49 protein-coding genes and 3 tRNA genes (2 of these 52 cut by a window edge) are annotated in these 57,203 nt (G+C 63.7%); 37 read left to right on the forward strand and 15 right to left on the reverse strand.

Features of this window, described 5'->3' with window-relative positions:
* The 5 genes from petA to AC1DE1_RS08695 all read left to right on the forward strand — a co-directional run.
* On the forward strand, positions 1-218 hold the 3' end of the coding sequence (petA, locus tag AC1DE1_RS08675; RefSeq protein WP_121878244.1) for a ubiquinol-cytochrome c reductase iron-sulfur subunit. Its footprint begins 388 nt before the window's first position; 218 of the gene's 606 nt are visible here — the last part of the coding sequence; the start codon falls outside the window, past its left edge; its stop codon occupies positions 216-218.
* Positions 218-1,519 (forward strand): cytochrome b, encoded by a 1,302-nt coding sequence (locus tag AC1DE1_RS08680; protein WP_441602575.1) that lies wholly within the window; start codon positions 218-220, stop codon positions 1,517-1,519. The genes petA and AC1DE1_RS08680 overlap by 1 nt, the downstream gene beginning before the upstream one ends.
* 13 nt (positions 1,520-1,532) lie before the next feature.
* Positions 1,533-2,261 (forward strand): cytochrome c1, encoded by a 729-nt coding sequence (locus AC1DE1_RS08685; RefSeq protein WP_441602695.1) that lies wholly within the window; start codon positions 1,533-1,535, stop codon positions 2,259-2,261.
* Positions 2,262-2,356: 95 nt separating this feature from the next.
* Complete coding sequence (locus AC1DE1_RS08690) at positions 2,357-2,980, forward strand: glutathione S-transferase N-terminal domain-containing protein (RefSeq protein ID WP_441611110.1); 624 nt, start codon at positions 2,357-2,359, stop codon at positions 2,978-2,980.
* 168 nt (positions 2,981-3,148) lie between these two features.
* Positions 3,149-3,598, forward strand: coding sequence for a ClpXP protease specificity-enhancing factor (locus AC1DE1_RS08695; RefSeq protein ID WP_441602577.1), 450 nt, complete (start codon positions 3,149-3,151; stop codon positions 3,596-3,598).
* Between the two features lie 51 nt (positions 3,599-3,649).
* Here AC1DE1_RS08695 and AC1DE1_RS08700 read toward each other — a convergent pair whose 3' ends face one another.
* The 4 genes from AC1DE1_RS08700 to AC1DE1_RS08715 form a co-directional block, all read right to left on the reverse strand.
* A complete protein-coding gene (locus AC1DE1_RS08700; RefSeq protein WP_441602578.1) occupies positions 3,650-4,057 on the reverse strand; it encodes a DUF3301 domain-containing protein in 408 nt (135 codons plus the stop codon).
* Positions 4,058-4,174: 117 nt separating this feature from the next.
* Positions 4,175-5,029 (reverse strand): carboxylating nicotinate-nucleotide diphosphorylase, encoded by an 855-nt coding sequence (nadC, locus tag AC1DE1_RS08705; protein WP_477175397.1) that lies wholly within the window; start codon positions 5,027-5,029, stop codon positions 4,175-4,177.
* The gene (locus tag AC1DE1_RS08710; protein WP_441602580.1) at positions 5,026-7,320 is read right to left on the reverse strand and encodes a DUF1631 domain-containing protein; all 2,295 of its coding nucleotides are present in this window, start codon (positions 7,318-7,320) and stop codon (positions 5,026-5,028) included. The genes nadC and AC1DE1_RS08710 overlap by 4 nt, the downstream gene beginning before the upstream one ends.
* Before the next feature lie 165 nt (positions 7,321-7,485).
* A complete protein-coding gene (locus tag AC1DE1_RS08715) occupies positions 7,486-7,758 on the reverse strand; it encodes a Trm112 family protein (RefSeq protein ID WP_441602581.1) in 273 nt (90 codons plus the stop codon).
* A 63-nt stretch (positions 7,759-7,821) separates the two neighbouring features.
* Between AC1DE1_RS08715 and purE the strand changes: the two genes are divergently transcribed.
* Together purE and AC1DE1_RS08725 are read left to right on the forward strand one after the other, a co-directional pair.
* Complete coding sequence (gene purE / locus AC1DE1_RS08720) at positions 7,822-8,325, forward strand: 5-(carboxyamino)imidazole ribonucleotide mutase (protein WP_121878260.1); 504 nt, start codon at positions 7,822-7,824, stop codon at positions 8,323-8,325.
* Complete coding sequence (locus tag AC1DE1_RS08725) at positions 8,322-9,485, forward strand: 5-(carboxyamino)imidazole ribonucleotide synthase (RefSeq protein ID WP_477175399.1); 1,164 nt, start codon at positions 8,322-8,324, stop codon at positions 9,483-9,485. Before purE ends, AC1DE1_RS08725 begins: the two co-directional genes overlap by 4 nt.
* 157 nt (positions 9,486-9,642) lie before the next feature.
* Here AC1DE1_RS08725 and sodB read toward each other — a convergent pair whose 3' ends face one another.
* Positions 9,643-10,221, reverse strand: a complete 579-nt coding sequence (gene sodB, locus AC1DE1_RS08730) for a superoxide dismutase [Fe] (RefSeq protein ID WP_477175400.1) — start codon at positions 10,219-10,221, stop codon at positions 9,643-9,645.
* Between the two features lie 122 nt (positions 10,222-10,343).
* Between sodB and grxD the strand changes: the two genes are divergently transcribed.
* From grxD to AC1DE1_RS08775, 9 genes are all read left to right on the forward strand, one after another.
* A complete protein-coding gene (gene grxD / locus AC1DE1_RS08735; RefSeq protein ID WP_441602583.1) occupies positions 10,344-10,667 on the forward strand; it encodes a Grx4 family monothiol glutaredoxin in 324 nt (107 codons plus the stop codon).
* Positions 10,667-11,437, forward strand: coding sequence for an SDR family NAD(P)-dependent oxidoreductase (locus AC1DE1_RS08740; protein WP_477175401.1), 771 nt, complete (start codon positions 10,667-10,669; stop codon positions 11,435-11,437). The genes grxD and AC1DE1_RS08740 overlap by 1 nt, the downstream gene beginning before the upstream one ends.
* Positions 11,438-11,473: 36 nt before the next feature.
* Positions 11,474-12,073 (forward strand): YhgN family NAAT transporter, encoded by a 600-nt coding sequence (locus tag AC1DE1_RS08745; protein ID WP_121881759.1) that lies wholly within the window; start codon positions 11,474-11,476, stop codon positions 12,071-12,073.
* A gap of 100 nt (positions 12,074-12,173) precedes the next feature.
* Positions 12,174-13,883 (forward strand): bifunctional ornithine lipid synthase OlsF, encoded by a 1,710-nt coding sequence (gene olsF, locus AC1DE1_RS08750; RefSeq protein WP_477179058.1) that lies wholly within the window; start codon positions 12,174-12,176, stop codon positions 13,881-13,883.
* A gap of 493 nt (positions 13,884-14,376) precedes the next feature.
* Positions 14,377-16,782: a TonB-dependent receptor gene (locus tag AC1DE1_RS08755; protein WP_441602586.1), complete on the forward strand. Its 2,406-nt coding sequence runs from the start codon at positions 14,377-14,379 to the stop codon at positions 16,780-16,782.
* 329 nt (positions 16,783-17,111) lie between these two features.
* The gene (locus AC1DE1_RS08760) at positions 17,112-20,429 is read left to right on the forward strand and encodes a TonB-dependent receptor (protein ID WP_441602587.1); all 3,318 of its coding nucleotides are present in this window, start codon (positions 17,112-17,114) and stop codon (positions 20,427-20,429) included.
* A 174-nt stretch (positions 20,430-20,603) separates the two neighbouring features.
* Positions 20,604-22,016, forward strand: a complete 1,413-nt coding sequence (gene ppnN / locus AC1DE1_RS08765) for a nucleotide 5'-monophosphate nucleosidase PpnN (protein ID WP_441602588.1) — start codon at positions 20,604-20,606, stop codon at positions 22,014-22,016.
* Positions 22,017-22,081: 65 nt separating this feature from the next.
* Positions 22,082-22,158 (forward strand) — tRNA-Asn (locus tag AC1DE1_RS08770).
* 232 nt (positions 22,159-22,390) lie between these two features.
* Positions 22,391-22,729, forward strand: coding sequence for a hypothetical protein (locus AC1DE1_RS08775; RefSeq protein ID WP_477175403.1), 339 nt, complete (start codon positions 22,391-22,393; stop codon positions 22,727-22,729).
* Here AC1DE1_RS08775 and AC1DE1_RS08780 read toward each other — a convergent pair.
* The gene (locus AC1DE1_RS08780) at positions 22,726-23,286 is read right to left on the reverse strand and encodes a GspH/FimT family pseudopilin (protein ID WP_477175404.1); all 561 of its coding nucleotides are present in this window, start codon (positions 23,284-23,286) and stop codon (positions 22,726-22,728) included. The genes AC1DE1_RS08775 and AC1DE1_RS08780 overlap by 4 nt on opposite strands.
* A gap of 152 nt (positions 23,287-23,438) precedes the next feature.
* Here AC1DE1_RS08780 and uvrB point away from each other — a divergent pair, with 152 nt between their 5' ends.
* The 3 genes from uvrB to AC1DE1_RS08795 all read left to right on the forward strand — a co-directional run bounded on the left by uvrB (position 23,439) and on the right by AC1DE1_RS08795 (position 26,123).
* Complete coding sequence (uvrB, locus tag AC1DE1_RS08785; RefSeq protein WP_477179059.1) at positions 23,439-25,463, forward strand: excinuclease ABC subunit UvrB; 2,025 nt, start codon at positions 23,439-23,441, stop codon at positions 25,461-25,463.
* Positions 25,464-25,534: 71 nt separating this feature from the next.
* Positions 25,535-25,609 (forward strand) — tRNA-Val (locus AC1DE1_RS08790).
* 64 nt (positions 25,610-25,673) lie between these two features.
* Entirely contained in the window at positions 25,674-26,123 is a 450-nt protein-coding gene (locus AC1DE1_RS08795) for a CopD family protein (RefSeq protein ID WP_477175406.1), read from the forward strand.
* 125 nt (positions 26,124-26,248) lie between these two features.
* Here AC1DE1_RS08795 and AC1DE1_RS08800 read toward each other — a convergent pair whose 3' ends face one another.
* Positions 26,249-27,262, reverse strand: a complete 1,014-nt coding sequence (locus AC1DE1_RS08800; protein WP_477175407.1) for an NAD-dependent epimerase — start codon at positions 27,260-27,262, stop codon at positions 26,249-26,251.
* A gap of 399 nt (positions 27,263-27,661) precedes the next feature.
* Between AC1DE1_RS08800 and thrS the strand changes: the two genes are divergently transcribed.
* The 11 genes from thrS to AC1DE1_RS08855 all read left to right on the forward strand — a co-directional run bounded on the left by thrS (position 27,662) and on the right by AC1DE1_RS08855 (position 36,532).
* Positions 27,662-29,563, forward strand: a complete 1,902-nt coding sequence (thrS, locus tag AC1DE1_RS08805; RefSeq protein WP_441602594.1) for a threonine--tRNA ligase — start codon at positions 27,662-27,664, stop codon at positions 29,561-29,563.
* 45 nt (positions 29,564-29,608) lie between these two features.
* Positions 29,609-30,136, forward strand: coding sequence for a translation initiation factor IF-3 (gene infC, locus AC1DE1_RS08810; RefSeq protein WP_338069387.1), 528 nt, complete (start codon positions 29,609-29,611; stop codon positions 30,134-30,136).
* A 435-nt stretch (positions 30,137-30,571) separates the two neighbouring features.
* Positions 30,572-30,769, forward strand: a complete 198-nt coding sequence (rpmI, locus tag AC1DE1_RS08815) for a 50S ribosomal protein L35 (protein WP_038615747.1) — start codon at positions 30,572-30,574, stop codon at positions 30,767-30,769.
* A 16-nt stretch (positions 30,770-30,785) separates the two neighbouring features.
* Entirely contained in the window at positions 30,786-31,145 is a 360-nt protein-coding gene (gene rplT, locus AC1DE1_RS08820) for a 50S ribosomal protein L20 (RefSeq protein WP_017463630.1), read from the forward strand.
* A 145-nt stretch (positions 31,146-31,290) separates the two neighbouring features.
* Positions 31,291-32,286, forward strand: coding sequence for a phenylalanine--tRNA ligase subunit alpha (gene pheS, locus AC1DE1_RS08825; protein WP_441602595.1), 996 nt, complete (start codon positions 31,291-31,293; stop codon positions 32,284-32,286).
* Positions 32,287-32,307: 21 nt separating this feature from the next.
* The gene (gene pheT / locus AC1DE1_RS08830) at positions 32,308-34,707 is read left to right on the forward strand and encodes a phenylalanine--tRNA ligase subunit beta (RefSeq protein ID WP_477175408.1); all 2,400 of its coding nucleotides are present in this window, start codon (positions 32,308-32,310) and stop codon (positions 34,705-34,707) included.
* Position 34,708: 1 nt separating this feature from the next.
* Positions 34,709-35,008 (forward strand): integration host factor subunit alpha, encoded by a 300-nt coding sequence (gene ihfA / locus AC1DE1_RS08835; RefSeq protein WP_019467382.1) that lies wholly within the window; start codon positions 34,709-34,711, stop codon positions 35,006-35,008.
* Entirely contained in the window at positions 34,989-35,345 is a 357-nt protein-coding gene (locus AC1DE1_RS08840; RefSeq protein ID WP_019467383.1) for a MerR family transcriptional regulator, read from the forward strand. Before ihfA ends, AC1DE1_RS08840 begins: the two co-directional genes overlap by 20 nt.
* Positions 35,346-35,407: 62 nt before the next feature.
* Positions 35,408-35,484 (forward strand) — tRNA-Pro (locus tag AC1DE1_RS08845).
* A gap of 247 nt (positions 35,485-35,731) precedes the next feature.
* Positions 35,732-36,211, forward strand: a complete 480-nt coding sequence (locus AC1DE1_RS08850; protein WP_441602597.1) for a type II toxin-antitoxin system Phd/YefM family antitoxin — start codon at positions 35,732-35,734, stop codon at positions 36,209-36,211.
* Between the two features lie 6 nt (positions 36,212-36,217).
* Positions 36,218-36,532, forward strand: coding sequence for a Txe/YoeB family addiction module toxin (locus AC1DE1_RS08855; protein WP_477175409.1), 315 nt, complete (start codon positions 36,218-36,220; stop codon positions 36,530-36,532).
* A 25-nt stretch (positions 36,533-36,557) separates the two neighbouring features.
* Here AC1DE1_RS08855 and serA read toward each other — a convergent pair whose 3' ends face one another.
* Positions 36,558-37,790: a phosphoglycerate dehydrogenase gene (serA, locus tag AC1DE1_RS08860; RefSeq protein WP_477175410.1), complete on the reverse strand. Its 1,233-nt coding sequence runs from the start codon at positions 37,788-37,790 to the stop codon at positions 36,558-36,560.
* A 122-nt stretch (positions 37,791-37,912) separates the two neighbouring features.
* Here serA and AC1DE1_RS08865 point away from each other — a divergent pair, with 122 nt between their 5' ends.
* The 3 genes from AC1DE1_RS08865 (at position 37,913) to pip (ending at position 41,469) form a co-directional block, all read left to right on the forward strand.
* On the forward strand, positions 37,913-39,295 hold the full coding sequence (locus tag AC1DE1_RS08865) for an FAD-binding oxidoreductase (RefSeq protein WP_477175411.1): 1,383 nt from the start codon (positions 37,913-37,915) through the stop codon (positions 39,293-39,295).
* A gap of 81 nt (positions 39,296-39,376) precedes the next feature.
* The gene (locus AC1DE1_RS08870; RefSeq protein WP_477175412.1) at positions 39,377-40,402 is read left to right on the forward strand and encodes a YncE family protein; all 1,026 of its coding nucleotides are present in this window, start codon (positions 39,377-39,379) and stop codon (positions 40,400-40,402) included.
* A 110-nt stretch (positions 40,403-40,512) separates the two neighbouring features.
* Positions 40,513-41,469: a prolyl aminopeptidase gene (pip, locus tag AC1DE1_RS08875; RefSeq protein WP_441602602.1), complete on the forward strand. Its 957-nt coding sequence runs from the start codon at positions 40,513-40,515 to the stop codon at positions 41,467-41,469.
* Between the two features lie 51 nt (positions 41,470-41,520).
* Here the strand turns inward: pip and AC1DE1_RS08880 are convergent, their stop codons facing one another.
* From AC1DE1_RS08880 to AC1DE1_RS08910, 7 genes are all read right to left on the reverse strand, one after another.
* Positions 41,521-43,314: an EAL domain-containing protein gene (locus AC1DE1_RS08880; RefSeq protein ID WP_477175413.1), complete on the reverse strand. Its 1,794-nt coding sequence runs from the start codon at positions 43,312-43,314 to the stop codon at positions 41,521-41,523.
* 13 nt (positions 43,315-43,327) lie between these two features.
* The gene (locus AC1DE1_RS08885) at positions 43,328-44,965 is read right to left on the reverse strand and encodes a methyl-accepting chemotaxis protein (RefSeq protein WP_477175414.1); all 1,638 of its coding nucleotides are present in this window, start codon (positions 44,963-44,965) and stop codon (positions 43,328-43,330) included.
* A 247-nt stretch (positions 44,966-45,212) separates the two neighbouring features.
* Positions 45,213-45,854, reverse strand: a complete 642-nt coding sequence (gene upp / locus AC1DE1_RS08890; protein ID WP_477163395.1) for a uracil phosphoribosyltransferase — start codon at positions 45,852-45,854, stop codon at positions 45,213-45,215.
* A gap of 31 nt (positions 45,855-45,885) precedes the next feature.
* A complete protein-coding gene (locus tag AC1DE1_RS08895; protein ID WP_477175415.1) occupies positions 45,886-47,484 on the reverse strand; it encodes an ATP-binding cassette domain-containing protein in 1,599 nt (532 codons plus the stop codon).
* Between the two features lie 263 nt (positions 47,485-47,747).
* Positions 47,748-48,092: a PsiF family protein gene (locus AC1DE1_RS08900; protein WP_441602607.1), complete on the reverse strand. Its 345-nt coding sequence runs from the start codon at positions 48,090-48,092 to the stop codon at positions 47,748-47,750.
* A 218-nt stretch (positions 48,093-48,310) separates the two neighbouring features.
* Positions 48,311-51,133, reverse strand: a complete 2,823-nt coding sequence (locus AC1DE1_RS08905; protein ID WP_477175416.1) for a lamin tail domain-containing protein — start codon at positions 51,131-51,133, stop codon at positions 48,311-48,313.
* A 174-nt stretch (positions 51,134-51,307) separates the two neighbouring features.
* Complete coding sequence (locus AC1DE1_RS08910) at positions 51,308-52,813, reverse strand: aminotransferase class III-fold pyridoxal phosphate-dependent enzyme (protein ID WP_477175417.1); 1,506 nt, start codon at positions 52,811-52,813, stop codon at positions 51,308-51,310.
* Positions 52,814-53,100: 287 nt separating this feature from the next.
* Here AC1DE1_RS08910 and AC1DE1_RS08915 point away from each other — a divergent pair, with 287 nt between their 5' ends.
* The 4 genes from AC1DE1_RS08915 to AC1DE1_RS08930 form a co-directional block, all read left to right on the forward strand.
* Positions 53,101-54,015 carry an ABC transporter ATP-binding protein gene (locus tag AC1DE1_RS08915; RefSeq protein ID WP_477175418.1) on the forward strand — a complete coding sequence of 305 codons (915 nt, stop codon included), beginning with the start codon at positions 53,101-53,103 and terminating at the stop codon, positions 54,013-54,015.
* Positions 54,015-54,800, forward strand: a complete 786-nt coding sequence (locus tag AC1DE1_RS08920; RefSeq protein WP_477175419.1) for an ABC transporter permease — start codon at positions 54,015-54,017, stop codon at positions 54,798-54,800. Before AC1DE1_RS08915 ends, AC1DE1_RS08920 begins: the two co-directional genes overlap by 1 nt.
* Positions 54,801-54,905: 105 nt before the next feature.
* Entirely contained in the window at positions 54,906-56,057 is a 1,152-nt protein-coding gene (locus AC1DE1_RS08925) for a sensor histidine kinase (protein WP_477175420.1), read from the forward strand.
* Positions 56,054-57,203 carry the 5' portion of a sensor histidine kinase gene (locus tag AC1DE1_RS08930; protein WP_477175421.1) on the forward strand. It continues 32 nt past the right edge of the window, so the window shows 1,150 of its 1,182 coding nt (coding positions 1-1,150); its start codon is at positions 56,054-56,056; the stop codon falls past the right edge of the window. The genes AC1DE1_RS08925 and AC1DE1_RS08930 overlap by 4 nt, the downstream gene beginning before the upstream one ends.

The following is a 57,203-nucleotide window of genomic DNA, read 5'->3' on the forward strand; positions in this document are numbered from 1 at the left end:
TGGGTTGCGTCCCCGACTTCGTGCCGGTGATGAAGCCCGAGCCGTTCGATCCGGATTGGAAGGGCGGCTTCTACTGCCCCTGCCACAAGTCACGCTATGACATGTCCGGTCGCGTCTACCAGGGCGTGCCCGCACCGAAGAACCTGCTGGTGCCGCCGTACCATTTCATGGACGACACGCACATCCAGATTGGCGTGGATCCGAAGGAGGCCGGCTAATGGCCAACGTATTCACGCGAGTCGGCGATTGGGTCAATGAGCGGGCACCTGGCTTGATGCCGGTCTACCGCAAGCACATGACCGAGTATTACGCGCCGAAGAATTTCAACTTCTGGTACTACTTCGGCGTGCTGGCGCTGCTGGTGTTCGTCAACCAGATTGTCACCGGCATCTTCCTCACCATGAACTACAAGACGAGTGCGGCGGAAGCCTTCAACTCGGTTGAGTACATCATGCGTGACGTGGAGTGGGGCTGGCTGATCCGCTACATGCACTCCACCGGCGCTTCGCTGTTCTTCGTGGTGGTGTTCCTGCACATGTTCCGCGGCCTGATGTACGGCTCGTACCAGAAGCCGCGCGAGCTGGTGTGGCTGCTGGGCATGCTGGTGTTCCTTTCGCTGATGGCCGAAGCCTTCATGGGCTACGTGCTGCCGTGGGGCAACATGTCGTTCTGGGGCGCCAAGGTGATCATCTCCCTGTTCGGCACGGTGCCCGTGATTGGCAGCAGCCTGGTCGAATGGATCATGGGTGACTACCTGCCGGCCGACGCCACGCTCAACCGCTTCTTCGCCCTGCATGTGATCGCGCTGCCGCTGGTGCTGCTGTTGCTGGTGGTGCTGCACATTTTCGCGCTGCACGAAGTGGGTTCGAACAACCCCGACGGCGTCGACATCAAGCACGGCGCCAAGGGCAACCGCTGGGACCCGAACAAGCCGGCCGACGGCATTCCGTTCCATCCGTACTACACCGTGCACGACCTGGTGGCGGTGGGCTTCTTTGTGTTGATCGCGGCGTTCATCATCTTCTTTGCGCCGACCTTCGGTGGTTGGTTCCTGGAGCATGACAACTTCATTCCGGCGAACAACCTGGTCACCCCGACGCACATCAAGCCGTCGTGGTACTTCACCCCGTTCTACGCGATCCTGCGCATGATCCCGTCGTTCTTCGGCACGGCGTTCTGGGGTGTGCTGGGCATGTTCGGCGCGATCGCCCTGCTGTTCGTGCTGCCGTGGATCGATGCCGGCAAGGTGCGCTCCATCCGTTATCGCGGCACCGGTTTCAAGGTGGCCTTGATGACCTTCGCCGCGTCGTTCATCGGCCTGGCCCTGGTGGGTGCGGGCGTGGTCGGCGAGCTGACCACGGAGTGGGTGCCTGCGGACGCGACGTTCTGGGAGAACGCGTTCGGTCGCTTCATGACCGTCCTCTACTTCGGCTACTTCGTGTTCCTCTGGTGCTACACGCATCTCGGCTGGGAAAAGACCAAGCCGGTTCCGGAGCGGGTGGTGTTTGACCATGAATAAGCGGCAGCCCTCGATGAAGAAAATCATTTCCACGGTTGCGCTCACCGTTGGCTTGCTGGTCGGCACCAATGTCGCCATGGCGCAGGAAGAGGGCGGTCTGCCTTCGGCCGGCACCAACGTGCACGACCAGGCCTCGCTGCAGCGCGGCGCCAAGCTGTTCTTCAACTACTGCGTGGGTTGCCACTCGCTGAAGTACGTGCGCTATTCGCGCATCGCCGAAGACCTGGGCCTGTCCGAAGACGAGGTGATGAAAAACCTCAACTTCACTGGCGCCAAGTTCGGCGACCCGGTGATCTCGCACATGCCGGAGGATTCGGCCCAGCAGTTCTTCGGCAAGGCACCGCCGGATCTTTCGCTGGAAGTGCGCGCCAAGACCGCCGACTGGGTCTACGGCTACCTCAACTCCTTCTACCTCGATCCGACCCGTCCGGTGGGTTGGAACAACACGGTGTTCCCGAATGCTTCCATGCCGTTCCCGCTGTGGGAATTGCAGGGCATCCAGACGGCCGTGAAGAAGGAAGGCAGCGACGATGTGGAGAAGCTCGAGCTCTCCCAGCCGGGCAAGCTCACGCCGGCGCAGTACCAGCAGGCGTCCCGTGACCTGACCAACTTCCTGGAGTACGCCGCCGAACCGGCCGCCCTCCAGCGTCAGCGCTACGGCATCTGGGTGCTGCTGTTCCTGGCGGGCTTCACTTTCCTGGCATATCTGCTAAAGAAGGAGTACTGGAAGGACGTCCACTAAGACGTCACCTTCCGGAGCCTACGGTACGGCGGCCTGCGACCCATTGATGGGTGCCGGGGCCGCCGTACTTGGATAAGCCGATGGGGAGATCGCGCATGGTCCAAAGCGCTCGTTCGCGTACCGCACTCGCCCTTTACACCACCGCAGATGGCATCCAGTGCCACCGGACGCGTCTCGTGCTCGCCGCCAAGGGCGTGAGCTACGACAGGGTGATCGTCGACCCCGCCAAGCCGCCGGAAGACCTGCTCGACCTCAACCCCTACGGCACCACGCCGACCCTGGTTGATCGCGACCTGACCCTCTACAACACGGCGGTCGTCTGCGAATACCTGGACGAACGCTATCCCCACCCTCCGCTGATGCCGATCGACCCGTTATCCAGGGCGCGTCTGCGTCTGGCCAATGTGCGGATCGAGCTGGATTGGCTGCCCGAAGTGGACCTGATCAGGGCAGGGGGCCGTCCAGCCGATGCGGCCCGCAAGCGGCTGCGGGAGCACTTGCTGTCAGCGCTGCCCCTGTTCAAGGCATCCCGGTTCTTCCTGAACCCGGAAATGAGCCTCACCGATTGCCTGGTGGCCCCGGTGGTCTGGCGCCTGCCCTGGCTGGGGGTGGACCTGGGACGTGAGGGCAAGCCCATCCTCGACTATGGCGAGCGCTTGTTCGCGAGCCAGGGCTACGCCCGCAGCATGACCCCCGAAGAGAAGGCCATGCGCCCCTGAGGTTCAGGCGGCAGGCCTTGATGGGCCTGCCTGGCCGCCCCGGCGGCGTTTGGGCGCGCTGGACGGCGCCACTGCGACAACTCGCCTCGGCTTCGCATTACACTGCCACGATCCACTTGGCGCGCCCTGGGCTTATCCCGTGAGGCGGCGCCCTCCATAGGTTTTTGCATGACCGACGACAAGCTCCCGCCGATGTCCTCCAATCGTCCTTACTTGCTGAGGGCGATCTACGACTGGATCACCGACAATAATCTGACCCCTTATGTCCTGGTCGATGCCGGACGGGAAGGGGTGCGGGTGCCTCCGCAGGTCATCAAGAACGGGCAGGTCGTGTTGAACCTGGCCATGCGTGCCGTGGCCAGCCTGGACCTGGGCAACGACTGGATCAGCTTTCAGGCGCGCTTCTCCGGCGTCAGCCACAACATCCATATTCCGATTCAGGCCGTGCTGGCGCTGTACGCGCAGGAAAACGGGCAGGGCATGATGTTCCCGGCTGAAGAAGGTGGCGATCAGCCGCCGCCGTCCTCGCCCGATCCCGACGACACCCCGCCGACGCCCGAGGGCGAGGCAGGCGAGAAGCCCAAGCGCAGCGCGCCGTTCCTGCGAGTGGTGAAGTAAGCCGCGTTGCCGTCGCGCCGGCTGGCCCGGCGCGATCGGGCCATCAAGGCCTCAGTGCAGCTGGTTGTCTTTGCGTAGCCGTGGGCGCAGCGGCACCACGTTGTCGTGCGCCGGCGGCGGCACATGTTCGGAAAGCAGGCCGGGCAGATGACTCTGGATGGTCGGCAGGCTGACGCCGCTCAACGTATGGCCGATCAGCCACAGCTTGCCGGGTTCGCGGTCGTTGCCGTCGATGCTCACTTCAAAGGTGTAGCAACGCTCAAGCATTAGCTGGCCGTGCTGGCGCAGCAGGCGGGCGCCGCGCAGGCCCACGCTTTCATCGAGCAACTGCAGGCCATGCTGGCGACATTGCTGGCGGGCTTCCTGCGTGGCCTGTTCGCGGCCGCGGGCGAGCTTGAGCCACAAGCCGATGATGGCCAGCAGCAGGACTAACAGGATCAGGTCGGAAAGCTCACTCATGTGGCGAGAGTGTAGGCGTCGCGCGTGGCTTGCAAGGGGCGCGGTGTGAAAGTCGCCTGCTGCTCGTCATTCCGGCGCAGGCCGCCATGACTGGCGAAGGGCGCGCTTGGGCGCGACTCAGTCGAGCTTCAAGCGCAGCGACAAATCCACCGCCCGCACATGCTTGGTCAGCGCACCCACCGAGATGAAATCCACGCCGGTGCTCGCGTACTCGCCAATGGTCGACAGATCCACGTTGCCGGAAATCTCCAGCTCTGCACGGCCCTTGGCCAGGGTCACGGCTTCGCGCATCAGCGGCAGGGTGAAGTTGTCCAGCATGATGCGATCGGCGCCGGCGTCCAGGGCCTGCTGCAGTTCGTCGAGATTTTCCACTTCGATTTCCAGCAACAGTTTGGGATGCAGTCGACGCGCCGCTTCGGCGGCAGCCTTGATGCTGCCCGCAGCGATGATGTGGTTTTCCTTCACCAGGATGGCGTCATACAAACCCACCCGATGGTTGTGCCCGCCGCCGCAGCGCACCGCGTACTTCTGCGCCAATCGAAGACCGGGAACCGTCTTGCGCGTATCCAGCACGCGCACGCCAGTACCCGCCACGGCGGCCACGTGCGCGGCGGTCGAGGTGGCGGTGCCAGATAGCAGCTGCAGGAAATTCAGGGCCGAACGCTCAGCCGTGACCAGGGCACGCGCGTTGCCACGCAGGCGGCAGATCACCGAGCCCGCGGCGACGCGGTCGCCATCGCGCACGGTCCATTCGATCTGCACCTGCGGATCGAGCTGGCGGAAACAGGCGTTGAACCAGTCGGTGCCGGCCATCACCGCGTCTTCGCGGCAGGTCAGCGCAGCGCTGGCGGTGGCGTCTGCAGGCAGCAGCCCGGCGGTGGCGTCACCCGTGCCGATATCTTCGGCGAACGCGCGTTCGACATCCGCCTGGATCAGGTCGGACGACGGTGGAACAAGTTGTACTGAAGTCATTCGGTCGGTGCTTGGGACGTGGCCGGTTGGCTGAGGCGACCGACGATGGCATCCAGCGCGCGGTCGAACAGAGCGGTGGATTCAAGCACGCGCGCCGTGCCGCTGGCGAGTGCCTGGGCCAGTTCGTGCGGCGAGTAATCGGCCACCTTGAGACCGCGGCGGTTCACGAACAGGTAGCGGCCGCTCATCGGGCTGATCCACGAGAGCTTGGCGCGCTCGATGGTGTCCGGACCCGTCACGAACTCCAGCCAGGTGCCGGGCTTGAGCTCGGAGACCAACAGCATCTCCGGCGTGTCGAGCACCGGCTCCTGCACGGGTTCGGTGCGGTCAAGTTCCGCTTCGGACTCGGCAATCGGCTGGATGCTTTCGGGGATGGGCAGGGTGGTGGATTCCTCCACCGCATGCACCTCGGCCTCCGGCACGGCTTCGCCGAGTTGGTGGCGGTAATAGGTGTGCAGCTGGGCCAGCAGGCGATCGATGTCGCTTTCCTGGAACGCCACGTTGCCCAGGCCGCGGCGCAGGGCGCGCTCGATGCCCGGCAGCATCTGGCGCAACGCGCGGCGCTCGTCGAGCGTGCGGGCCGGCTTGGTGCTGTCGATGAAGTCGTTGGCAAAACGCAGCGCGTCGCGGAACTCGCTCGATTCCTCGCCCTGGCGGAGAATGGTGAGCACCAGGTAGTTCGCCCAGGCGCGCGACAGGATGCCGTGGATCAGCGGCGGAAGGTTATGGCCTTCTATACGGCTGAGGATCTCGCGGGCGGCACGGCGGCGTGCCTGCTCGAGCTTCTCGCGGCCACGGGTGGACTCGGCCACGCGCTGCTCGGCCAGTTCGGCACGGCGGCGGCTGATGTCCTGGAATTCCTGCAGCTCGGCGCACAGGCGCTCGAAGATGGTCATGTCATCGTCGAAGTCCTGCAGCAGGCGGTCGACGATGGATTTGATCTTGTCGTGCAGGCGGTGGTCGCGATCGGATTCCGCCGACCAGCCCTTGGCGGCGTCGGCCAGGTTGTCGAGCAGCCGGCGTGCCGGATGCTGGCGATGTGCGAACAGCTTGCGGTCGAGGATGGCGGCCTTCAGATACGGAATCTGCAGGCGCGCCAGCAATACCTGCATCTCGGTCGGCAGGTTGCGGTCTTCGAGGATGAACTCGAACAGCATGCCGACCAGATCAATGGTGTCCTCGTCGATGGTCGACACCTGGCTCGGCTTTTCGCCGCGCAGGGAGCCGATCTGGGCGAGCAGGTGTTCCTTCAGCTGTTGCACTTCGCCAGCCAGCTCCACCGCGTTGCTGGTGCTCAGTGGCATGTGCTGGTTGATGGCGGCCTGGCTCTGCAGCACGCTCAACGCACCGATCAGCTCGTTGGCGCTGGGCATCTGCATGGCGCCGGCAGACATCGGCATGGCGCCCGCAACAGGCGCCGGACGGCGTGCACTGAACAGCGTGCGCAGCGTCTGGATCAATTCGTTGGAGGCGTTGCCCGTCTCGTCTTCGCCGAGGAAGGTGCCTTCGGTCTGTTCTGCAGCGACCGCATTGCCCGCGGGTGCGGCCGTACCGGCTGCGCGGGCAGCGCCGCCAGCACGCGGGATCTCGTGGCGCAGCTGCGGCAGCACGCCGGCACGCACCAGTTCGGCGTTGATCTCCTGGTACAGCTCATCCAGCGAGGCCAGCACGTAACGGTCGAACAGCTTGTAGATGATCAGCTTGACGCGCATCTCGGCGCTGAGCTCGCGCATCGCCTGGCGGAACGCCTGCGACAGTGCGGCCGGCCCCACCGGATTGGTGGCGTCGTCGATCTTGATGCCGCCATAGATGACGGACAGGCGCTGGTTCACGGCGAACAGATCGCGCGTCAGGCGCGTTTCGTTCTTGCCGATCATGCTGGTGATGGCCAGCGATTCTTCCAGTTCGTTGTCTGCCACCAGCGACAGTTCGACCGACCCCACCGGCAACGACACGCCATTGCTGTTGCCGGCGTTGTTGCGATAACTCGAGGCGAAATCGGTCAGCTCGCGCGAGATCTGCGCCAGGAAACTGCGCTCCACCATCGGACGGCGCTTGCGCACTTCGCGCATGCCGTCGAAGTAGTGCATCTGGGCGGCGTTGTTCTCAGCTTTTTCGGCCAGATCGAACAGCGCATCGTCGACATGCTCGAACATGCCGTTGATCAAGATCTGCAGGCGGCGGCCCGCAATGTCCCGGACGGTGTTCAAGAGGGCGCCTCCGCGCTCGCTGGACGGGTCCAGGCGCTGGGTCAGGCTGACGATATTGGATGATTCACTGGCGTCTTTCATCGCCTTTCACCCCCTGAAAGTGATGCCGACGTGCTCACAGCCACATACGACAATACGCCAGCCTACGATAAGGGATGTCATGGGCCGCTGTCATTCGCCGTATCGATATATGTCGACACGTTCACAAGAAGCGGGTTCTTGCGGACATCCGGCCCAAAGTGGCCCTCAGGCGGCCGCTGGAAAGTCAGTGAGCTGCAAGGTACCGATGCCTTCCTCGGGGAGCATGACGGGGATGCCGTCCTCGACCCGGTAGATGACCTTGCGGTCCGTGGTGATCAGCCCTTCGGTCACTGGGGCGCTCACGGCGGCGCCTGCCACGTTCTGGACCTGGCTGGCCCCGATGGCCTTGTTCAGGGCATCGAGCTCCTGGCGCTGGAGCGGGCGGACGGGAACCTTGCTGACCGGGCAGCAGAGGATGTCGAGTAGGCGTTTGTCCATGGGGAGTGGGTCGTGCCGAGACGCGGAAAGTCCGTACAATAACCCTTTTGGATGGCTTGGGTCATGACCTCGACTTCCCTCCCGCCGCGCGTGGGCGTTGTAATGGGCTCCCGTTCGGACTGGGAAACCATGGAGCATGCCTCCAGCGTGCTGGCCGAGCTCGGCGTGGCGCACGAGGTGCGCGTGGTATCGGCGCACCGTACGCCGGACCTGTTGTTCCAGTACGCCGAAGAAGCTGTCGGTCGCGGCATCCAGGTCATCGTGGCCGGCGCCGGCGGCGCCGCCCATCTGCCGGGCATGCTGGCAGCCAAGACGCGGCTTCCGGTGTTCGGCGTACCAGTGCAGTCCAAGGCGCTCAATGGCATGGATTCGTTGCTGTCGATCGCGCAGATGCCGGCAGGCATCCCGGTCGGCACGCTGGCCATCGGCCGCGCCGGTGCCGTGAACGCCGGCATCCTGGCAGCCTCGGTGTTGGCACTGCACGACCCCGCCATCGCCGCCGCGCTCGACAGCTACCGTTCCCGCCAGACGCAGACCGTGCTGGATAACCCGGATCCGCGCTCGTGACCGCTCGACGCCAACCGGTGCTGGGCATCCTGGGCGGCGGCCAGCTCGCCCGCATGCTGGCGCTGGCCGCTGCGCCGCTGGGCGTGAAGACCCTCGTGGTCGACAGCGCCGTCGACGCCTGCGCCGGGCAGATCGCCCCACTGGTGGTGGCCGACTGGACCGACTACGAGGCGCTGGAGCACTTCGCCCGCGAAGTCGACGTGGTCACTTTCGACTTTGAAAATGTGCCGGCCGAAACCGCGCACTGGCTCGCCAACCACGTCGACGTGTTTCCCGCGCCGCGCGCGCTGGCCGTGGCGCAGGATCGCCTGGCCGAAAAAACCTTGTTCCTCGAATGCGGTCTGCAGACGCCCGAGTTCAAGGCGGTCGACACGCGCGAGGATCTCGAGCGCGCGCTGGCGACCGTCGGCGCGCCGGCCATCCTCAAGACGCGCCGCCTGGGTTATGACGGCAAGGGACAGTTCCGCATCAAGACCCTGGCCGATGCCGATGCCGCCTGGGCGGCGCTTGGTGCGCAGGCCCAGGCGCATGGTCTGATCCTCGAGGCCTTCGTGCCGTTCGACCGCGAGTTGTCGGTGATCGCCGTACGTGGTCGCGATGGCGACTTCCGCACCTGGCCACTGACGCAGAACTGGCACACCGATGGTGTGCTGTCGCTGAGCCTTGCGCCGGCTTCCGACATTGCCGCCTTGCAGGCACGTGCTACCGGCCTGGCCCGCACGCTGGCAGAGAAGCTCGATTACGTCGGTGTGTTTGCGCTCGAACTGTTCGTGAAAAACGGCGAGTTGCTCGGCAACGAAATGGCGCCACGCGTGCACAACTCCGGTCATTGGACCATCGAGGGTGCGCTCACCAGCCAATTCGAAAATCACGTGCGCGCCGTGCTCGGCCTGCCGCTGGGCGATACCTCGGCGCGGGGCCTCTCGGCCATGTTCAACTGGATTGGCGAGTTGCCCGATGCCGCGCCGGTACTTCAGGCAGTGGATGCGCATTGGCACGACTACGGCAAGCAGCCGCGTGTCGGTCGAAAGGTGGGGCATGCCACGGTGTGTGCGCCTGATGCCGCGCAGCTGATCGAGCGCCTGTCTGGCATCGCCCATGCGCTGGGTCGTGATCCGCAGGCGCAGCCCGCGGTCGATAAATTGCTGGAGCGTAAATAACGACGATATTGTGGGAGCGCACCCTGTGCGCGACGACCGTGCGTCAAGGTATCGGCGAGGCGCCTGTCGCGCACAGGGTGCGCTCCCACAGTACAGATCGCGCAAAAAAAAACGGGGCCGCGAGGCCCCGTTTTTCGTGACTGCATCCAGCGAGAAATCAGGCCAGATTCTTGGCTGCAAATTCCCAGTTCGCCAGATTCCAGAACGCCTCGAGGTACTTCGGACGGGCGTTGCGGTAGTCGATGTAGTACGCGTGTTCCCACACGTCGCAGGTCAGCAGCGGCTTGTCGCTGCCGGTGATCGGGGTGGCTGCGTTGGACGTATTGACGATGCCCAGCGAACCATCCGGACGCTGCACCAGCCAGGTCCAGCCCGAACCGAAGTTGCCCACGGCCGACTTGGTGAACTCTTCCTTGAACTTGTCGAACGAACCGAACGCCTTGTTGATGGCGTCGGCGAGCTTGCCGGTCGGCTCATTGCCGCCCTTGGGGTTCAACGAGTTCCAATAGAAGGTGTGGTTCCAGACCTGGGCGGAGTTGTTGAACACGCCGCCGGACGACTTCTTGATGATGTCCTCAAGCGCGGCGTTCTCGAACTCGGTGCCCTTGATCAGGTTGTTGAGGTTGGTCACGTAGGCCTGGTGATGCTTGCCATAGTGATACTCGAGCGTTTCCGCGGAAATGTGCGGCTCAAGTGCGTTCTTTTCGTAGGGCAAGGGGGGGAGTTCGATCGCCATGTTGTGGCTCCTGGGCGTTGGCTGAGGAAAGGGGTCGGGCAGGATTGGCCGAGGACCGGCGACCCGCGCACGACTGATACACTATCGATCTCATTGCATTGTAACGATGAACGACTCGACTTATGGACGTTAACGAGCGAATCAAGGCTGTCTTGGCCGAACACGCCATCGTGCTCTTCATGAAGGGCACGCCGCAGTTCCCCATGTGCGGCTTCTCCAGCCGCGCCGTGGAGGCGTTGAAGGCGGCGGGCGCGCAGTTTCATGCCGTCAACGTGCTGGCCGACCCGGAAGTCCGCGCGGCGTTGCCGCATTACGCGAACTGGCCGACCTTCCCGCAGCTCTTCATCCAGGGCGAGCTGATCGGCGGATGCGACATCATCGAAGACCTCAACGCGGCGGGTGAACTCGCGCGCATGGCGGCGGATGTGGCGGGGGCCGGTTCCTGATGGCGCTTCCCCTGGTTCGTCTGCCGGAAGGCTGGGTTGCGGCGCCTGGTTCCTTGGCCGGTCGTGTCGTACTGGTCACCGGCGCCTATGGCGGCCTGGGCTCGGCGGTCGCGCGTGCGGCTTCGCGTGCCGGCGCCACGGTGGTGATCACGGGTCGCCGCAAGCGCCAGCTGGAACAACTTTACGATGCGATGATCGGCGAGGGCTTGCCCGAGCCGGTGATCCATCCGCTCGATATGGAAGTGGCCACGCCGCGTGACTATGAAGCGCTGGCCGATGGCCTCGAACGCGATTTCGGTCGCCTCGACGGCATCGTGCATGCCGCCGCCAGCTTCAAGGAGCTGACGCCGCTGGCCGTGCACAAGCCCGACGACTGGCTGCGAGCGATGCACGTCAATGTGTCGGCGCCGTTTGCCTTGACCCAGGCCTGCATGTCGCTGCTGTCGCGCGCACCCGATAGCGCGGTGGTGTTCGTGCTGGACAATCCCGAGCTCGTGCAGCGCGCGCACTGGGGCGCTTATGGCGTATCGAAGGCGGCGCTGGAGCGACTGGTGGAAATCCTGCATCAGGAAACCGAACAGTCGCCACTGCGTGCGCACGCCTTGTTGCCGGCGCCGATGCGAACCACGCTGCGACGCGCGGCGTATTTCGGCGAAGACACGATGATCCATCCGCTGCCGGATGCGGCCGCGCAGGCAGCCATCTATCTGTTGGGCGAGCAGGGCAAGGGCGCGCGCGGCGCAGCTCTCGATTTGCGTGAATCGGCATGAGCATGACGCAGGAGCTCCGCTGAGATGGAAACGCAGATGACCACGCTGGCGGCGGGAATCCTGCTGTTCCTGATCATGGATCCGCTCGGCAACATCCCGATCTTCCTGAGCCTGCTCAAGGACGTGGCGCCCAAGCGGCGCCGCAAGGTGATGATCCGCGAGCTGCTGATCGCACTGGGCGTGCTGCTGGGTTTCCTGATCGGCGGCCAGCACATCCTCAAGCTGCTGCAGTTGCGCCAGGAATCGATCAGCATCGCCGGCGGCATCGTGCTGTTCCTGATCGGCATCCGCATGGTGTTCCCGCCCGCCGATGGCGGCGGCATCTTCGGCAAGCAGGGCGAGGGCGAGCCCTTCATCGTGCCCATGGCCATTCCCGGCGTAGCCGGGCCGTCCGCGATGGCAGCTCTGTTACTGCTTACCAATACCCAGCCCGGTCGTACGGCGGATTGGGCCATCGCCTTGCTGGGCGCGTGGTTGGCGACCTCGGTGATCCTGCTGTGCTCGACTTATCTGTTCCGCTGGCTGGGCGAAAGCGTGCTCACGGCGCTTGAGCGCGTGATGGGCATGCTGCTGATCGCGCTGTCAGTGCAGATGTTCATGGGCGGCGTGGCGGCTTATCTGCATCTTGTCGTTTGAAACGACACGAAAGTCGCACACGTGATCTTTCGGACCCATCCGCATAACCTTGCTGTCATAATCCGCTACCAGCATTTGGGGTAATTCCCAGGAGGCGGTCATGCTCAAAGTTGAACAGACCCTCACCGAACGTCTGCCATGGTTGGCGCAACACCCCCTGATCCGCCGGCCGGTGGCCGGCATGCTGGGCCGCCTGGCCGATGAGGAAGGGTTCAACCGCACCCTGGTAGCCGCAGGCGAGGCCGAAGGTTTCGACTTTGTCGAGCGCACGCTGGACGTGCTTGGCGTCAGCTACTTCGTCAACCCGCGCGAGCGGGAGAACATTCCGGTCGAGGGCGGCGTACTGATCGTCGCCAATCATCCGCTGGGCATGATCGACGCGCTGACCCTGCTGCAAATGGTTGGCTCGGTGCGCAGCGATGTGCGCATCCTCGCCAACGACTGGCTGATGTCGATCCCCCCGCTGCACAAGTTGTTGCTGCCGGTCGATGTGTTCGGCAAGGGCGCCGCCTCGCGCATGCGCGACATTTATCGTGCGCTCGACAACGGTGAGGCCTTGATCGTTTTCCCGGCGGGTGAGGTGTCGCGCGTGAGTCCGTCGGGCGTGAGCGACGGACGCTGGTCCGATGGATTTGCGCGCCTGTCGCAGCGCAGCCGTGCGCCGGTGCTGCCGATCCACGTCGCCGCGCGCAATTCCGCCATGTTCTATGGCTTGTCGATGCTGGCCAAGCCGCTCAGCACGGCGATGCTGCCGCGCGAAGCGATTTCACCCACCAGCCGCCGCATCGGTTTCAGCGTGGGCCAGTTGGTGTCGGCCGACGAACTCGAGCAGCACAGCGGCGATTCGACGAAGCGCGCGGCCAAGTTGATGCGTCGCCACGTGTACCGCGTGGGTCGTCATCGCGGCCTGATCTTTGGCGGCCAGGCGCCGCTGGCGCATCCGGAGCCCACCGAGCGCGTGGTCGCCGAGCTGCAGGCGCAGGCGGAAAAACTCGCCGACCTCAATGACGGCAAGCAGATCCTGTTGTTCAGGGGCGCGTCCGACAGCGCCGTGCTGCGCGAGATCGGTCGCCTGCGTGAGCTCACCTTCCGCAAGGTGGGCGAGGGCACCGGCGCACGTCGCGACCTCGACGCCTACGATCCACATTACGAGCACCTGGTGCTGTGGGATCCCAAAGCGCTGCGCATCGTCGGTTCCTATCGTTTCGGCCACGGCGGTCGCCTGATTGGCGAGCGCGGCATGGCGGCGCTGTATACCTCCAGTCTCTTCAGCTATTCGCCCGCGCTCGAGTCGCGCCTGGCGCAGGGGCTGGAGTTGGGACGCAGCTTTATCGCGCCGGCCTATTGGCGTTCGCGTGCGCTGGATCAGTTGTGGCAGGGCATTGGTCTGTACCTGCAGCGCCATCCGGACCTGCGTTACCTGTTTGGTCCGGTGAGCATGTCGGTTGCGCTTCCGCGCGAGGCGCGCGAATGGATCGCCGCCGCGCATCAGCATTACTTTGGTGCGCCGGGTCTGGCTTCGGCGCGGCAACCGTTCGTGGTGTCGCCGGGGGTGATCGAGCTGGTGCGTGATGCGCTGGCGGGCCTGGACCCGGCGGCAGGCCTGGGCAAACTCAAGCATCATCTCGATGCGCTCGGCGTCAGCCTGCCGGTGCTGTATCGCCAGTACGTGGATCTGGTCGATCCAGAAGGTGTGCAGTTCCTCGCTTTCGGCGAGGATCCGGGTTTCTCCGGCTGTGTGGATGGTCTGGTGATGCTCGATCTGGCGACGCTCAAGCCCGCCAAGCGGGCGCGCTATCTGGGCAAGTAAGAGGCCTCCGGTTCTGCCAACGCCTTCCCGGTCGGCCAGATATCGCCCTACGAGAATTTCAGTGGTGACTGATTGACCGTTGGATGGGGAGAAAGCGCGGGCCTTGGCGTTCGCGTGATCCTTCGGTAAATTTCTTGTAAAATACTTATGCAAAGCTTACGTCGTTGGTCGGGCGCAAGGGGCTAGTCGTCGCCTGGACCAACAGCTTCAACTAATTTCGTAATTTCGCCCGATTTTTACCGATCGGGCTTTTTTACGCCCGGAGGAAACGTTTAAATTTACGTTAAATGGCATGAAATTGCGTTTTTACGCAATGACTTGCGAAGCATCTTTCGATTAATCGCGAGATCTTTCTGCCGGGCGACGCTCCACTTTCCTACTCGGTTTGCTGGCGACCTTAAGGGGCGGCAGCTGACTCCAAAACTTTGTCAATTCTGGAATGACGATGATGAAACGAAACCACCTTTCCATGGCCATTGCTGTCGTATTTTGTATGGCAGCCGGTGTCGCCTCGGCCCAGGACACCTCGGGCCAGGCCACCAACCCGCAGACCAAGGAACCGGCTACCCGCAACGGCCCGTCGAGCACGTCCAACACCACCACCTCCAACGACACCAAGCGTGCCCAGCAGCTGGACACCGTGACGGTGCAGGCGCAGAGCCTGTCGCTGGGTGATGGCCTGATGTCGGTGCAGACGGCTCCGAAGGCGGTTTCGACCATCTCGCGCGATGCCATCGTCAAGGCGGCGCCGGGCGGCACCTTCGTGCAGATGATCGACTCGATCCCGGGCGTGAATGCCTCGACCGACGACGTCAGCGGCCTGGCCAACGGCAACTACCAGATCCGCGGCTTCACCAGCGACGAAATCGGCACCACCGTGAACGGCGCGCCGATCAACGACAGCGGCAACTACAAGGTCTACTCGACCGAGTACGGCGACACCGAGAACATGGGTGACATCACCGTGCTGCAGGGTTACCCGGACGTCGACACGCCGATCTCCGGCGCGGCCGGTGGCGCCATTTCCTGGGTCACCATCGATCCGTCGCACACGGCCGGCCTGGACTTTGCCCAGAGCCTGGGCAACCACGACTACCGCCGCACCTTCCTGCGCTTTAATACCGGCGACCTCGGTCCGGTGCGCGCGTGGCTGTCGTACTCGAACAACACCTCCGATTTCTGGCGCGGCCCGGGCGACTTGAACGTCACCAAGGTCGACGGCAAGGCGCTGTGGACGATCGACGACAACAACTACATCTCCGGTTCGGTGCAGTACAACCGCGAGCGCAACTACAGCTATGACAGCCTGACCAAGGCCCAGGTCCGTACGGGCGGTTATTTCCAGAGCTACGACGAGCCCTACAGCCCGACCGATACCTACTACTGGAAGCTTCACACCAACCCGTTCACCAGCTGGCTGGCCAGCCTCGATGGCGAGTTCAAGCTGGCTGACAGCCTGCGCCTCTCGGTGGTGCCGTACTTCTGGTACGGCAACGGCGGCGGCGGTGGCGGCTACAAGTTCACCGAATCGACCGTGCCGCAGAACGTGATCGGCGTGGCCGACCAGGACCTCAACGGCGACGGCAAGATCGCCGGCAGCGCGGTGGCTTACGACGTCAGCCAGACCTTCACCTACCGTCCCGGTGTCATCGCCAAGTTGAACCAGGACTTCGGTATGGACGACAGCCTGGAATACGGCTTCTGGTACGAGCGTGCCCGCCAGCAGCAGCAGGAAGTCTTCAACCCCGCCGTCGGCGGCGAGCCGTCCGATTTCTGGGGCGACTCCAACTACATCCGCTACTCCAACGGCGTGATCCAGCGCCTGTACCGTGAGTACACCAACTCCGAAATCAAGAAGTTCTTCGCCACCAACACCTGGACGCCGAACGACAAGTGGACCATCACGGTCGGCGCGGCGTACCTGTGGGAAGACCGTGCCGGTTACGACTACGAGAACTGGGGCAGCTACAGCACTCCCACTGCCAAGACCAACCAGTTCGGCGGCACGGCTGAAGCGACCTATCACAAGGTCAGCCCGACTGCTGGCGTGAAGTACCAGCTCGACGACCAGAACCAGTTCTACATCGGCGCCGGCCGCACCTACCGTGCACCGATCAATGGCTCGCTGCTGCAGAACGTTGCCGTGGCGGACAACCCGAAGAACCTCGCCAACGCTGCGGCCGGTACCTATCAGGCCAAGCCGGAAGAGGCCACCACGGTCGACCTGGGCTGGCGCTTCTATGCCGATCACTTCTCGGCCAACGTCGACGCGTACGAGTCGCACCTGGTCAACAAGCAGATCTCGGGCTACGACGTCAACTCCGGCCAGACGGTGTACCTGAACCTGCCGAAGATGCACATGCGCGGCATCACCGCCGAAGGCAGCTACAAGTTCGCCGAAGACTGGACCCTGTACGGCAACTACTCGTACCAGAAGGCGATCCTCGACGGTAACGTCAACACCTTCGGCGACGGCACCTACCCGACCGAAGGCAAGACCTTCCTCAACACGCCGAAGAACTCGGGCTATGTGCGCCTGGGCTACGACCACGGTCCGTTCTGGGCCACCCTGGACGCCAAGTACCGCGGTCCGATCTGGGGTGACTGGTCGAACACCGAACAGGTGGGCGGCTACACCGTGTTCAACTTGAACGCCGGCTGGAAGTTCTCGGACTTCGCCACCTGGCTGCGCAATCCGTACATCAAGCTCAACGTGTTCAACCTGACCAACAAGCGTGCGCTGACCAACGCCAACAACATCGGCGCGTTCCTGGCCAGCAATCCGGGCAACACGATCAAGGACGTCAACACGGGCGGTACGCTGTTCACCTCGGCGCCGTACTACTCGCTGCTGGAAGACCGCACCTACATGGTCACCTTCGGCATCTCGTTCTTCTAAGTCGAACGGCTTAGGCAGTACCCCGAAACCGGCGCCGCAAGGCGCCGGTTTTTTTGTGCCCGAGGAAATGTTCAAGCATCAATAACTTACGCCAAGCGTAAGAAGAGCCCGCAAGAAGTGTGAGTATTTCGTCAAAAAGTTACGAAATTGTAATATAATGCGGTTACATTCGTCGTGATGAGTTGCGGTCGACGGCCCCTGCGGGGCGGTCCCGGACGAATCAAAATAATTTGGGGAATCAGTCACTTAAGACGGTGGCGAGGGGGCATGGGACTCCTTCGGTCTGGTCCCATGCCTTTTTTGCGACTTTCTTAAGGGGTTGAATCTCGATGAACCATTCGTTGCGTACGAAATTGCTGCCATTGGCGATTGCGGGCTTGCTCGCCACGGCTCCGGTGCTGGCCCAGGACACCTCGTCTTCCATCAGCGGCCGCATCGTTGACGGCAGCGGCCAGCCGATCGCCGGCGCCACCGTGCAGATCGTGCATGAGCCCTCGGGCACCACCAAGACCACCACCACTGACGCGGCCGGCCGTTACTCGGCTCAGGGCCTGCGCGTGGGCGGCCCGTTCGACGTGAAGGTGTCCAAGGACGGCACCCAGAGCGAGCAGGACAACGTGTACCTGCAGCTGGCCCAGGACACCGCCGTCAACCTGACCATGGGCGTTACCGCCGATACGGCGAACGCGCAGAACCTCAGCGGCGTGACCGTCTCGGCCAACACGCTGTCGCAGACCTTCACCCCGGACAACAAGGGCCTGTCGACCAACGTGTCGCGTCGTGAGCTCGATGCCACGCCGACCCCGGGTCGCTCGATCCAGAACGTGGTCCGTCTTGATCCCCGCGTGGTGATCACCGACCGCGCCCGTGGCGAAATCTCGGCCGTCGGTCAGAACAGCCGCTACAACAACATCACCGTCGACTCGGTCAGCGCGAACGATCCGTTCGGCCTGAACGCGAACGGCCTGCCGACGCTGGGCACGCCGATCTCGCAGGACACCATCGAGGAATACAACATCTCGACGGCCAACTACGACGTGGCCACCCGTCGCGGCATCGGCGCCAACGTCAACGCCGTGACCAAGAGCGGTACCAACGACTTCCACGGCTCGGTCTACTACGCGTTCCAGAACACCGACATGATCGGTGACAACGAGCTGGACAAGCCGTACGCCGGCTTCAATCGCCAGTGGACGGCCGGTGGCACCGTTGGCGGTCCGATCATCAAGGACAAGCTGTTCTTCTTTGCCTCGTATGAAAAGAGCGAGCAGGTCGGTTCGGGCAGCCCCTACGGTCCGCAGGATTCCGGCGCCGCGACGCCGATCAAGGGCCTGACCAACCAGCAGGTGCAGCAGGTGCGCGACATCGCCGCCAAGTACGGCCTGACCGACATCGGTTCGGTGGGCGGCGGCAACTCCAACCTGCAGGACAAGCGTTACCTCGCCAAGATCGACTGGAACATCGCCGACAACCATCGCGCGAGCTTCACCTATAGCGAGACCAAGGAAGAGAAGCCGATCATCACCGGCAGCACCACCAAGCTCGTGCTGTCCAGCGGCTGGTACAACACCAACGTCGACAACAAGAGCTACGCGCTGCACTTCTACGACGACTGGTCGGAAATCTTCTCGACCGACACCACCTTGTCGTACGCCAACTTCGACCAGAACCGCGGCCCGTACAACGGCGTGGCGATGCCGGACGTCACGGTTTATCCGGTGGCGTTTGGTGGTCCGGCGATCGAGTTCGGCACCGAGTACTCCAGCCAGGCAAACGTGCTGAAGGTGAAGACGCTCGACGCAGCCTGGGCCGGCACTTTGTATCTCGGCGACCACACCGTGAAGGGTGGCTTCGATTACGAAAAGGGCAAGTACTACAACTTGTTCCTGCAGAACTACTACGGCAGCTACATCTTCGAAGAAGTCCCGGGCCCCAAGGGCACCACGGGTCTGGATAACTTCGCCAAGGGCCTGTACTACCAGTATCGCTACAACCGTCCGGCCGGCACCCTGGGCCTGGGCGACGTCGCCGCGAACTACAACCTCACGCAGTGGGGCATCTTCCTGCAGGACACCTGGCAGGTGACCAACAACCTGTCGCTGCAGTACGGCGTGCGCGTCGACGTGCCGCTGATGGACGACAAGCCGTTGTACAACGCTGCCTACGCAGCTCCGGCGACGATCAACCCGAAGACGGGTGCGGCGGCTGGCGGCTTCGGCCAGACCAACCAGTACACCATCAACGGCCATCGCGTGGTGCAGCCGCGCATGTCGTTCAACTATGCGTTCAACACCGAGCGCATGACGCAGCTGCGTGGTGGCGCGGGCCTGTTCGTGACCAACCAGCCGGCCGTGTGGCTGGGCAATATCTTCTCCAACTCCGGCGTGACCCAGACGCAGTTCAACTGCGGTCCGACCCAGTCGCCGCCGTGCAACGTCAACTTGCCGCCGTTCAGCGCCGATCCGCATAACCAGAACAACGGCCCGGTCGGTGCTGGCCAGATGACGGTCAATACCATCTCCAAGGACTGGAACATCCCGACCGCGTGGAAGTTCAGCCTCGGCGTCGACCGCGAGCTGCCCTGGTACGGCCTGATCGCCACGGCTGACTGGGAGCACATCGACCAGCGCGATGCGATCTGGTTCCAGAACGTGAACCTGGGCGCCCCGACCGGCATGCTGCCGGACGGCCGCAGCACCTACTACGCCGCGCTGACCGATCCTGCGACGACCAAGCCGGGTCCGCGCAAGAATGCCAACCCGGCGTTCTCCGGTCAGATGATCAACCTCGCCAACACCGGCAAGGGCAGCGCCGACAGCATCGCGTTGTCGCTGAAGAAGCCGTTCTCGGAAGAGTGGTCGGGCATGATCGGCTTCACCTGGAGCCGTTCGACCGAAGTGAACCCGGGCACGTCCTCGGTCGCCAACTCGAACTACAGCAACAACTACGTCTACAACTCGAACGAAAACGTGGCCAGCACCTCGAACTACTCGGTGCCGCGTCGCGTGATCGCCTCGCTCAACTGGCAGCATCGCTTCTGGGGCGACTACGCCACCAGCGCGAGCATCTTCTATGACGGTCACTCCGCGTCCCCGTACAGCTGGACGTTTGGCAATGACGCCAATGGCGACGGCTACACCAACGACCTGGTCTACATCCCGCGTCCGGGTGAAGTCGAGTTCCGTCCGGGTACCAACCAGACGCTGATCGATCAGTTCTGGGCGAACATCCAGAAGAACGACTACCTGAAGGATCACCAGGGTGAAGTGGCCAAGCGCAATGGCGACCGCGCCGGCTGGCTCAACCAGATCGACCTGAGCTTCAGCCAGGAAATCCCGGGCATCTTCAAGGGCAACAAGGGCATCATCCGTTTCGACGTCTACAACTTCACGAACCTGCTGAACAAGCATTGGGGTATCGAGAAGCGCGTGGCGTTCCCGGGTGGCCGTGCCCTGGCCGATTACGCCGGTGTCGACCCGAAGACGGGCAAGTACATCTACAACATCGATTGCGGTGGCAAGGCCTCGTGCACCACCTACAACCAGGGTGGTGGCTACCAGCCGCTGCCGATCCCGACCTATATCAACAACAACGACGACCTCGCCCAGCGCTGGTCGGTGCTGCTGACGGTGAAATACGCCTTCTAAGCGCAGTTGTTTGCGATGTTTGAACCTGGCCGGCGCCCTCGGGCGCCGGCTTTTTTATTAATGGACGCAACGCCTACGGCTTGACCCTGCCATGCCCGGCGCGGGAAGCTACGCGGTCCGCCGCGTTTTGCACGGACGTACGAGCCGCGAGGGCGCGGCGAGGAGAATGGTTCAATGAACGAGATTCAAGCCGGAAAGTCCGGCCGACCCGCCACCGTGAGCGCGCGCATTTCGCCCGCCGGTGGCCTGGATATCCTGTCCCGCAACGAAGTGGCGCGCCTGCGCGACGCCAGCGGTTCGGGCCTGCACGCCTTGCTGCGCCGCTGCGCGCTGGCCGTGCTCACCTCGGGCAATATGAGCGACGATCCGCGCTCCATCCTCGAGCAGTTCCCCGATTTCGACATCCAGGTGCTGCAGCAGGATCGCGGCATCAAGATCGAGCTCACGCACGCGCCGGCGCAGGCGTTCGTGGATGGCCAGATCATTCGCGGCATCAACGAGCTGCTGGTCGCCGTGATGCGCGACATCGTCTATGTGTCCACCCAGATGGAGCAGGGAAATTTCGATCTGGACGACAGCGTGGGCCTGACCCATGTGGTGTTCGAGATCCTGCGCAACGCACGCATCCTCAAGCCGCAGATCGACCCGAACCTGGTGGTGTGCTGGGGTGGCCATTCGATTTCGCGCGACGAGTACGAGTACACCAAGCAGGTGGGCTACCAGCTCGGCCTGCGCGGCATGGACATCTGCACGGGTTGCGGCCCGGGCGCCATGAAGGGCCCGATGAAGGGTGCCACCATTGCGCACGCCAAGCAGCGTCGCCGCAGCAACCGCTATATCGGCATCACCGAGCCGGGCATCATCGCGGCCGAATCGCCGAACCCGATCGTCAATCACCTGGTGATCATGCCGGACATCGAGAAGCGTCTCGAAGCGTTCGTGCGCATGGGCCACGGCATCATCGTGTTCCCGGGTGGCGTGGGCACGGCCGAAGAAATCCTTTATCTGCTCGGCATCCTGCTGCATCCGGACAATGCCGGCGTGCCGTTCCCGCTGATTCTCACCGGTCCCAAGCAGTCGGCCGCGTACTTCGAGCAGATCGACCACTTCCTGCGCCTGACCCTGGGCGAGAGCGTGACCCAGCACTACCAGATCATCGTGGACGACCCGGCCGCCGTGGCGCGCGCCATGGTCCGCGGCATCGACAAGGTGCGCAACCATCGCCTGGACACCAAGGACGCGTTCTTCTTCAACTGGTCGCTCAACATCCCGTACGCGTTCCAGCTGCCGTTCCGCCCCACCCATGAGGCCATGCGCTCGCTGGCTATCCATCGCGATCGTCCGCGCCATGAACTGGCCGCCGACCTCCGTCGCGCGTTCTCCGGCATCGTCGCCGGCAACGTGAAGGAAGAGGGTCTGCGCGCCATCGAAAAGTACGGCCCGTTCGACATCGATGGCGATGCCGACATCATGGCCTCGCTGGACGAGCTGCTGAAGGCCTTCGTGGCCCAGGACCGCATGAAACTCCCGGGCGGCACGGCCTATGTGCCCTGCTACCGGGTGCTCACCGGCGCCCGCGCCGCCTGAGGGTTTTAGAGAGCCGCATGGCTTGACAGACCAGGGCTGGATATTCAAACTATCCAGCTCACCCCGCCCGAATAGCTCAGCCGGTTAGAGCACTTGACTGTTAATCAGGGGGTCGTTGGTTCGAGTCCAACTTCGGGCGCCATATTCAAGAAAACCCTGCCGATTGGCGGGGTTTTTTTATGCCTGGCTCAGGGCTGTCTCAAGGGTTCCTGATTGCCGAGCGCTTGCGAGCGTCCACATCGGGTACACCTGCTGACGATGAAGATCGGCAGGGCTTGAGCGCGGCGCATGTCGTCGCTGGTTTAAGTATTGACCTTGGTTTAATCGGTTCGCGAACCCGGTGCACGTCGTCATCATCTGAAGGGGAGAGCCTGATGCGCAGTTGGTTGCTGACCTTCGGCGCTATCGGCCTGGCAGGCTGCGCGAGCACTGGCGATATCAGCCACAACAAACCCACCTTCCAGGCCAGCACGAGCAAACTCGACTCGACCTATGCGGCCTGCGTGCAATCGCGTTGGCAGGCGCTTTCGCCCACGGCGCACATCGTCGAAACGCCGACGACCTTGCAGGTGGTGGCGGCCAACAACACCACGAGCGTGGAAGAGCTGCTGGTGATCCACAGCAAGGCGCAGGGCGCCGAGGTGGTGCTGTACGAGCGCCTGGCGGTTTTGGCCATGCGCGCCTATCGCGACTCCGCCAAGGCGTGCCTCTAGTTGCTGGCCGCACAAATCGTGGCGGCGTCTGCCTTCGCGGTAGCGCCGGTCACGCGCCCGACGTTGGAGACTGTGAGGGCCAGCGCATCTTCTGCATGCCCCTTGCGGCATAGCGTGAACGTCGCGGGGCTGCCACCGGCGCTGCCCGTGGGTTGGAAGCGGATGCTCTTGCGGTCCGACATGATGTGCATGGTCGTGCGCTGGTAGCCGCCGCTTGCCAGCTTGGGCGAGCCGTCCAGCTGATCGGCGTTGCCGCTGCGATAATTGCCGACGGCCCAGCCGCGTTCCCAATGCGTGTCGCCGGCGCATTGCCGTCCATCCGAGGAGGGGCAGAGCAGCTTCGGACGCCCGCTGCTCACCGCCAGGCTGCGCGCATGCTGGAGCGAGGCGACCAGGTCGAGCTGGGCGGTGTTGAGCTGGTATCGCGCCAGCATCCGCCCCAGCGCGGGAACGGCGACCGCCACCATCACGGCGACCACGACCATCACAACGATACTTTCAAGCAGCGTAAACCCCGCACTGCACCGTGGCTGGTAGCCTTGCCGACTCCTGTCCATGGGCCGCCTCCTGCGTCTCGGAAACGATCAGCCTAGCCAGAGCCGACGGGCGCTCCAGTCATCGGCCGCCAAGGACCCCTGTCGTAGCCTGCTGACAGGCCCTGTCAGCAGGGCAATTTAAAATGACCCGTCGCGACCGCATGTAGAGAGCCATGACTGACCGCTTCGAACTCGTCTCGCCCTACCAGCCCTCCGGCGACCAGCCCGAGGCCATCCGCAAACTTTCCGAAGGCTTCGAGGCCGGCCTAGCGGCACAGACGCTGCTGGGCGTTACCGGCTCAGGCAAGACCTACACGATTGCCAACGTGATCCAGCAGGTGCAGCGGCCGACCATCGTGATGGCGCCGAACAAGACCCTGGCGGCGCAGCTGTACGGCGAGTTCAAGGAATTCTTTCCGCACAACGCGGTGGAATACTTCGTCAGTTACTACGACTACTACCAGCCCGAAGCCTACGTGGTGGCGTCGGATACCTTCATCGAGAAAGACGCCTCGATCAACGACCACATCGAGCAGATGCGACTGGCGGCCACCAAGGCGCTGCTGTCGCGCAAGGATTCGATCATCGTCGCCACCGTGTCGGCGATCTACGGCCTCGGCGATCCGGAAGACTATCTTTCGCTGCGGCTGATCCTGGCCAAGGGTGAGCGCATCGATCAACGCGCCTTGATTCGCCAGCTGACGGAACTGCAGTACACGCGCAATGAGATGGAGCTGCGTCGCGGTACGTATCGCGTGCGTGGCGAAATCATCGATGTGTTTCCCGCCGAATCGGAAACCGAAGCGCTGCGCATCGAACTGTTCGACGGCGAAGTGGAAAACATGTCGCTGTTCGATCCGCTCACCGGCGACACCATCCGCAAAGTGCCGCGCTATACCGTGTATCCGCGTACGCACTATGCGAGTACGCGCGAGAGCGTGCTGAACGCGATCGAGACCATCAAGGTCGAGCTCAAGGAGCGGCTGGAGCAGTTGTACAAGGACAACAAACTGGTCGAGGCGCAGCGCCTGGACCAGCGCACGCGTTTCGACATCGAAATGATGGCCGAGGTCGGCTACTGCCAGGGCATCGAGAACTACTCGCGCCATCTCACGCGCCGCGGCCCCGGCGAACCGCCGCCGACCTTGTTCGACTATCTGCCGGCCGATGCGTTGCTGGTGGTCGACGAATCGCACGTCACCATTCCCCAGCTCGGCGCCATGTACAAGGGCGACCGCTCGCGCAAGGAGACACTGGTCGAATTCGGTTTCCGTCTGCCGTCGGCAATGGATAATCGTCCGCTGCGTTTCGAGGAGTGGGAGGCGCGCGCGCCGCGTTCGATCTATGTATCGGCCACGCCGCGCGACTATGAATTGCAGAAGTCCGGTGATGCCGTCGTCGAACTCGTGGTGCGTCCGACCGGACTGATCGATCCGGAAGTGGAAGTGCGCCCGGTGCGCACCCAGGTCGATGATCTGCTGGGCGAGGTGCACAAGCGCGTGGCGATGGGCGACCGTGTGCTGGTCACCACGCTGACCAAGCGCATGGCCGAAAACCTCACCGAATATTTGAATGAGCACAACGTCAAAGTGCGTTATCTGCATTCGGATATCGAAACGGTGGAGCGCGTGGAAATCATCCGCGATCTGCGCCTGGGCGAGTTCGATGTGCTGGTAGGCATCAACCTGTTGCGCGAGGGCCTGGACATGCCCGAGGTGTCGCTGGTGGCGATTCTCGACGCCGACAAGGAAGGCTTCCTGCGTTCGACCGGTTCGCTCATCCAGACCATTGGTCGCGCGGCACGCAACCTGCGCGGCAAGGCGATTCTTTACGCTGACAACATCACCCGCTCGATGCAGGCGGCTATGGACGAGACGGCTCGCCGTCGCGAGAAGCAGCAGGCCTATAACGAGGCCCACGGCATCACGCCGCAGTCGGTGGTGCGCCGTATCGCGGACATCATGGAAGGGGCCCGCAGCGAGACTGCGTCACGTGGTCGCGGCCGCCGCAGCGACCGCCAGAGCGCCGCTGTGGCAGAGCAAGGCGCCCAGTACGCCGCTCTGAGCGGGGACCAGGCCTCGGCCATGATCAAGAAGCTCGAGGCGCAGATGTACAAGCACGCCGAAAACCTGGAATTCGAGGAGGCGGCCCGGCTGCGCGACCAGATCCACCAGTTGCAGGAACGGGCGGCTCGTTGAGGCCGGATAGTTGTCCCGGCCTCACGAAATGTGTAAACTGCGCGGCTCGCACGGCATGCCGGGCGAGAACCGGGCGGTTAGCTCAGCGGTAGAGCACTACCTTGACATGGTAGGGGTCACAAGTTCGATCCTTGTACCGCCCACCAATACCGATGAAACGGCGTGGCCTTTGGGTCGCGCCGTTTCTTTTTGCGCTGAAGGAGCCGGTCGATGACGTACCTTTGGATCAAGAGCTTCCATGTCGTGTTCGTCATTGCCTGGATGGCAACGGTGTTCTACCTGCCGCGCATCCTTGTGAATATCGCCGAGTCCGGAGACGAGCCTGTCGTAAAGGCGCGCCTGCTGCTGATGGGGCGGCGGCTCTACCGTTTCGGGCACCACATGTTCGGCATCGCCTTCCTGTTCGGGCTGGCCCTGTGGGAGGGCTGGCGGCTGTTTCCCCAGACACTGCCCAACGTCGTGGCCTCGCTGCACTGGATCGATGCCAAGCTGACCCTGGTCGCGCTGATGCTGGCCTATTTCATCTGGTCGGGACGGCTGCTCAAGCGCAGCGAGCAAGGCGTGGCGCTTCCGTCGTCGAAGACGCTGCGCATCATGAACGAGCTGCCCGTACTGGTCTTGCTGGGCATCGTTTTCCTGGTGATTGCCAAGCCGTTCTGAGGGTTTTCACCAGCGTGCCGCGCCCTTGTAGGAGCGCACTTGCGCGCGACCGGCGCTTGGCGAAACCGAATGTTTCCGCGTCACCGGTCGCGCACAAGTGCGCTCCTACAAAGGGATTGCAGGTGTCATTCCTGCTGCTGGAAATATTCCCGATACCAGGCCACAAACCGCTTCACACCCTCTTCGATCGAGGTATTCGGCGCATAACCCACGTCACGTCGCAGCGCGGAAACATCGGCCCACGTATCGGCCACATCGCCCGGCTGCATCGGCAGCAGGCGCTTCTCGACCGTGCGCCCGAGATTGCGCTCCATCAGCTCGATGAAGTGCAGCAACTGCACCGGCTGATCGTTGCCGATGTTGTAGACGCGATACGGCGCGCTGGACGTGCCTGGGCTCGGGGCTAGCGCGTCGTATGCCGCATCGGGCAAGGCGATGTGATCGAGCGTGCGGATCACACCTTCCACGATGTCGTCGACATAGGTGAAATCGCGTCTATGGTTGCCGTAGTTGTAGACATCGATGGGCTCGCCGCGGCTGATGCGATCGGCAAACAGCATGGGCGACATATCCGGCCGGCCCCACGGGCCGTACACCGTGAAAAACCGCAGGCCGGTGGTCGGCAAGTCGTACAGATGGCTATACGTATGCGCCATCAACTCGTTGGCTTTCTTGCTCGCCGCGTACAGGCTCACCGGGTGGTCCACGGCGTCCTCGATGGCGAAGGGCAGCTTGCGGTTGGCCCCGTAGACCGAGCTTGACGACGCATACACCAGATGCTCGACCTTGCCGTGGCGGCAGGCCTCCAGGATGTTGACGAAACCCACCAGGTTGCTCTGCACGTAGGCTTGCGGGTTCTTCAGGGAATAGCGCACGCCGGCCTGGGCGGCGAGGTTGACCACGCGTTGCGGGCGGAACTCGCCAAAGGCGCTATTCACGGCCGCTGCATCAGCCAGATCGGCACGCAGATGCGTGTAGTTGTGGTGGTCGGCGAAGCGGGCGAGCCTGGCTTCCTTGAGCGTCGGGTCGTAGTAGTCGTTGTGGTTGTCGATGCCATACACCTCGTCGCCACGCGCCAGCAAGCGCTCGGCCAAGGCCGAGCCGATGAAGCCGGCGGTGCCGGTGACGAGAATGCGCATGCGAATAGCCCGGTGTTCGAGGAGGCGGGCATTCTATCGCTGCCGATATTGAGACAGCGTCGGCAATAGCAGATTTGACATCGACGGATAGGCTAAACTAGCGTTCTGACTGTACCCGTCCGGAGACAAGGTGGCCCACGCCTCAAGCGTCGGTCTAGCGTGTGACATGGCAACTACGACCCTCCAGCGCTGACTCAAGCCACGCCTTGTTCGACAAGAAGGGCGCGTGGCGCTCTTTATTTTTGCCTGCCATACAGGCAGGCAAGAGCAAAACCAGCCATCCCTGGCCGGACTTTTCAACTAAGAGCACGCTTTGTTGGTGGCCGGTGGAATCGGCTATCGAGGGTGGGTTCTTTAAATTGAGCACGTTCTTCTGGGCGTCTTTTTTTAGGTGCGAACATGATTGAAATCACGCTACCCGACGGCAGCAAGCGGCCGTTTGATCATCCGGTGACGGTGCAGGACGTGGCAGCCTCGATCGGCGCCGGTCTGGCCAAGGCCACCCTGGCGGGCAAGGTGGACGGCAAGCTGGTGGATGCCAGTTTCCCGATCGACCACAACGCCAGCCTCGAGATCGTCACCGAGAAAAGCCCGGAGGCGCTGGACATCCTGCGTCACTCCACGGCGCACCTGCTGGCGCAGGCCGTGCAGCGCCTGTATCCGGGTGCGCAGGTCACCATCGGTCCGGTGATCGACAACGGCTTCTATTACGACTTTGCCTATGAGCGCCCGTTCACGCCCGACGATCTGGTCAAGATCGAGGCGGAGATGGAGAAGATCGTCAAGGAAGCGCTGCCGGTGACGCGCAGCGTGAAGTCGCGCGATGAGGCAGTGAGCTTCTTCCGTGGCATGGGCGAGGAATACAAGGCCGAGATCATCCAGAGCATCCCGGCCAACGAGGAATTGTCGCTGTATTCGCAGGGCGATTTCACCGATCTCTGCCGCGGCCCGCATGTGCCGAACACGGGCAAGCTGCGCGCGTTCAAGCTGATGAAGGTCGCCGGCGCTTACTGGCGTGGCGATTCGAACAACGCGATGCTGACGCGCATCTACGGCACGGCGTGGCTCAACGACAAGGATCTGAAGGCCTACCTGCACCAGCTGGAAGAAGCCGAAAAGCGCGACCATCGCAAGATCGGCAAGGCGCTGGATCTCTTCCATCAGCAGGAAGAGGGCCCGGGCATGGTGTTCTGGCACCCCAAGGGCTGGGCCATCTGGCAGCAGGTGGAGCAATACATGCGCCGCGTGTATCGCCAGAGCGGCTACCAGGAAGTGCGCTGCCCGCAGGTGCTGGACGTGTCGCTGTGGAAGAAGTCCGGCCACTGGGACAACTACCAGGAAAACATGTTCTTCACCGAGTCGGAGAAGCACACGTACGCCCTCAAGCCGATGAACTGCCCGGGCCATGTGCAGATCTTCAACACGTCCCTGCACAGCTACCGCGACCTGCCGGTGCGCTACGGCGAGTTCGGCGCCTGCCATCGCAATGAGCCCTCGGGCGCGCTGCACGGCATCATGCGCGTGCGCGCCTTCACGCAGGACGACGGCCACGTGTTCTGCACGGAAGCGCAGATCGAATCCGAGGTGACGGCGTTCCATCAGCAGGCCATGAAGGTCTACGGTGACTTCGGCTTCGAGGACATCGCACTGAAGATCGCGCTGCGTCCCGACAAGCGCATCGGCAGCGACGAGGTGTGGGATCGCGCCGAGGAAGCGTTGCGTGCTGCCTTGGGCGCGGCCGGCGTGCAGTGGGAAGAGCTGCCGGGCGAGGGCGCTTTCTACGGTCCGAAAATCGAGTACCACATGAAGGATTCCATCGGCCGCGCCTGGCAGGTGGGCACCATGCAGGTGGACTTCATGATGCCCGAGCGCCTGGGCGCCGAGTATGTGGACGAGAATTCACAACGTCGTCACCCGGTGATGCTGCATCGTGCCATAGTGGGTTCGATGGAGCGTTTCATCGGCATCCTGATCGAGCATCATGCCGGTCTGCTGCCGACCTGGCTGGCGCCGGTGCAGGCCGCCGTGTTCAGTATTACGGACGCCCAGGCCGACTATGTCCGCGAAGTGACGCAAACCCTTGTCGATAAAGGTTTCCGCGTACACGCCGATTTGCGCAATGAGAAGGTCGGCTATAAAATCCGCGAACATACGATGCAGAAAGTCCCTTACCTGCTGGTGGTCGGAGATCGCGAGAAGGAATCGGGGGCAGTATCCGTGCGTACGCGTTCGGGCGAGGACCTAGGCAGCATGCCGCTGGTCGCATTGATCGAACGCCTGGAAGCCGAGACCCGTCGCTAAGCGCGCGGGCCGGCACTTTTAAGAACTCTTCTGGAGGATTGTGGTATCGCTACCACCGACACAAAGGGCAACCGCCGTAACCTTGAGATCCGCGTCCCGCGCGTACGCGTGATCGGCGCAGATTCGGAACAGCTAGGCATCCTGACCCGTGACGAGGCACTGGCCTTGGCACAAGAAGCGGGCATGGACCTGGTCGAGATCCAGCCGAACGGCGATCCGCCGGTCTGCCGCATCATGGACTACGGCAAGTTCAAGTTCGAAGCCCAGAAGAAGGCTCAGGCGGCCAAGAAGAAGCAGAAGCAGGTCGAGATCAAGGAAGTGAAGTTCCGTCCGGTCACGGACGTGGGCGACTACCAGATCAAGCTGCGCAACATGCTTCGCTTCCTCGAGGAAGGCGACAAGGTCAAGGTCACCATCCGCTTCCGTGGCCGCGAAATGTCTCACCAGGACCTGGGCCAGAACCTGGCCAAGAAGATCCAGGAAGACGTGGGCGAGAACGGCGTGGTGGAGTCCTTCCCCCGCCTGGAAGGTCGTCAGATGGTCATGATGATCGGCCCGAAGAAGAAGCAGTAATCGAAAGAGCGGCCTGAGGGCCGCTTTTTTCTTCTGGGGCCGCCGAAGCGAAGCTCCGAACCGAAGCCGGCTTTTCCCTCTCCCCGCCGGGGAGCGGGCAGGGTGAGGGGCGGGTGCTCGCGGGAACCTGGCCTATCTGGCCGCGTCGGACCTCCGTAAAGCCAAAAAAGCGGGTGCCCGCTGCCGATGGATGACCGAGGCCAGGTCGCCCCTCACCCCAACCCTCTCCCCGCAGGGGAGAGGGAGTCGGACTGCGGCAAGCTTCAAGGCTGGCAAATCCCCCCATCCCTCCGTATAATCGCCGGTTCGACCCACCAGGACGGGTCGTGAACCGATCGTGGCAGGACGGAAAGAGTGGCCCTCGGGGTCGCCGCCAGATCAGTCAGAAACCGGGGCCGCACCTCAAAACGGCGAACCCCATCAAGGAGCATTCCCATGCCCAAGATCAAGACCAACCGGGCGGCTGCGAAGCGTTTTCGCAAGACCGCATCGGGCAAGTTCAAGGCCGGTCACGCCTTCAAGTCGCACATCCTGACCAAGAAGTCGACCAAGCGTAAGCGCGGTCTCCGTGCCACCAACCACGTCAAAGCTTGCGACACCAAGGGTGTAGCACGCATGTTGCCGTACTTGTAAGGCGAGGAGATAAACCATGGCTCGTGTAAAGCGTGGCGTTACCGCCCGTCGTCGTCACAAGAAGATCATTGGCCGCGCGAAGGGCTACTACAACGCCCGTCGCAAAGTCTTCCGCGTTGCCAACCAGGCCGTCATCAAGGCTGGTCAGTACGCCTATATCGGCCGTAAGCAGCGCAAGCGTCAGTTCCGCGCGCTGTGGATCGTTCGTATCAATGCCGCCGCTCGTCAGTTCGGTCTGTCCTACAGCCGCCTGATCAACGGTCTGGCCAAGGCCGGCATCACCGTCGACCGCAAGGTGCTGGCTGATATCGCCGTGCACGACATCAAGGCGTTTGGCGCGATCGCAGAGAAAGCGAAGGCCAGTCTGGCGGCGTAATTTGTGCGCTCATCCTTGATCGCTAAGATCAAGAAGCGGCCATCCATGGCCGCACTCTTCAAGGGATGCGCGTGACGTTCGCGGGGAGGAGGCCAGAAGCCTCCTCCCCGTTTTCGTTTCTGACTTTCAACCCGGAATCGCATCGATGGACGATCTGGATAGCCGCGCCGTGCAGGCGCTGGCCGATATTGGCAACGCCGACACGCTCGAAGCACTCGACGCGCTGCGCGTGAGCCTGCTGGGCAAGAGCGGCATTGTCACCGCTGCATTGAAAGCACTGGGCGCGCTGTCGCCCGACGAGCGCAAGGCGCGTGGCGCCGAGGTCAACCGCATCAAGGATCGTCTTGCCGACGCGCTGGCCGCGCGCAAGCAGGTGCTTGAGCAGGCGGAACTCGATCACCGCCTCGCTTCCGAAACCATCGACATCACGTTGCCAGGTCGCAACGGCGAGCGTGGCGGTATTCACCCGATCACGCGCGCGCTTGAGCGCATCAGCGCGATCTTCTCGCGCCTGGGTTACCAGCGCGCCGATGGTCCGGAAATCGAGGACGACTGGCACAACTTCGAGGCGCTGAATTTCCCGCCGCATCATCCGGCGCGCGCCATGCACGACACCTTCTATTTCGGCGATGGCCGCCTGCTGCGCACGCATACCTCGCCGGTGCAGGTGCGTTCGATGCAGGGACGCCAGCCGCCGATCCGCATCATTGCGCCGGGCAAGGTCTATCGCAGCGATTCGGACCAGACGCATTCGCCGATGTTCCATCAGATCGAAGGCCTGCTGGTCGACGAGACCTCGAGCTTTGCGGATCTGAAGGGCACGCTGGCCGAATTCATCCGCGCCTTTTTCGAGCGCGATTTCGAGATGCGTTTCCGCCCCAGCTATTTCCCCTTCACCGAGCCCTCGGCCGAAGTGGACATCCGTTGGGATGCCGAAGATGGCAGCACGCGCTGGCTCGAAGTGCTCGGCTGCGGCATGGTGCATCCGAACGTGCTCAAGAACTGCGGCATTGATCCGGAGCGTTACACCGGCTTTGCCTTCGGCCTGGGCGTGGAACGCTTTGCGATGCTTCGCTACGGCGTTTCCGATCTGCGCGCGTTCTTCGAGAACGATCTGCGCTTCCTCAAGCAGTTCGCGTAAACGCAGCAGGAACCGATACGCATGAAATTCTCCGAGAACTGGTTGCGCGAACTGGTCGAGATCCAGGCAGACCGCGCGACGCTGTCCCATGCCCTGACCATGGCCGGCCTGGAAGTGGAAGAACTCACGCCGCTGGGCGAAGGCCTGGATGGCGTGGTCGTGGCCGAGATCGTCGGCGCCGAAAAACATCCTGAAGCCGATCGCCTGCAAGTGTGCAAGGTGGATGCGGGGCAGGGCGAGCCGCTGCAGATCGTCTGCGGCGCGCCGAATGCGCGCGTCGGCATCAAGGTGCCGCTGGCGATGGTGGGGGCAACTTTGCCCGGCGGTATCTACATCAACGCGGCCAAGCTGCGTGGTGTGGAATCGTTCGGCATGCTGTGCTCGGCCAAGGAGCTGGGCATCGACGCCGATGCGTCCGGCCTGCTCGAGTTGCCGGCCGATGCGCCCGTGGGCAAGCCGCTGGCTGCCTATCTTGGCCTGCCCGATGCGAGCTTCGAACTGAAACTCACCCCGAACCGTCCGGATTGCCTTGGCCTTTACGGTCTTGCACACGACGTGGCGGCGTTGTTCGGCAGTCGCGTGAAGACGGGCGAACAAGCAGCTGCACCCGTGACCAGCGAAGCACGTCGCGGTATCCGCCTCGAAGCGGGCGCCGATGCGCCCCGCTATCTGGGCCGCATTATCGAAGGCATCGATGCGAAGGCGCGCACGCCGCTGTGGCTGGCGGAGCGTCTGCGTCGCGCGGGCCTGCGTCCGATCAGCGCCGTGGTCGACGTCACCAACTACGTGATGCTCGAACTTGGTCAGCCGCTGCATGCCTTCGACAACGACACGCTGCATGGCGACATCGTGGTGCGTCACGCGCGCGATGGCGAAACGCTCAAGCTGCTCGATGGTTCCGAGGCCAAGCTCGACAACGGTTTCGTGCTGATCGCCGACGCCACCAGTGGCCTCGCCGTGGCTGGCGTGATGGGCGGCTTCGATTCGCGCGTCACCGACGACACGCGCAACGTGTTCCTGGAATCCGCGCACTTCGCACCGGCCGCGATCATGGGCCGTGCGCGCAAGCTGGGCATGCATACGGATGCATCGCATCGCTTCGAGCGCGGTGTCGATCCGGCGCTGCCGCAGCGTGCGCTGGAGCGCGCCACGGAACTGCTGCTCGCCATCGCGGGCGGCAAGGCTGGCCCCGTGCTGGTTGCCGAAAACCTCACCGATCTGCCGACGCCCGCCACCGTGGTGCTGCGCCGCGCGCGCCTCAAGCGCGTGCTGGGTATCGAGGTGGCCGATGTGGAAGTCGAGCGCATCTTCACCGCGCTGGGCATGAAGGTGGTGCCGCAGGACGATGGCTGGCAGGTCACTGCACCCAGCAGCCGTTTCGACATCGAGCGCGAAGAGGACCTGATCGAAGAGGTCGCGCGCATCCATGGCTACGACAATATCCCGACCCATACGCCGGCCGGTGCGCTGACCCTGGCGGCCGAACCGGAAGCACGCCTCAACGAACTGGCCGTGCGCGAGCAGCTGGCCGCCCGCGGTTACTACGAGGCGGTGAACCTGGCCTTCATCGGCAACGACGTGCTGCAGCGCTGGGGCATGACCGAACAGCTGGTGCCGCTGGCCAACCCGCTATCGGCGGAGCTGGCCATCATGCGTCCGTCCCTGCTGCCGGGGCTGATCGTGGCGCTCTCGCACAACCGCGCCCGCCAGCAGGAGCGCGTACGCCTGTTCGAACTGGGCCGTACTTTCCGCATCAGCGCCGAAGCCGCCGCCCGCAAGGACGCACCGACCGAGACGCCGACCCTGTCCATCGTCGCCAGCGGCATCGCGCATGCCGAGCAATGGGGCGAAGCCTCGCGCACGCTTGACTTCCATGACCTCAAGGGCGACCTCGATGCCCTGATCGCCTGGGGCGGCGAGCCCGATCGCTGGGCCTTCCATGCCGCCGGCTTGCCCGGCTGGCTGCATCCCGGTCGCGGCGCCCGCGTGACGCGCGACGGGCAGACCGTCGGTTACCTGGGTGCACTGCATCCGCAGCTGGCTAAAGCCCTGGACCTCGGCGCCGATGTCCATGTGCTCGAACTGGAGCTGGAACCGGTCCTGGCCCGCCGCCTGCCCAAGGCCGTGGCCGTGCCGCGCTTCCCGTCCGTACGCCGCGACATTGCGGTGGACGTGCCGGAAGAGGTGAGCTGGTCACAGATTGAGCAGGTGGTCCGCTCGACCCTGGGCAGCCAGCTCAAGGAGCTGCGCCTGTTCGATCGCTATAGCGGCAAGGGGGTCGAACTAGGCCGAAAGAGTCTCGCTATGGGCTTGATTTTACAGGACGCTTCACGCACCCTTACTGACGACGACGCCGACCGTAACATTCGTGAAGCAGTCGGTGCGTTGGAGATGGCATGCAAGGCGAAGTTGCGAGGATAAGATGGCGCTGACCAAAGCAGAGATGGCCGAGCGCCTCTTTCTCGAGGTGGGCCTCAACAAGCGTGAGGCAAAAGAATTCGTGGACGCCTATTTCGAGGTGGTACGCGAGGCGTTGGAAAAGGGCGAGCAGGTGAAGCTGTCGGGGTTCGGCAACTTTGACCTCCGCCAGAAGAACCAGCGACCGGGACGCAATCCCAAGACGGGCGAAGAGATTCCGATTTCCGCCCGCCGCGTGGTGACGTTCCGACCGGGTCAGAAACTCAAGGTGCGAGTCGAGGGCTATGCTGGACCAAGGGAATAACACCGAGCTGCCCGCCATTCCGGCGAAGCGCTACTTCACGATTGGTGAAGTAAGCGAACTGTGTGGCGTCAAACCGCACGTGTTGCGGTATTGGGAACAGGAATTTCCCGCACTCAATCCGGTCAAGCGTCGCGGCAACCGCCGCTATTACCAGCGTCACGACGTGCTGATGATCCGTCAGATCCGTGGCCTGCTGTATGACGAGGGCTTCACCATCACCGGCGCCCGCGCCCGGTTGGAAGGCCCGCAGGCGCGCATGGAGTCGAGCATTTCCCACCAGATCGTGCGCCAGGTGCGCATGGAGCTGGAAGAAGTCCTCGCACTGCTGCGTCGCTGAATTTTCATCACGACTTCCGGTACTACCGGCTTAGCTGGTAGACTTGTCGTCTTGCCGATCATCGGGGCGTAGCGCAGCCTGGTAGCGCATCTGCCTGGGGGGCAGAGGGTCGTGGGTTCGAATCCCGCCGTCCCGACCAATTCGGCAATAGATAAGAAAACGGTGCCCTTGGGCGCCGTTTTTTTGTTTGTTGATGCTGCGAAAGCCGGACTTCGAAACTCTGCAGCGGTCGCCAGCGAGCCGCGAAAGCTACTCGAAGCTGGCTTCGCTGCAGCAAAGCCCTATCTCTTTCGCAGGAAAGATCAGACGTCCCTTTGCTTGTTAGCCTGATGGACAGGCCCTACACTGAACATGTGCAATATGACGTACATGTCGGGAGAGCCCCCATGAGGACCGTGAACTTCACGGAGGCAAGGAACAATCTGAAGGCAGTGGCCGATCAGGTAGCGGAGGACCATACCGCTACGCTCATCACGCGCCGCGATGCCGAGGATCTCGTGATGCTTTCGGCTAGTGACTACAACTCCATTCAAGAGATGCTGTACCTCGTCAGCTCCAGGGCGAATGCAGCGCGCCTTAACGAGGCGATGGAAGAGGCCGACGCCCGGCTGCCGGCTGCCGCCCGCGTGGTTACCCCTGACGATCTGGCTGGCATGGCCCCGCGCAAGCACCAGGCCGGCAAGGTCATGGACGAGCCCAGCCATGCGGCCCCTTTGTTGATCCGCCGGCATACCGGTGTAGAGACCAAGGTCAAGGCGGGTGACTCGAAGGCCAGCCGGGTCAAGGCCGCCACGCCGGGCAAACCCAAGAACCCTTCCAAGGCCGCGCCAGCGAAGTCAGCCTCGAAGCCCAAGAAGAAGGCGTAAAACGCCATGGACCAAGACAGGAACAGGGATGATCTGTGGTGGTCGAAGCGGGGCTGGGAAGACTACCTACATTGGCAGGCAAGCGATGCCACCAAGGTAGCCGCCATCAATGGTTTGATCAGGGATATTCGCAAGACTCCCTTTACGGGCCTGGGCAAGCCAGAACCTCTAAGGGAGAACTGGTCCGGTTGGTGGTCGCGGCGCATCACCCTGGAACACCGGCTGGTCTATCGGCTGCTGGACCTTCCTGCTCCTGGCGTGAAGCACGCCAGGACAACCATACGGATGATCCAGATCGCGCAGTGCAGATTCCACTACTGAATCTGCACCGCACAATGGTCGTTTCTCAATAAAGCACGCGACTGCGCAGCGTTCCCGGAATGGCCGAGAGCCGATCGCGCAGCTCGCCCGACTGCTTCTCATCGGCCGCCACGTCGATCACCACGTAACCCACTTCGCTATCCGTCTGCAGGAACTGCGCATCGATGTTGATGTTGCCGGCGGAGAACAGCTCGTTGATGCGCGAGAGCACGCCCGGCACGTTGCGATGGATGTGCAGCAGGCGGCGGCTGCGCGGATGTTCGGGCAGCGAAACTTCGGGGAAGTTGACCGCCGAGAGGGTGGAGCCGTTGTCGCTGTAGCGCACCAGTTTGGCGGCCACTTCGATGCCGATATTGTCCTGTGCCTCCAGCGTGCTGCCGCCGATATGCGGGGTGAGGATCACGTTGTCCATGCCGACCAGGGGCGATACGAAGGCATCGTCGTTGCCCTTGGGTTCGACCGGGAAGACGTCCACCGCGGCGCCGGCCAGATGCTCCGAGCGCAGCGAGGCGGTCAGCGCTTCGATATCCACCACGGTGCCGCGCGAGGCGTTGATCAGCAGCGAGCCCTTGCGCATGCGGGCCAGTTCGCGGGTGCTGATCATCAGCTGGGTGGCAGGAGTCTCCGGCACGTGCAGGGTCACCACGTCGGCGCGTTCCAGCAGGTCGTCCAGGCTGTTGGCGGCGCGGGCGTTGCCCAGCGAGAGCTTGGATTCGATGTCGTGGAAGATCACGCGCATGCCCAGGCTTTCGGCCAGCACGCCGACCTGGGTGCCGATATGGCCATAGCCGACGATGCCGAGCACCTTGTCGCGCGCCTCGAAGCTGCCCGCGGCGGATTTGGTCCAGCCGCCGCGATGGCACAAGGCATTCTTCTGAGGCACACCGCGCAACAGCATGATGGTTTCAGCGATAACCAATTCCGCCACGCTGCGCGTATTGGAGTAGGGCGCGTTGAACACCGGCACACCCAGGCGGCGGGCGCTGCCCAGGTCCACCTGGTTGGTGCCGATGCAGAAGCAGCCCACCGCAATTAGCCGTTTAGCCTGCTGAAGCACCTCATCGGTCAGGTGCGTGCGCGAGCGGATGCCGACGATATGGGCCTCAGCGATGCGGGCCTTCAAATCGGCCTCCGGCAGGGCTTTTTCGTGGTATTCGATCTGGCTGTAGCCCGCGCGCTTGAAGCTTTCCACGGCGCTGCGGCTGACGCCTTCGAGCAGGAGTACCTTGATGTCTTGTTTCGGGAACGAGGTCTTCATGGGCCGTTGCGCAATGGAGAACGCCTGCACTATGCCACGGCTTGAAGCGCTTTTGCGGCGTCGCAACACTGGACGATGCAGGCTCGCGCTGGCAGGCTTGCCGTGCACCCGGGGACAACCGCATGACTGATGCTCGACTGGCCGCGCTTGCCGCCCGGCTGCCCAATCTTCGCCTGCTGACCGATCCGGCCGATCTGGAGCACTACGGCCGCGACTGGACGCGCCGTTGGACCCCCGCGCCGCTGGCAATCGCGCTGCCCGGCGACGTGGCCGAGGTGCAGGCCGTGGTGCGCTGGGCCAATGAGCAACAGGTGGCGATCGTGCCCTCGGGCGGCCGCACGGGTTTGTCGGGTGGCGCGGTGGCGGCGAACGGCGAGCTGGTGCTCAGCCTGGAGCGCATGAATCGCGTGCTCGACTTCGATGCAGTGGACCGCACGCTCACCGTGCAGGCCGGCATGACGCTGCATGCCGTGCACGAGGCTGCCAGGGAACAGGGGCTGCTCTACCCGGTGGACTTTGCCGCGCGCGGCTCCTGCTCCATCGGTGGCAATATCGCCACCAATGCCGGGGGCATCCGGGTGATCCGCTATGGCAACACGCGCGAGTGGATTGCCGGACTCACCGTGGTGGCTGGCAACGGCGAGCTGTTGCAGCTCAATCGCGGGCTGATCAAGAACTCCAGCGGCTACGACCTGCGCCAGTTGCTGATCGGTTCGGAGGGAACGTTGGGTGTCGTGGTCGAAGCGACCTTGCGGCTCACCGATCCGCCGCCGCCATCGCAGGTCATGTTGCTGGCGCTGCCCAATATGGAAGCGCTGATGGAGGTGTTCGCGCTGTTTCGCTCGCGGCTCACGCTCCAGGCGTTCGAGTTCTTCACCGATGCAGCACTGCGCCATGTGTTGGCGCACGGTGCGCAGCGGGCCATCGATGGCGAGCACCCGTATTACGTGGTGACTGAGTTCGACAACAGCGAAGCAGCACAGGACGCCGCGCTAGCTGCGTTCGAAGTCGGCGTGGATCACGGCTGGATCAGCGACGGCGTGATCGCGCAAAGTGATGCGCAGGCCGCCGCGCTGTGGCGTTTGCGCGAAGGCATCACCGAGAGCCTGGCGCCGCATCGCCCGTACAAGAACGACATCTCGCTGCGGATCAGTGCGCTGCCGGCTTTCCTGCGCGAGATCCAGGCCTTGCTGGGTCGCGAGTATCCGCACTTCGACGTGGTCTGGTTTGGACACATCGGTGACGGCAACCTGCATATCAACGTGCTGCGTCCGGACGATCTGTCGGACAGCGATTTCATCGCCCAGTGCGAGCACGTCACCAAGTTGCTGGCCGAAACGCTGCAGCGGCATGGCGGCAGCATTTCGGCCGAGCACGGCATCGGCCTGGTCAAGCGCGCCTATCTGGGCAGCACCCGTAGCGAAGCGGAAATTGCGCTGATGCGCGGCGTGCGGCAGGTGTTCGACCCCAAGGGGCTGCTCAATCCGGGCAAGCTGTTCGTCTGATGGCGTCCAGCGGCGCCGGCTAAGCCGGACCTAAGTCGGGGCGGGGATGCTGTGCAGACCTCACTGCTGACGGGTTTCCCCATGCGTCCTTTGCCCACCCTGCTGTTCTGTGCCCTCGCGGCGGCGTTTGCCGGCCATGCGGCGGCTACCCCGGCGCCCGCGGATTTCCGCGTGCTCGCCCGCCTGCCGCTCGGTGGCGCCGGCGGCTGGGATTACCTCAGTTTCGATGCGCAGCGCCGTCATCTGTTCGTGACGCGCGGCGACCATGTCGATGTGGTGGACGTGGACCAGCACAAGCGCATCGGCACGATTCCCGGCACGAAGGGCGTACACGGCGTGGCGCTGGATCAGTCGGCGCATCGTGGCTATGCCAGCAACGGGCAGGCCGCTTCGGTCACGGTGTTTGACCTCGACACCTTCAATGTCGTGGCGACCATTGGCGGCACGGGCGAGAAGCCCGATGCCATTGCCTACGACCCGGCGTCGAAGCACGTGTTCACGTTCAACGGCAAGGGACATTCTTTCAGCGTGATTGACCCTGCCACCAATACCGTGACGGCCACGGTGGCCTTGCCCGGCAAGCCGGAATTCGCGCAAAGCGACGAGGCCGGATCGATCTACGTGAATATTGAAGACACGGCACAGCTGGTGAAGATCGACACGACCAGCAACACCGTGGCAGCGACGTGGTCGCTGGGCGGTTGCGAAGCGCCGACCGGCCTGGCGATTGACCGCAAGCTGCATCGCCTGTTTTCTGTTTGCGACAACAAGCAGATGGCCGTGACCAATGCCGAGAACGGCCAGGCCGTGGCGCGGGTGCCGATCGGCGAAGGCCCGGATGCGGTGGTCTTCGATGAGGCCACCTCGATGGCGTACAGCTCCAATGGCGAAAGCGGTGATATCACGGCCGTGCGCCAGAAGGACGCCGATCACTACAGCGTGGTCGCATCTATTCCGACTCAGCCCAGCGCCCGCACGCTCACGCTCGATCCCAAGCTGCATCGGCTCTACCTCTCGGCGGCCAAGTGGGCGTCGGCACCGAAGGAGGGCGCTCGCCCGGACATCGTGCCGGATAGCTTCACGGTGCTGACGGTCGGCGCGCCCTGAGGCTGTCTCCGGCGCACTGAGAGGTGCGCCGGCGGTCTGGGTGAAAGAGGCGATCAGGGGCGGCGTGATAGCCTTATAGGCCGTCCCCGTTCGCTTCAGGAGCATCGAGCATGTCGCAGGAACTTCGCACCCTGTATCCCGAGATCGAGCCGTATGACACCGGCATGCTCAAGGTGTCGGACCTGCACACGCTGTACTACGAACAGAGCGGCAATCCCAACGGCAAGCCGGTAGTGTTCCTGCACGGCGGCCCGGGTGGCGGCACCAATCCGAAGTGCCGGCGCTTCTTCGATCCGGCGGTGTATCGCATCGTGCTGTTCGATCAGCGCGGCTGCGGCAAGTCCACGCCGCACGCGGAATTGCACGAAAACACCACCTGGAACCTGGTCAACGACATCGAGCGCATCCGCGGGCATCTGGGCATCGATCGCTGGCAGGTGTTCGGCGGCTCCTGGGGTTCGACGCTGGCGCTCGCCTATGCGCAGACCCATCCGGAGCGCGTGACTGAGCTGGTGCTGCGCGGCATCTTCATGCTGCGTCGCTGGGAACTGGAGTGGTTCTACCAGAAGGGTTGCGACGCGCTGTATCCCGATGCCTGGGAAACCTATCTGAAGGCGATCCCCGAGGTGGAGCACGGCGACCTGATGAGCGCCTACTACCGTCGCCTGACCAGCAGCGACCCGATCGAACGCGTGGAAGCGGCGCGTGCATGGTCGGTATGGGAGGGCGCCACCAGTTACCTGTGGCAGGACGAAAGCCATATCCAGTCCAGCGGCGAAGACGAATTCGCACTGGCGTTCGCCCGCATCGAATGCCACTACTTCGTGCACGGCGGCTTCTTCGAACACGACGACCAGCTGCTGCGCAACGTCGAGCGCATCCGCAAGATTCCTGCCGTGATCGTGCAGGGTCGCTACGACGTGGTGTGCCCGATGCGCAGCGCCTGGGATCTGCATCGAGCATGGCCGGAAGCCGATCTGCGCATCGTGCAGGACGCCGGTCACTCGGCATTCGAGCCGGGCAATATCTCGGAGCTGATCAACGCGACCGATCGTTTCCGCGGCTGATTGAGCCCCACTGACGTACGCGAACCCCGGTAGCCATCTGCCGGGGTTTTCTTATGTCTGCGACATGGCCAGCCGGGGAAACACGTGCAGGCTGACGTGCGCACGCTTGGCCTGGCGCTTGGCGCGCGCGGCGAGCATGGCGATCGATTGCGCGCGTTGCGGCAGCGGTGGCGCCAGCTCCACTGCTCCCATCACCACCGTCGTAAACGGGAAGAATTGCGGCTCGCCGCGACGATCCTTGCCTTGCAGTCCGCCGTGGAAGATGTCCAGCGCATCGAACAGTTGCGGCGAGCGCGCATTGAACGCATCGATCACCCGCTGGCAGCGTGCCTCCCAGTCGCCGCTCTGGAACAGCACCACGAAATCGTCGCCGCCGATATGGCCGATGAAATCCAGCGCCGGGTCCACGTGCTCGCTCAGCAGCCCTGACAGCAGGCGGATCATCTCGTCGCCGCGCGAATAGCCGTAGTGATCGTTGAACGGTTTGAAGTCGGTGAGATCGACGTGCACCACGGTGAAACACTCGCCGCCATCGATCAGCCGTTCCAGATGTTCGGTAGTGGGAATATTGCCGGGCAGGAAGGTCAGCGGGTTCGCGTGCCGCGCTGCTTCGATACGCAGCTCGCTCACGCGACGCACCAGGGCCTCGCCCGTGCCCAGGCCCAGATAGACGCCCTTGCGCGTCACGATGAAACCGTCGGCGAGATAGCGTTGATCTTCGCCGCGCAGCACGTCGGCCAGGCTTTCGAGGCTGCGGTTTTCATCGCATACCAGCGGCGCGCTGTTCATCAGCGCCGTGCATGACTTGCGCGCCAGCAGTTCGCGGGCAAAGGGCTGCGCCATGCGCTCGTTGACCAGGCGGCGATTGATCAGGCCGATCGGATGCCCGTCCTTTACCACCGCCACCGCGTGCAGCTCGGGATGATCGACGAACAGCGCCATCACCTCGTCGTTGGTCTGACGCGGCTGCACGGCGGGCGCCTCGATCAACAGGTGGCTCACTTGCGTGGGACGCTGCGTGACCGGGCCGCGCGGGCGCGGCAGCACTGACACTGCCGCCGTACGCAATACTTGCCGAGATTCGGCGCTGGCTTCGCGGACAATGTGTTCGGCAGGACGGCCAATCAGGAAGCCTTGCGCATAGGGAATACCCAGGTCGCGCAAGACGCGCAGGTCCGCCGGGTCTTCCACGCCTTCGCCGACTAGGTCAGTGCCCAGTGATTCGGCGACCTGGCAAAGCGAGCGCACGATGGCCAGGCGACCCGCGCTGCGCGACACGCCGTTGATGAGGTATCGGTCGATCTTCACCACGTCGGGGTGGATCTCGTTCCACATCTCGAAGTTGGAATGGCCATTGCCGAAATCGTCCAGCGCGACGCGGATGCCATGCGCACGCAGATAGCCCAGGGCATGGGCGAGGCGGGCAGGGCTTTCCACCACATCGCGCTCGGTCACTTCGATGGTGACGCGGGCGGGGTCGAGGCCGCAGGCCGACAGTGCCAGCAGCACGTCGTCCGGGCGCAAGGTGTCGTGCAGGATGGCGTGTGCGCTCAGGTTCACCAGCAGGCGGCCCGCTGCCGCCTGCGCTTCGAACGCACTGCATAGCGTGCGTGCGGCATGCAATTCCAGCTCCGCCAGTCGGCCCTCCATGCGGGCCAGATCCAGCAGATCGAGGATCGACAGCTCGCCCGGCATGAAGGCACAGCGGCTCAGGCCCTCGTGCGCCACCACTTCGAGCGTGTCCACGCGCACCACCGGCTGAAAGACCGGCTGCAGGCTTCCTGCGGCGAGCGCGCGCTCAAGCACGGCTTGTGGCGTGTAGTGGGGGAGGGGGCTGGCTGGCATGCCCTGTTCGATGTCAGGCCGCGGCCCGCGTTGGATGCACCTTGGCAGATGAGAGCCCCGCTTCATGCGGCGACCCATGGTGGCCTTCCGTTTGGGGAAGGCGGAAAAACGCGACTTGCCGCATCAGCGTGTCGGCATCAGTGGCCAGCGCGCGGCCGGTGTACTTGATGTCTTCCACCAGCTCGGCGTTGGCCTGGGTCATGCCGTCCATCGCCATCACCGCGCGATTGACCTGGCCGATGCCACTGACCTGGGACAGCGTGGCGCCGGATATCTGCGAGACGCGCGTCGATACATTGGCGATGCTGAGCACGATGCCGTCGAGCGCCTCGCCCGAGCGCGTCACGCGTTCGCGTGCGGTGACGACGGCGTCGCCGCTGCGTTCCACCAGGCGACGGATGTCCTTGCCGGCATCCACGCAACGGCGCGCGAGCTGGCGCACTTCGGTGGCCACCACGGCGAATCCGCGGCCGCGTTCGCCTGCCTGCGCCGCTTCGATGGCTGCGTTGAGCGAGAGCAGGTTGGTCTGGAACGCAATGCTGTCGACCAGGTCGACGATCTCCGCGATATCGCGGCTGGCCTTTTCGATGGCGAGCATCGAATCGATGGCTTCGTCTGCCACCTGGCGGCCATGCTCGGCGTGCTCCAGGGCATCGCGTGCCGCGGCCGCTGCGCCATCGGCGTGGCCCGCACCCAGTGCGGCGGTATCCGCCATATGGGTCATCGACGCGCTTGTCTGCTCCAGGCTGGCCGCTTGTGCCTGCGTGCGCGAGCTCAGCGCTTCGTTGTCCAAGGCAAGCCGACGCGCGCGTTCGCCCACCGATTCGGCACCGACGCGTACTTCGGTCAGCACCTGGGTGAGCTGGGTATCCATGGAGGCGAGCGCGCCCAGCAGTTTGCCCAGCTCGTCGTTGGAGCCGACGTCGATCGCCTCGCCCAGCGTGCCGGCGGCGATGCGTTCGGCCACCTGCGTGGCGCGCGTGAGGCGTTGCATGAGCGAGCGCATCAGCGCGCCATCCATCAGGATGGTGACGGCGAGCGCCACGCCCAGCAGCACCAGCAAGAGCACCATACCGTCGCGGTCCGCCGCGCGCTGCATGGTCACCTGCTGGTTGCCCTTGGCCAGCGCGGACTGGAACAGGTTGGCGAAGTCGCTCTGCAGGGGCTCATAGGCCGGCTGCACTTCGGTGGTGAGCTTGAGGCCGCCGATATCGAACTGACCCGCATCGAGCAGGGCGAGGGTCTCGTCGATGATGCGGTCGGCTTCGGCGCGATGGGCGGTGGTGAGCTTGAGCGCCTGCGCCTGTTCCTGCGCCAGTTCGCTGCCCAGCAGCGTCTTCCAGTGGCGCTCGGCATCGATGCGATCGGCGTGGATGCGCGTGTGTGCGTCTTCCACCGCCGAGGGCAACTGGGACATCACGGCATGGACCAGCACCTGCAGTGTGCTGTTGTAGTCGTTCTGCACACGGCCCACGTCGGCGACCGGGCTGAGCGAACCGTCGACCAGACCCTGGATGCGCGTATCCGCGCGATGCAACTGCACCATGCCGGCCACGCAGGTGATCGCCAGCAGCGACACGATGGCCAGCAGGCGCAACAGCAGACGCTGGCGCAGCGTCAATCCGGTGGTCGGCTTGGAGAACTTGAACATGGGGAAGTCCGGGGTGAGGGAACTGCAAGAGCTGTCGGCTCACCGCGCGGTAACTTTAGCCAAAAATGCAGGAAAAGCGCTTTATATTCAACTTGTTATGACTGCCTCGCGGGGTCGAGGCGACGCGGAAATCATGGCACGGGAAGATGTCGTCTCCGTGACTTATGTGCTGCACTTCTCATGCTTGAGTCAAAGAAAAACCCCGCCGATGAGGGCGGGGTTTTGGCGGAACGTGAGATGCCGATGCTCAGCTGGCGGGCAATTGCTTGGTGCCGAAGATCTTGTCGCCCGCATCGCCGAGCCCGGGCAGGATGTAGCCGTGCTCGTTGAGCCGCTCGTCGATGGACGCGGTATAGATCTCCACATCCGGATGCGCCGCTTCGATGCGCTTGAGGCCTTCGGGCGCGGCGACCAGGAACAGTCCCTTGATGCGCTTGCAACCGGCGGCCTTGAGCATGTCCACCGTGGCAACCAGGGTGCCGGCGGTGGCCAGCATGGGATCGACGATCAGCGCGATGCGCTCGTCCATGCGGCCAGTGAGCTTCTCGTAATAGGTGATGGGCTCGAGCGTCTCCTCGTTGCGCTGCAGGCCGACCACGCTCACCTTGGCTGCGGGAATCATGTCGAGCACGCCGGGCAGCATGCCCAGGCCGGCGCGCAGGATCGGCACGATGGTGACCTTCTTGCCCTTGATCTGGTGCACGGTGAGCGGACCGGCCCAGCCTTCGATGCGCTGCTCGACCGTTTCCAGATCCTTGGTGGCTTCGTAGGTCAACAGCGAAGCCACTTCCGAGGCCAGCTCGCGAAATTCCTTGGTGCTGATGCCGGCGCGACGCATCAGGCCGAGCTTGTGCTGGATCAGGGGGTGATGGACTTCGACGATTTTCATGGGCAAACCTGGCGGCAGAGTCGGTGAATTGTCACTCACGCGGCGTGATGAGGGCGAGCGGTTTGTCCAGACGAAGCTCGCGATCGATACCCGCCTTCGCGACCAGTTCCGCATCGTGGCTGACCAGGATCAGCGAGCCGCGATAGGTCGCCAATGCCTGCTCGAGCAGCTGGCGGCTGTCCAGATCCAGATGGCTGTCCGGCTCGTCGAGCAGCAAAAGGTCATAGGGTTCACGCGCGCTGTCGAGTGCCAGCAGGGCGAGCTTCACGCGTTCGCCCCCGCTCAGCGCACCGGCGGCCACGTCGGCACGCTCGCCACGCAGGCCGATGCCCGCGAGATATTCACGATAGCGCGTCGGTGCATGGCCGGGCGATAGCTCGCGCAGGTTCTCCAGAGCGCTGTGTTGGTCATCCAGCAAGCTGTAGTGCTGGTCGATCAGCAGCAAGCGTTCACCACGCCGGAGTTGTCCGCCGCGTGGGGGTAAACGCCCGGCAATGGCGGCGAGCAGGCTGGATTTGCCGCTGCCGTTGTCGCCGTGCAGGTAAAGGCGTTCGCCCGGTGCGAGATGCAGATTGATCGGCTGGTCATGTCCGTAGGGCGGTATGAAGTCGTGCAATTGGAACGATGCACGCGTCGCCGCATGCTCACCCAGGTCGAAACGCTGGGCGCGATGCACGTCCACGCGAGCACGGGCTTCGGAGAGTTGTTCGTGTTGCCTGGCTTGTTGCAAGCGCTGCGCGGTGAGCAGGCGGGCACCGGTGTCTTCCGAGCGCTGCTTGCGTCGATCCAGCAGGATGGTGGGCATGTTCGCGTTTGCACGTTCGCGCTGGGCTTTCTGTTGTTGCCTGGCGAGACGTTGCCGCTCTTCGTGCTGTTTGCGCTCAAGCATCTTCTGCTCGCGTCGCGCCTGGTCCAACTGCCGCCCGGCCGCCTGTTGGTCGGCATCGCGTCGCGGGGCATAGGCGGCGTAGTCGCCGCCATAGCGACGCAAGCCTTGCGGCGAGAGTTCGTCGATGCTTTCCACGTCGGCCAGTAGTGCGCGGTCGTGGCTGATCAGCAGATAGCCGCCCGCGTGTGCCGTCAGCTTTTCGCGCAACCAATGTCGGCCGCGACGATCCAGGTGATTGCCCGGCTCATCGAGTATCAGGAAATGCTGGTCGTGTTCGAACAACTGCGTGAGCTGCAGGCGCACGCGTTCGCCGCCGCTGAGGCTCTCCCATGGCCGTGCCAGATCGCTCGGTAGCGCGGCCTGTTCCAGCCATCGACTAGCCCGTTCGTACACGGTCCAGTCGTCGGCAAGCGCCTGGAAATCCGCAGGATCAACGCTGCCTGCCTCGATCCGGCGCAGCGCATCGAGTTTGTGCTCCACGCCCAATGCCGCAGCGATGCTGCCGCCGAACGCCGACCAGCGTTGCGGTAGATAGGCGAGCTCGACGGTGCGCGCGACCTGGCCGTGGGTGGGTTCGATCCGGCCAGCAAGGATCTGACCGAGCAGAGACTTGCCGCTGCCATTGCGTCCGACCAGTGCATGGCGGCCAACGGAAAAGGACGTCTCGAGTTTTTCGAAAACGGGATCGCGACCCGGCAAAGCAAAGCCGAGCTGGTGGATAAATATGGCTATGGCTGTCATAGACCCTCCGGCAGGGGAGTGGCATACGACAAGGGGTCTGGCGCTTAAGCGCGCTGAGGGATGTCGACCGCCCTGTCACTCGTGGCCAGACGCAACGCACCCAAAGTGGGAGCAATCGGTTGGCAGGCGAGCGGCTTAGAGGCGCATGTCGGCGGTGAATCCCTGGAAGGCTTGAGAGTGCGCAGGATAGCAGCAGAACCTCAAGCGGCAATAAAAAGGGCGCCGATAAAACCGGCGCCCTGGTGGCTTGCTCAAAAATGCGATCAATGGCCCGCGTTGGGCGTACCGCTCAGGCAGGCGCTCATGAACTGCTTGCGCTCGTCGCCCTTGAGCGTCTTGGCATGCGGATCGGCATTGCAGGCCTTCATCTTTTCCTGCTGGGTCATCTTGGCCGGTGCGGCGCTTTCGCCCTTCAGGCAGCTGCTCATGAAGGTCTTGCGCTCGTCGCCGGTCTTGCCCGTGGCCTGCTTGTTGCAGTCGGTCATGCGCTGCTGCTGCGAGTTCTTGGCGGGCGCGCTGCTGCTTGCCGCCTGCGGCGCGGCAAAGGCGGTGGAGGCAGCGAAGGCCAGCGCAACGCTGGCAACCATCAGACTCAAACGCGAAGACATGCGGGTACCCTCCTGGATGACATGACCGGCGAACGCCGGCGTCGCAAGTCTATGCCTGCCGACAGGTCGCGTGGGAGGGCACGAGCGGTCGCCGAGGCGTCCCGTTCAGCAAGCCGGAGGGGGACAGGAGAATCGGACTTTTCTTAGCCTGGCGGGGCGCCAAAGGAAAGGCCACGCCCGTCGCCGGGCGTGGCCTCCCAGGGATCTGAAGCTACCGATCAGTGACCGTGGTCGTGCCCTTGGTCATCGTCGTCGTGATGGCCATGCCCGTGGTCGTCGTCATCGTGATGACCATGGCCTTGTTCGCCGAACAATCCCGGCACGAACAGATCGACCACGAAACCATCGTGATCGGACACGCCAATCGCCTTGCGCACGTCGGTGGCGGTGGCAGCATCGGCCTTGGTCTGCACCGGCGCATCGAGGTCGGCGCGGCCGTACTGCATCTTCAGGAAGCGCAGTCGGGCGACGTCGTTCATCAACGCATGATCGAGCACCTGCACCGTCGGCACTTCGCGGCCCGAGTTGCCGGAGCCTGCCGCGGTATAGCCCTGGATCGGACCAAATGCCTCGGTGTAGAGGAACGAGTAGCGATCGTTCTGCGGCACCGATTCGACCGCATTCCACAGTGCCGGGCGCACGATGTTCTTGCCCAGCTTCAGCTGGTTTTCGCTGTCCTTGTACTTGCCCGACGCCAGTCCCACCACGTCCACCCAGCCATCGCTGAACTGGTAGGCATTGAAGTCGCCCACCACCATCAACGGCAGCCACGGATTGGCGCCCTGCAGGTTCTGCACCTGGCGTGCCAGCGAACTGGCTTGCAGGAAGCGCTTCTGACGGTCGCGCACGGCGCTGTCGTCGTTGTCGTCGACGTTGGTGCGAGCCTTCATGTGCACCGAGATCACCTGGAAGCGAACGCCGCGCGCTTCGGCGGTGAGCAACAGCGGCGGATGGTCGTGCACGAACGCGGTCTGGCCGTTGTCGTTCCAGGTTTCGTCAGCGGCCAGTTGCTGCACGGAGACCACGCGAACGCGATCGCTGCGCACCAGGAAGCCCACGTTGATGCCGCTGGGATCGTGTCCGGGCACCAGATAGGCCTGGTACTTGGCGCGATAGTCGTCACCCAGCTGCGTGGCCAGGCCCTGCAGCAGCGGCAGGCTCTTCACTTCCTCCACTGACAACACGTCGGGCAACTGCAGCACGCTGCCGATATAGGCGGACAGGCGCTGCGTCTTCAAGGCCACTTCATCGGCCGTCGGCTCCTTGCTGTCGCCGCTGCAGGTAAAGACGGTGTTGAAGTTGGTGTCGCAGAAGCGCTCGGTGTTGAACGCACCGATGCGCAGTGCGTACGGCGCGGTCGGTGAAACGGAGCGCGGCATTTCCGCGACGTGCTTCAAGCTGATCTTGGTCGGGATGAAGGTGTAGGCACCGAAGTCGTAGGAGATGATGCCTTCGGCTCGGAACGTGGTGCCCGCCACGAACGGCGTGTTGAGCGGCACGGCGCCGAAGTCCGCGGTATTCATCTTGAATACTTCCGGGTTGCCGCTCCAGTTGGCTAGCTGCACACCGTCAGGCACCGGCACGCCATAGCGCACGCCGGGGAGACGCAACGAGCGCTTGCCGTTCGCGGTGATGCTCACTTCCGCATACGGCTCGCCGCTGAAACGCTTGTTGCCCGTGTTGATCATGCCGTTCTCGATCACCACGCGCATGCCCACGAAGCACTGGAAGTTCGTCGCGCCGCAGGACAGCTTGGTGGGATCGGACGAAGGAACCGCATCGCCAAACACCACCGCCTTCGGCAGGCGCGCGCCATGCGAGCTCACCGTCACCACGGGGCTGGTGAGTTCGGGCAACTGATAGTAGTTGGCGACCCTGGCGTCCACGTTCACCACATCGCCCACCGCCACCGTCGGCGTGCTGGAGGTAAATACATAGATGCCGTTGGAGGTGAGCGGATCGGCATCGGCGCGCGTGTCGGGCGTCTGCATGGTGAAGCCCGCCGGGCCCACCGCGGTGACGATGTTGCCCGTGGTCTTCACCGGCTTGCCGAGCAGCGGCGAGATCTGATCGCGGCCCTGGATCTGCCAGATTTCGGCGGTGACCGGGATGTCGTAGAGAATGGCGCCGATCGCCGTATCGCGCGACAGCGGAAGGTTGCCGCTGGGCTGGCTCAGCTTGACTTCGAAAGCCTTGTCGTCGCTTGGCGTGGTGCGGCCATGCACCACCACGTTGAAGTTCGCCTGCATCTGCCCTTCGGCGATGCTGACGTTGGTATCGAGCGCGTCGTAGTCATGATTGGCAACCGTAGCCGTGCCATCGAGCGTCGCCACGTGCACCGCGACGCCACCCGTGGGTGCAGGCTGGGTGAGTGAGACGGTGAAGGGCATTTGGACGTCCGCAGCACCGCGCACTGTGGCGCTTGCGTCGGCGATGGACAAGGCCTGGCCCAGCACCACGCACGAGCTTGCGCTGTTGTGCGGCGCCGTGGGAGACACCACGTTGAAATCCGCCTGGTTGTCGCCGGTGTTTTGCGGCAGGCCCGCGGCCGTGGGCTTGCGGCCATAGCCCTTATCGGCATTGGTGGTGCCCAGCGACGCCAGCGGCGTGCCGGCCTTGTACGCGGAACCGGTGGAGAGGCCCACCTGATCAACCAGCTGGCCCGAACCATCGAGGATGGCCAGACCGCCGTCGTCGGTGACACCCGTGCTGTACTTGAGATCGCCGGCCACGCTGCCGGAATAACCGCTGCTCGCGCTGTTGGTGAGCAACAGATAGCAGCCCGGCGCGATGGACGTGCCGCTCGGCAGCGTCAGGCGCGTGCCGGTGGTACCGCTGACGTTGGAGGCGTTGAATTTGTAGCCCGACAGATCCAGCGCCTTGCTGCCGCTGTTGAACAGCTCGACGAATTCGTCGTTGCCGCCGGCGGGGCCACGGACGCGAAACTGACTGATGCTGAGATCTGCCGCTTGCGCAGCGGTTGCCGACAGGGCGAGCAACAGTGCGACTAATAGGGCACGTCGAATGTGCGCTGGTTTCATTAACCACTCCCTTCCTGGGTCCGGGGCGGACCCCATCAGGGAGAGGCTAAGTAGCTATTGCGACAGTTTTGCGAAGGAAGTTGCGGTAGCGCTTCATTTTGCGAAGCGCTTTGCGTTCTGCTGTGTGACCGGCATCGTCGACGTTGCGTGAACGACGCCGGTCATGTCGCTGCCTCAGGCCGCTTCGGCCTTCACCGTCTTGAGCTTGCGCGGCCCCTGCAGCAGGGCCTGACGCACATGCGAAACGACCAGGTCCACTTCGTCGCTGGTCACCAGGAAGTGCGGCGTGAAGCGCAGCGAGTTGGTACCGCCGTGGATCACGCCGACGCCGCGCTCGCGCATGAACTCCTCGATCGAATCGGCGCCGTAGCACTTGAACTCCGGTGCCAGTTCGCAGGAGAACAGCAGACCGGTGCCCTGCACCTTGGTGATCAGGCCGCCCAGTTCGTTCTTGAGCGCATTGAGCTTGTCGACGAATTCCTTGCCGCGCTCGCGGATGTTGTTGCGCACCTCGTCGGTGAGCAGGTCGAGCGTGGCGAGCGCCACGTCGAGCGCGCGCGGATTGGCCGTCATGGTGTTGCCGTAGATGCCCTTGCGGTACAGCTCGGCGGTGCGCGCAGTCACAGCAAGCACGGACAACGGATACTGGCCGGCGTTGAGCGCCTTGGAGAAGGTTTCCATATCCGGCGGCGCGAGTTTCTCGAAGCCCGGATAATCGGTGACCGACAACACGCCGTGCGCACGCAGGCCCGCCTGGATGGAGTCGACCAGCAACAGCGAACCGTGCGCTTCGGTGAGCGCGCGCGCCTTCTGGTAGAACTCCGGCGTCACCGCGCGGCCCGGATCGCCTTCGCCCATCACCGGTTCCAGGAACATCGCCTCGATAAACCAGCCGTTCTTGTCCGCGTCGGCAAACACGGCTTCGAGCTGGGCGATGTCGTAAGGCTGCACGGTGAGCAGCGTGTCTTCGTGGCGATAGCTGGCCAGGTGCTGCAGGTAAGTCTTGCGCGTGGAATCGGAATACAGCGCCGGCTTGTCGGTGCGACCGTGGAAGGCGCCCTTCACCACCAGGCGCTTGATGGTGCGACCGGCATAGCGTGCGCCCGGATCGGTCAGCAGCTTGGCATTGACGTCGGCAATGCGACAGGCCAGGCCCACCGACTCCGAACCGGAATTGAGCGCGAGGTAACGCGTATACGGATTGCCGTCGCGGTGGCGGCCCAGTTCGCGATCCATCGCCTTGGCAAAACGCATCTGCGAGATGCTCGGCGTCATCACGTTGGCCATCACTTGCGGACGTGCCAGCGCGGCGTCGATGGCGGCGTTGTTGTGGCCAAAGCCAAGCATGCCGTAGCCGCCGTTGTCGTGGATCACGGCGCCCTTGAAACTCACTACCCACGGGCCGCGCGCAGCAGCGGGCAGGTACGGGTTGATGGCATCGTCCGGATAGAAGTTGACGAATTCGGACTGCACCTGCGCCATCTGTTCGGCTTCGTCGAGCTTGAGGAAGTCGCCGAGTTCAGCGCGCAGTTCACGATGACGCGTCACTGCATCGCTGATCGCCTGCACCAGGTCAGGATGACTGCCCGCGTAGCGTTCGATGGTGGCGTCATCGAGGCCACTGGTCTGCGGTGCGCCGCCGAATTCGCGCATTTCGCGCAGCTGATCAATCACACCCATGGGTAACTCCTTCAAAGTCGACTTGCCTGCCGTCCCGATGGCATGCGCATCGATATGTCTACGAATGCGTTGCGGAAACGCGAAACCGTTCAGCGTTTCTCTTGGCCCGTGAGAGCCATGCCGCACTGCGATCCGTCACGGATGTGGCAATGCAACGACTGCCTGAGCATAGCGCGGCGGTGTCGCCGCCGGTACCCCGGGTGACGCTTGTCATGTGTGGTAGCTGACGGGGTCAACTGCCGGCAAACCCTTGCACTGCCTAGCATGGCAGGCAACAAGGAGGAGCCATGAACCCATCTGCCGCAGTGGTGGCCAGCCTGTCTGGCGCAGTCAAACGTTACGGCGCTTTAACGGCGCTGGATGGTCTGGACCTCATGCTGCACCGCGGCGAACTGCTCGCCTTGCTCGGCCCCAACGGCGCTGGCAAAAGCACGGCGATCGGCCTGCTGCTGGGATTGTTGCGCGCCGACGCGGGCAAGGTGGAATTGTTTGGCCAGGATCCGCAGGCGATCGACGCGCGCCGTCGCATCGGCGTGATGCTGCAGTCGGCCTTTCTGCCATCGACGCTGACTGTATCGGAACTGTTACGCCTCACCATGAGTTATTACCCCGCGCCGCGTTCGCTGGCGGAAAGCGCGGAGATGGCCGGTGTGACCGATCTGCTCTCCCGTCGCTATGCAGCGCTGTCCGGTGGCCAGCAGCGCCGCGTGCAGTTTGCGCTGGCGTTGTGCGGAAGGCCGGAGTTGCTGTTTCTGGATGAGCCCACGGTCGGCATGGATATCGACGCACGGCAAAAACTATGGGCGGCGATTGGACGACTCCTCGCCGAAGGTTGCTCCGTCGTGCTCACCACACATTACCTGGAAGAAGCCGAAGCGCTGGCGCAACGCGTGGTAGTGCTTGGCAAGGGACGCGTATTGAGCCAGGGCAGCGTGGATGAGCTGCGTGCGCATGTCGCGGTCACGCGCATCCGCTGCATCAGCGATCTCGATGCGAGCGCGCTCGCGCAATGGCCGCACGTATCGCATGCCGAACGCGACGGGACGCACCTGCTTTTGCACAGCGATGCGCCCGAACGCGTGCTGCGCCGCTTGCTCGATGCCGATCCCTTGCTGTCGGAACTGGAAGTGCGTCGCGCCGGCCTCGCCGAGGCGTTCACCGAATTGACTCGCGAGAGCGTCGCCGACAAGGAGGCTGCGTAATGTCCGTGACCGCCATCCAACGTTTGCCGTATCAAGGCATGACGTCGCGCCGCCTGCTTGGAGCCTACGCCATGGAGGCGCGCAGCGAATGCCTGCGCTACTTCCGCGCACCCGGTTTCCTGCTGCCGGTGACCTTGTTTCCCACCATGTTCTACCTGCTGTTTGGCATCGTGATGAATCACAACGCCGATGCGAACACGGCCCGCTATCTGCTCGCCAGCTATGGCGTGTTCGGCGTGATGAGCCCGGGTCTGTTCGGCTTTGGCGTCTCGTTGGCGATGGAGCGTGAAAACGGCCTGCTGACGCTCAAGCGGGCGATGCCGATGCCGCCCGGCGCGTATCTGCTGGGCAAGATGGTGATGGCGATGCTGGCCGCCGCCATGGTGATGCTGTTGCTGCTGGCGCTGGGCATCGGTCTGGCGCACGTGCAGTTGGGCGTGCTGCAGGCGCTGGTGTTCATCGTCACCGGCATGTTGGGCGTGCTGCCGTTCTGCGCACTGGGCATGCTGGTGGGCACGCTGGTGAAAGGTCAGGGTGCGCCGGGCGTCATCAACCTCATCTATTTGCCCATGTCGTTCCTGTCGGGGCTGTGGATTCCGCTTTCCGCACTCCCGCAGGCGCTGCAGCGCATGGCACCGGTCTGGCCCAGCGCCCACCTGCAGCAGCTAGCGCTGGGTTCGCTCGGGCTGGGTCACTCCAACGCATGGCCGCACCTGCTTGTGCTCATGGCCTATGGCGTGGGTTTCTTCCTGCTGGCGGCCCGGCGCCTGCATCGGGTGGGTTGAAGTAGCATGCACGAAGGGCGGACGGATCACGGGGAGCGGGACACGGTGCGTCAGTGGCTACGAGCTTGGTTTACGCCGGCGCCGGATTCTCTGGCGGCGATCAGCATGCACAAAGGCAAGTCGCCGTGGGTGGATGCGGTGCATCTGCTGTGGTCGGTGTGGGTGTTCGTGATACCCGCGTTCGATCACTACACCTGGCAGTGGGCCTGGATCACTCTCTTCAGTTATCCGCTGTTCCTGATTCTGTATGCACAGGCTTGCATCGCGTCCCGGCGCCAGTCGCGTTACTACGCCTTGGCCCTGGTCGCCTTGTCGATGCTGCTGCTGCGCTGGTACCCCAGCGGGCTCACTTATTTCGTGTACGGCACCATCATGCTGCGCAGCTGCCGCATGAAGCTGAGCATCTACATGGGGCTGCTCGCAGTCCTCAACGTGATGCTCATCGTCGAGGTGCGCCTGCTGCACTATCCGTGGCAGGCGATCATCTGGATACCCGTCACCTCGATCATTGTCGGCCTGGTGGTGCACGCCGAGCGCCTCAGTGAAGAAAAGGAAGCCGAGCTTCGGCTGTCGCACGATGAAGTACGCCGGCTGGCGGCGCTGGCCGAGCGCGAGCGTATCGGTCGCGATCTGCATGACTTGCTGGGACACACGCTGTCGCTGATCACCTTGAAGCTGGAGCTGTCGCGCAAGCTGTTCGATCGCGATACCGAAGCGGCCAAGCGCGAAATGGCCGAGGCCGAACGTGTGGCCCGGCATGCTTTGCAGGAGGTTCGCACGGCGGTGTCGGGCATACGCGCCACCGATCTGGCCGCCGAACTCGCCGCGGCGCGACTGATGCTGGAATCGTCGGCCGTATCGTTCGAATGCGGCGAGCTGCCGCCTTCCTTGCCGGTCGAGGTCGAGCGAGGACTGGCACTCGTCCTGCGCGAAGCCGTCACCAACATCGCGCGGCACGCGCGAGCGAGTCGTGCGCGGGTGCTCACCGACGTGGCCAATCAGACGCTGAAGCTGTGCATCCAGGACGATGGCCGCGGCGGCATCGATGTACAAGGCAATGGCCTCAAGGGCATGTGCGAACGGGTCAAAGCACTGGGCGGCACCCTGGAGGTGCTCTCGCCGGTGGGACAAGGCACCCGCCTAATCATCACCGTGCCGCTGCGTCCGCGCTCGGTATTTCGCGACCTTGGCCAGATCGACGGGACGCCCGATTCGCCGGCGACGGGTTGGTCACCGCAGGAGCGGCAGGCGACATGAGCCGTTGGCTGAAACCGCATCCCGACTCCCTGCTGGGCAGGCTCGGTTCCTCCAGTTACCTGCGCTGGGAGGCCATGGCGAATCTGGTGTGGGTCGCTGCGCTGCTGATCGGGCCGATCACCGATCCCCGGGCCGTATGGACGCGCTGGCTGGTGCCCACGCTGATCTCAGTGCCGCTGTATCTGTATTTGCACTTCAAGGTATACACGGCGCCCTATCGACAACTGGCCTGGTATGCCGCGGGCATCGCTGTGCTCGGTTTGATGGTGTGGCCTTACAACGGCGTGGCGATCGGTTACGTAGTCTCCTCGGCCATGTGCTTTGCCTACCTGTCGTCGGTGCGTCGCTGGCTGACGGCCTTGGCTATCCTGGCCATGCCTACGGCTATCGTCGCCTATGAGCTGCATGTCTCGCCCTGGGTCATGCTGTTGATCGTCTTCGTGTCATTGACCTCTGGCTTTGGGCATTTCCTGCGCATGAACAACCAGCGCAAGGACGTGGCGCTGCGTCTGTCGCAGGAAGAAGTACGCCGCCTCGCCACCCTGGCCGAACGCGAACGCATTGGCCGCGACCTGCACGACTTGCTCGGTCACACCTTGTCGCTGGTGGCGCTGAAGTCCGAACTCGCGCGCAAACTCGCGCTGGTCGATGCGGAGCGCGCCCAGCGTGAAATGGAGGAAGTCGAACGCGTCGCGCGCCATGCACTGGCCGAAGTGCGCACGGCGGTAACCGGCATGCGGCGCGGCGATCTGGCCGCGGAACTGGTGTCGGCCCGGCTCATGCTGGAAGCCTCCGGCGTCGGTTTCCATGGCGCTTTTCCCTGCGAGGTCCAGCTGCCCGCCCAGGTCGAAGCGCCGCTGGCCCTGGTGTTGCGTGAAGCGGTGACGAATATCTATCGCCACGCCAAGGCGAACACCGCGCGCGTCGACTTCACCATCGACAGGCACAGCTTCCACATGCGGGTTACGGATGACGGTTGCGGCGGCCTGAGCGTGCATGGCAATGGCGTGAGCGGCATGCGTGAACGCGTGCGTGCGCTGGGCGGCAGCCTGCAGATCGATTCGCCGCCGCGGCATGGCACGGTGCTGACCGTGCAGGTGCCCTTGGGCAAAGAGCAGATGTCGGTCGCCGCATCCGAGGCGTCCG

The organism is Dyella sp. 05T440, from assembly GCF_056395965.1.

Bases quoted from the DNA above. Each gene is read 5' to 3' on its own strand.
- AC1DE1_RS08760 (WP_441602587.1), top strand. From the start codon at position 17,112: ATGAACCATTCGTTGCGTACGAAATTGCTGCCATTGGCGATTGCGGGC.
- AC1DE1_RS08740 (WP_477175401.1), top strand. From the start codon at position 10,667: ATGGCGCTTCCCCTGGTTCGTCTGCCGGAAGGCTGGGTTGCGGCGCCT.
- AC1DE1_RS08780 (WP_477175404.1), bottom strand. From the start codon at position 23,286: ATGGACAGGAGTCGGCAAGGCTACCAGCCACGGTGCAGTGCGGGGTTT.
- AC1DE1_RS08895 (WP_477175415.1), bottom strand. From the start codon at position 47,484: ATGACAGCCATAGCCATATTTATCCACCAGCTCGGCTTTGCTTTGCCG.
- AC1DE1_RS08925 (WP_477175420.1), top strand. From the start codon at position 54,906: ATGCACAAAGGCAAGTCGCCGTGGGTGGATGCGGTGCATCTGCTGTGG.
- AC1DE1_RS08695 (WP_441602577.1), top strand. From the start codon at position 3,149: ATGACCGACGACAAGCTCCCGCCGATGTCCTCCAATCGTCCTTACTTG.
- AC1DE1_RS08700 (WP_441602578.1), bottom strand. From the start codon at position 4,057: ATGAGTGAGCTTTCCGACCTGATCCTGTTAGTCCTGCTGCTGGCCATC.
- AC1DE1_RS08800 (WP_477175407.1), bottom strand. From the start codon at position 27,262: ATGCGCATTCTCGTCACCGGCACCGCCGGCTTCATCGGCTCGGCCTTG.
- AC1DE1_RS08920 (WP_477175419.1), top strand. From the start codon at position 54,015: ATGTCCGTGACCGCCATCCAACGTTTGCCGTATCAAGGCATGACGTCG.
- AC1DE1_RS08880 (WP_477175413.1), bottom strand. From the start codon at position 43,314: ATGCCAGCCAGCCCCCTCCCCCACTACACGCCACAAGCCGTGCTTGAG.
- sodB (WP_477175400.1), bottom strand. From the start codon at position 10,221: ATGGCGATCGAACTCCCCCCCTTGCCCTACGAAAAGAACGCACTTGAG.
- AC1DE1_RS08870 (WP_477175412.1), top strand. From the start codon at position 39,377: ATGCGTCCTTTGCCCACCCTGCTGTTCTGTGCCCTCGCGGCGGCGTTT.
- rplT (WP_017463630.1), top strand. From the start codon at position 30,786: ATGGCTCGTGTAAAGCGTGGCGTTACCGCCCGTCGTCGTCACAAGAAG.
- ppnN (WP_441602588.1), top strand. From the start codon at position 20,604: ATGAACGAGATTCAAGCCGGAAAGTCCGGCCGACCCGCCACCGTGAGC.
- AC1DE1_RS08680 (WP_441602575.1), top strand. From the start codon at position 218: ATGGCCAACGTATTCACGCGAGTCGGCGATTGGGTCAATGAGCGGGCA.
- AC1DE1_RS08755 (WP_441602586.1), top strand. From the start codon at position 14,377: ATGGCAGCCGGTGTCGCCTCGGCCCAGGACACCTCGGGCCAGGCCACC.
- serA (WP_477175410.1), bottom strand. From the start codon at position 37,790: ATGAAGACCTCGTTCCCGAAACAAGACATCAAGGTACTCCTGCTCGAA.
- nadC (WP_477175397.1), bottom strand. From the start codon at position 5,029: ATGACTTCAGTACAACTTGTTCCACCGTCGTCCGACCTGATCCAGGCG.
- AC1DE1_RS08905 (WP_477175416.1), bottom strand. From the start codon at position 51,133: ATGAAACCAGCGCACATTCGACGTGCCCTATTAGTCGCACTGTTGCTC.
- olsF (WP_477179058.1), top strand. From the start codon at position 12,174: ATGCTCAAAGTTGAACAGACCCTCACCGAACGTCTGCCATGGTTGGCG.
- AC1DE1_RS08710 (WP_441602580.1), bottom strand. From the start codon at position 7,320: ATGAAAGACGCCAGTGAATCATCCAATATCGTCAGCCTGACCCAGCGC.
- AC1DE1_RS08690 (WP_441611110.1), top strand. From the start codon at position 2,357: ATGGTCCAAAGCGCTCGTTCGCGTACCGCACTCGCCCTTTACACCACC.
- AC1DE1_RS08775 (WP_477175403.1), top strand. From the start codon at position 22,391: ATGCGCAGTTGGTTGCTGACCTTCGGCGCTATCGGCCTGGCAGGCTGC.
- AC1DE1_RS08900 (WP_441602607.1), bottom strand. From the start codon at position 48,092: ATGTCTTCGCGTTTGAGTCTGATGGTTGCCAGCGTTGCGCTGGCCTTC.
- rpmI (WP_038615747.1), top strand. From the start codon at position 30,572: ATGCCCAAGATCAAGACCAACCGGGCGGCTGCGAAGCGTTTTCGCAAG.
- uvrB (WP_477179059.1), top strand. From the start codon at position 23,439: ATGACTGACCGCTTCGAACTCGTCTCGCCCTACCAGCCCTCCGGCGAC.
- upp (WP_477163395.1), bottom strand. From the start codon at position 45,854: ATGAAAATCGTCGAAGTCCATCACCCCCTGATCCAGCACAAGCTCGGC.
- AC1DE1_RS08715 (WP_441602581.1), bottom strand. From the start codon at position 7,758: ATGGACAAACGCCTACTCGACATCCTCTGCTGCCCGGTCAGCAAGGTT.
- AC1DE1_RS08885 (WP_477175414.1), bottom strand. From the start codon at position 44,965: ATGTTCAAGTTCTCCAAGCCGACCACCGGATTGACGCTGCGCCAGCGT.
- pheS (WP_441602595.1), top strand. From the start codon at position 31,291: ATGGACGATCTGGATAGCCGCGCCGTGCAGGCGCTGGCCGATATTGGC.
- pip (WP_441602602.1), top strand. From the start codon at position 40,513: ATGTCGCAGGAACTTCGCACCCTGTATCCCGAGATCGAGCCGTATGAC.
- thrS (WP_441602594.1), top strand. From the start codon at position 27,662: ATGATTGAAATCACGCTACCCGACGGCAGCAAGCGGCCGTTTGATCAT.
- AC1DE1_RS08855 (WP_477175409.1), top strand. From the start codon at position 36,218: ATGGACCAAGACAGGAACAGGGATGATCTGTGGTGGTCGAAGCGGGGC.
- pheT (WP_477175408.1), top strand. From the start codon at position 32,308: ATGAAATTCTCCGAGAACTGGTTGCGCGAACTGGTCGAGATCCAGGCA.
- AC1DE1_RS08850 (WP_441602597.1), top strand. From the start codon at position 35,732: ATGAGGACCGTGAACTTCACGGAGGCAAGGAACAATCTGAAGGCAGTG.
- ihfA (WP_019467382.1), top strand. From the start codon at position 34,709: ATGGCGCTGACCAAAGCAGAGATGGCCGAGCGCCTCTTTCTCGAGGTG.
- grxD (WP_441602583.1), top strand. From the start codon at position 10,344: ATGGACGTTAACGAGCGAATCAAGGCTGTCTTGGCCGAACACGCCATC.
- purE (WP_121878260.1), top strand. From the start codon at position 7,822: ATGACCTCGACTTCCCTCCCGCCGCGCGTGGGCGTTGTAATGGGCTCC.
- AC1DE1_RS08745 (WP_121881759.1), top strand. From the start codon at position 11,474: ATGACCACGCTGGCGGCGGGAATCCTGCTGTTCCTGATCATGGATCCG.
- AC1DE1_RS08685 (WP_441602695.1), top strand. From the start codon at position 1,533: ATGAAGAAAATCATTTCCACGGTTGCGCTCACCGTTGGCTTGCTGGTC.
- AC1DE1_RS08915 (WP_477175418.1), top strand. From the start codon at position 53,101: ATGAACCCATCTGCCGCAGTGGTGGCCAGCCTGTCTGGCGCAGTCAAA.
- AC1DE1_RS08910 (WP_477175417.1), bottom strand. From the start codon at position 52,813: ATGGGTGTGATTGATCAGCTGCGCGAAATGCGCGAATTCGGCGGCGCA.
- AC1DE1_RS08840 (WP_019467383.1), top strand. From the start codon at position 34,989: ATGCTGGACCAAGGGAATAACACCGAGCTGCCCGCCATTCCGGCGAAG.
- AC1DE1_RS08795 (WP_477175406.1), top strand. From the start codon at position 25,674: ATGACGTACCTTTGGATCAAGAGCTTCCATGTCGTGTTCGTCATTGCC.
- AC1DE1_RS08865 (WP_477175411.1), top strand. From the start codon at position 37,913: ATGACTGATGCTCGACTGGCCGCGCTTGCCGCCCGGCTGCCCAATCTT.